Origin of the sequence: Streptococcus infantis (assembly GCF_000963255.1) — a bacterium.
Taxonomy (GTDB): domain Bacteria; phylum Bacillota; class Bacilli; order Lactobacillales; family Streptococcaceae; genus Streptococcus; species Streptococcus nidrosiense.
Genome location: NZ_JYOV01000003.1, coordinates 115,344 through 173,014, shown reverse-complemented (window position 1 = coordinate 173,014; position 57,671 = coordinate 115,344). Strand labels below are relative to the sequence as shown.

The window sequence follows — 57,671 nt, the reverse complement described above, 5'->3', positions numbered from 1 at the left end:
TTACCTACAAGGATGTCCCCTTCTTTAACCTCAGCACCGATACGGATAATCCCCATTTCGTCAAGGTCTTTAAGAGCATCTTCACCAACGTTTGGAATTTCACGAGTGATTTCTTCAGGTCCAAGCTTTGTATCGCGTGTTTCTGATTCATATTCTTCAAGGTGGACAGATGTATAAACATCGTCTTTAACCAAGCGTTCGCTCATGATAACGGCATCCTCGAAGTTGTAACCTTCCCATGTCATGTAGGCAACGATTGGGTTTTGTCCAAGCGCCATTTCCCCATTTTCCATAGAAGGTCCGTCAGCGATAAAATCACCTTTTTCTACAAGATCACCAACTCGAACAAGGGTACGTTGGTTGTAGGCAGTACCAGAGTTTGAACGACGGAATTTTTGAATATGGTAAACATCCAATGAACCATCTTCACGACGAACTTCTACCTTGTCCGCATCCGCATAGGTAACCTTACCACCATGTTGTGCAATCACTGCAGCTCCTGAGTCATGGGCTGCTTGGTATTCCATACCAGTACCAACGTAAGGTGCTTTTGGATTGATCAAAGGAACAGCCTGACGTTGCATGTTGGCACCCATGAGGGCACGGTTGGAGTCGTCGTTTTCCAAGAAGGGAATACATGCTGTCGCAACGGCAACTACCTGCTTAGGTGATACGTCCATATAATCTACAACGCTAGCTGGGTACTCTTGGTTGACCCCTTGATGACGTCCCATAACGGTTTTCTCAGCAAAGGTGCCATCTTCGTTAAGGCGTGAGTTGGCCTGCGCTACAGTAAATTCATCCTCTTCATCGGCAGTCAACCAAACGATTTCGTTAGTTACTTTGCCTGTTTCACGGTCAACCTTACGATATGGTGTTTGAACAAAACCATATTTGTTCAAGTGTCCGTATGAAGACAAGTTGTTGATCAAACCGATGTTAGGTCCTTCAGGTGTCTCGATTGGACACATACGACCATAGTGAGTGTAGTGCACGTCACGCACTTCATATCCAGCACGGTCACGTGTCAAACCACCAGGTCCTAAGGCTGACAAACGGCGTTTGTGAGACAACTCAGAAAGTGGGTTGTGTTGGTCCATGAACTGTGACAACTGTGATGAACCAAAGAATTCTTTAACCGCAGCTGTTACAGGACGGATGTTGATAATTTGTTGTGGTGTTAAGACTTCATTGTCCTGAACAGACATACGTTCACGGACATTACGTTCCATACGAGAAAGTCCTAGACGTACTTGGTTAGCAAGCAATTCACCAACAGCACGGATACGACGATTCCCAAGGTGGTCGATATCATCCACACGACCAATACCTTCTGCTAAGTTGAGGAAGTAGCTCATCTCAGCCAAGATATCTGCAGGCGTTACGATACGAACCTTGTCATCTGGATTTGCATTACCGATGATAGTTACAACACGGTCTGGATCAGTTGGTGCAACAACCTTGAATTTTTGAAGAACAACTGGCTCTGTTACTACAGCAGCATCATTTGGAATGTAGACAATCTTGTTCAAATCACCATCCAAATGGCTTTCAATGCTTTCAATCACGCTACGAGTCATGATTGTTCCAGCTTCTACCAAGATTTCACCTGTTTCAGGGTCTACCAATGGCTCAGCAATTGTTTGGTTAAGCAAACGTGTTTTAACATTGAGTTTTTTATTGATCTTGTAACGACCAACTGCAGCCAAGTCATAACGACGTGGGTCAAAGAAACGAGCTACAAGCAAGCTACGTGAGCTTTCAGCAGTCTTAGGCTCACCTGGACGAAGGCGTTCGTAAATTTCCTTCAAAGCTTCGTCTGTACGAGAGTCCATTGGGTTCTTGTGAATATCTTTTTCAACAGTGTTACGAACAAGATCGCTGTCACCAAAGATATCAAAGATTTCATCATCGCCTGAGAAACCAAGCGCACGAACCAAGGTCGTAAATGGAATCTTACGAGTACGGTCGATACGAGTATAGGCGATGTCTTTTGAATCACTTTCAAGTTCCAACCAAGCTCCACGGTTAGGGATAACAGTTGAACCGTAACCCACTTTACCATTTTTGTCTACCTTGTCATTAAAGTAAACACCTGGAGAACGCACCAACTGTGATACGATGATACGTTCACCACCGTTGATGATAAAGGTTCCCATCTCAGTCATGATTGGGAAATCACCAAAGAATACTTCCTGTGTCTTGATTTCGCCAGTTTCTTTGTTAATCAAGCGGAAGGTTACAAAGATAGGTGCTGAATAGCTGGCATCGTGGATACGAGCTTCTTCAAGCGTATATTTAGGTTCTTTGATTTCGTAGCCAACAAATTCCAACTCCATTGTGTCTGTGAAGTTTGAAATCGGCAATACATCTTCAAATACTTCCTTCAGACCATGGTCTAGGAAATCTTTGAATGAATCAGTTTGAATTTCAATCAAATTTGGTAAGTCAAGAACTTCTTTGATTCTTGAAAAACTACGACGGGTACGATGTTTCCCGTATTGAACGTCATGTCCTGCCAAGATGATTCTCCTTTTTAAATAAAGTTCCAAGCTTAGTGATCTAAGCTAGTAATTATCGTTAGATGGTTCTAAAAACCCTATCAACTTATCCCCCTCGACTAATTTTCAGAATCTTTAAATCTTTGTTACAAAGGTCAAAAAACCTGAAAAAAAGCACAAAAAGAGCAGCTAAATCCGACTTTTTCAGGAGATTTAACTGCTGTGAGCCTTGTCCGGACAATATTTCAGACAAAACCTACGACAAATGATTATTTATATTATACCCTATTTAGCTAGATTTTTCAAGGTTTTAAAATATTTTTCTCTTCCTCTAATCCGTTAATTATCTACATCTTTCTTTGAAAAATCAAGTCCATATTTAGGAAAACGCTTGCCTTAACTATTCCCTCATGCTATACTGTTATTGAAATTAATAGACAGGAGACATTTTATGAAAACAGCTAAAACCACTGTTACAATCGTTTCTGCACTTGCATCTGTCATCTTATTGACCAGCTGCGCCACAAAATCCACAGAAACACAAACATCCGCTAATAACTCATCTGACAATCAGATTACAATGACTTACGACCAACTACGGTCTAGAGAAAATACCATGTCAACTCTCTGGTATCAAAAAGCGGCCGAAACAAAAGCCTTGTATCTACAAGGTTATAATGTTGCTACAGATCGTCTAAAGGAATTACTGAAAACAGAATCAGACAAGCCTTATTCGATTGTTTTGGACTTGGACGAAACGGTCCTAGATAACAGTCCTTATCAAGTTCAAAATGTCAAAGATGGAACAGCATTCACACCTGAAAATTGGGATGTTTGGGTCCAAAAAGCTGCAGCAAAAGCCGTCCCAGGTGCTAAAGATTTTCTTCAGTTTGCCGATCAAAACGGTGTCCAAATCTACTATATTTCTGACCGTTCAGTCGACCAAGTAGATGCTACCATTAAAAATCTAGAAAGCGAAGGTATTCCTGTACAAGGACGTGATCACCTCATGTTCCTAGAAAGTGGTGTGAAATCCAAAGAAGGTCGTCGACAAGCGGTTCAAGAAAAGACAAATCTTGTGTTACTATTTGGTGATAACCTTGTAGACTTTGCAGAATTTTCTAAGACTTCTGAAGCTGATCGTGACAAACAACTTGAAGAATTGCAAAAAGAATTTGGTGAAAAATTCATCATCTTCCCAAATCCAATGTATGGATCATGGGAAACAGCAGTTTACGGTGGTAATAAACTAGATGCCAAGGGACAAGTAGAAGAACGCGAAAAGGCTTTACAAGGCTTTGACAAGTAATGAAAACTTGGTATTCAATAAGGCCATAAGTACAAAAAGAAGTGCAAAAGCTCTTTAACTGACAAAACTCAAAAAAGCGGACAAGAGAGGATTCTGATAACCAGAAAACTTTCCTGTTCGCTTTTATCATGTGAATCGTATCTTAATGAGCCAGCATTTCTTGGGCGATTTCTTGACCAGATAAGCCATCTGGATAGTAGGTTGCCCAGTTATCCATTTCTTCAAAGAGGGCTTCCTGGCTAGCACCTCCAAAAAAGATATGGAAATGTTCTGCCTTGACTGGAGCGATATTGTGGTCGCTAAACTGAACATACTTAAATTGTCCAGCATCCGCATCTGTCGCTTCAAAGAGATAACGAACTCCTCGATTCCCTTTCTTATAAGTCAAAATTTTCTTGCCGACATACTTGTATGTATATTTCTTACTTTGGTCACCTTGGATGAATTCCATAGTATTATCCGTTATATTAATCTTAGATACATCGGTTTGATAGCCTTTTTGATAGTAGGCTTTGTATTCATCCTTGGTCATTTTACCAGTCAATTTAGCCTTGTAGTCAAAGACTTGATCTAGAGTCCCATTTTCAAGGAAAGGATAAACAGACTGCCAGTTACCAGCATAATCACTCAAGGTGCGATCCTTAACATCTGCATCCTCAAAGTAACCATTTTGAACGGTTTTAGTTTCCTCGGCTTTTTCTGGTTCAATTTCTGCCCCAGCCTGATCAGTTGTTTGCTTGAGGGCCTTGAGATTTTTCTCCATGACAGAGATATAGTTCTCACCGGCCTTCATGTCCTCTTCAGTCAAGCTTTCCAGAGGATTCAGAACGTCTAACTTAACTCCTGTTTCTTTTGAAAGAGTATTAGCTAGAGCTTGTGAAGCATTTTCTTCAAAGTAGATATAAGAAATCTTGTTTTTCTTGATATATTCGGTCAATTCTGCCAAGCGGCTTGCTGAAGGCTCCGCATCTGGGGAAAGACCTGAGATAGAAACTTGATTGAGTCCGTAGTCTAAAGCTAAGTAACGAAAGGCCGCGTGTTGAGTCACAAAACTCTTTTGTTTAGCACTAGAAAGTCCTTCAGTATAGGCCTTATCCAGAGCTTGTAATTTCTCGATATAGGCAGCTGCATTTTGCTCAAAGGTTGCTTTTTTATCAGGATAGTCAGCTGATAAACTGTCACGAATGTGCTCTACAAGCTTAATGGCACGCGCAGGAGACAACCATACGTGAGGATCATACTCGTGATGATGGCCTTCTTCGCCATGGTCATGGTCTTCCTCTTCTTCACTACCTGGAAGAAGCAACATATCTCCAGTAGCCTTGATTGTTTTTACTTTTTTCGCATCTAGTGAATCTAAAAGCTTGGGAACCCATGTTTCCATGTTCTCATTTTCATAAACAAAGGCATCAGCATCTTGGATTTTAGCAACTGCCTTAGGCGATGGTTCATAATCATGTGGTTCTGTCCCTGCCCCAATCAAGAGCTCGACATTGGCTGTATCTCCTGCTACTTGCTTGGTAAATTCGTAGACAGGATAGAAAGTTGTAACGATATTTAATTTCCCGTCTGCTTGTTTTTGATTGGAACAAGCTACCAGGAAAACTGTCACAAGACTTGCCAAAAGTAGGCCTAGTTTTTTCATTTCTTTCTCCTATTTTATAAAACGTTTGAGTAAGCTGACTAACAAAAAGACAACTACAAAGATTATGGTAATACTTGCACTAGGCGGTGTCTCTGCATAGTAGGAAATATAAAGTCCTGCTACCATACCTAGAAAACCAATAACGCTGGCAAGAATCATCACCGAACTAAAGTTTTTCCCTAAACGCAAAGCGATACTAGCTGGTAGGACCATGATAGTCGATACCAAAAGTGCTCCCGCAGCTGGGATCATGAGAGCGATAGCTACACCCGTTACCATGTTAAAGAGGATAGACATGGTACGCACTGGAAGGCCATCTACAAAAGCTGTGTCCTCGTCAAAAGTTAAGATGTACATAGGTCTTAAAAAGAGGAAGGTTAAAACCAATACAATTGCTGCAATGACAAAGAGTCCAATTACCTGTTCTTGACTGATGGTCACAATAGAACCAAACAGATATTGGTCCAAACTCATCGAGCTAGAGCTCTTACCCTTACTCATAACAATGAGTGAAACCGCAAGACCTGTTGACATGAGGATAGCTGTTCCAATCTCCATAAAGCTCTTGTAAACCGTGCGGAGATATTCAAGAAAGACCGCCGCAATCAAGACAATAGCAATAGTCGAGATGGTCGGAGAAATCCCTAAAACCAAACCAAAGGCCACACCTGATAGCGATACGTGACTCAGTGTATCACTCATGAGACTTTGACGACGCAAGATAAGGAAGGTCCCAAGCACTGGTGAGAAGAGACTCATGGCAATAACAGCCAAAAAGGCCCGCTGCATAAAATCATAAGACAATAGATTAAACATGGTCCACCTCCTGATCATTTTCATGGACATTGAAACAACGCCATGGCGAATCTTGGTCACGGACAAGGTGGATATTGCGATCTGCGTAATCCTTGACTTCTTCAGGATCGTGAGTAATCATCAAAACAGCCTTGCCATGATGGTGGGCACTATGGTGCATGAGTTCATAAAATTCATTCTTGGTACCTGCATCCATCCCTGTTGTCGGCTCATCCAAGATAAAGATATCTGGATCTGAAGCAAACATACGTGCAATGACCGCTCTTTGCTTTTGCCCACCAGAGAGAGAGCCAATGCGTTTATCCCGATGTTCCCACATGCCAACTGAGTTTAAACTAGCCTTGATGTGTTCTTCGTCGTGAGCATTCAAACGACGGAACCAGCCCTTTCTTGGGTAGCGACCTGATTTGACAAATTCATAAACGGTACTTGGAAAGCCCGCATTAAAACTGGCGATCTGCTGGGGAAGATAGGCGATTCTTAGCTTTTTCCCATGAATATTTGTCTTTGAGATGGTTACTTTCCCAATTCGTGGTTGAAGAATTCCAAGACTAGCCTTGATTAGCGTTGTCTTGGCTGCTCCATTTTCCCCAGTAAGGGTGACAAATTCCCCACTATCAACACTGTAATTGATATGCTCAAGCACAGGTTCCTTGTCATAATAGAAGGACAAATCCTCTACTGTGATGTATCTCATTACTTGATTTCTCCTACTAAAGCAGTTAAAAACCGCTGGATAATTTTTTGTTCGTTTGGTGTAAACTGAGTGGCAACCTGCTCATAAGTTGAGAGGGTATGTTCATGATGATGGTGGTGTTCCTCAGCAATAGGTCGAGCCAAGTCTGTCAATTGATAGAAGACAACGCGAGCATCCTTAGGGTCCTTAGACGTTTCTAACATTCCCTCCTTAACCAGGGATTTGATAGCCTTTGTAACGGCAGCTTGACTGACATTGAGACGACGCGCCAACTCAGAGTTGGTGAGCGACTCCTCTGATAAAAGCATGAGAATATGCTCCTGGGTATTGGTCAAGGCTACATCACTGGTACAATGACCAATGAGAATTTCATGCTGATTTTCAGCTTTTAGGATAATCTCATTTAAAAATTGATCGATATCTTTTGCCAACTGTCTCATGATTTGCTCCTTTCTCAGAACAGAATTTCTATAAATACAAGGTTTCCACACCATTCCTTTACTAGTTAAGTATATCACATCCAAGCAAGGAGTCAAGAAAAAAGATGAAAACACCTGATATGTTTTCATCTTGTAGAATTATTTTTCTTGTTTACGACTAGTCCAGAGGGCAGTCACTCCAAGAATCATACCCAATAGCATCATGAAAATAGATTGTTCACTACCCGTATTTGGAAGTAATTTTTCTGATACAACTGTCTTGTTAGCAAACTGATCTGCAACCTTATAATCAACTTTTACAGTAGATGTTTGAGCAGGAGTTGTTCCCTGATTTTTCCCTGATGGAGTTGTTTTTGTTGCTGAATCTTGCTCCGATTTAACTGGAGTTGTCTCTTGAGTTTTTCCTGGCTTAGTTGCATCATTTCCTGATTTAGCCGGAGTTGTTCCCTGATTTTTTCCTGGTTGAGTAGGAGTTATTGCTGTATCTTTTTCTGGTTTAGCTGGATCTTGCTCTTTACCTTGATCTTCTGGCAGTTTAAATGTTTTTGAATCCACAGAAATCGTGCGTGAATTTGGATTTACCTTTTCATACTGAGTCAAATCAGCTGTTTTGAGATAGTCTTCAAAGGCAGCATCCATTGAAGGACCTTCTTCTCTAGCACCACCAAGCATGGTATAACCGTCACCACCTGCTGCAAGGAAGTCATTGGTTGCTAGGTAGTAGATTTTCGCCAAATCTAGTTTTTCATAAAGACCAGTTGCACGATTCTTCACTTGAATAGCCAAGACGCGTTTACCTGCGACTAGGTTTGTATCGTAGTAGACCTTGGCTCCTGAAATCTGTAAGAATCCACCACTTGGTTCTAGCAATGGTTGACCATTTTCATCCAAGACAGTTTTTCCTGCCTTATCAACCTGCAAGATAGAGCCGAGAGATTTTTCAAACAAATCCAGAACTTGCTGACCAGTTACTTGAATTTGTGAGATTGTGTTTCCAAATGGCAAGACTGCAATGACATTTCCTTTTGTAATTGGCTTATCTTTGGAAATCGTTTCACGCAAGCCACCACCATTTGTCACAGCGATATCTGTTGGATGACTAAATCCTGTTTGACCATACTGGTAGAGAGAATCCGCTACGACATTTCCAAGGTTTGTCTCGCGGACACGGACATTTTCACGATCACCGTTCAATTCAACTGGGCTATTTGAAACAACTTCTATAGCATTTTCAGCGTCATACTTTTGTTTGATATCCTTGACAAGTTTTTCAATTTTTGGATTAGCTTCCAATTTCTTAGCATCTGCAGCTGCAATGAGTGAAGGATTTCCCAATAATTGGCGAGATTTGTAAGTGATTTTACCAACGTTATGGAGATAGCTTCCTGTCTGGTTGTATGTTACATTGTCACCATAAGTAGTCGATTCTACTGTATGAGAGTGACCATCAATAACAGTGACACGCTTACCTTTCAAAAGAGGATTTTTTGAAAGTGCTTCTGCAAGTGTTGAACCGCGCCATTCTACTGGCGTTGTTGTATCAACTCCCAAGTGAGCAAGGACAACATAGTGTTTGTAGTCTTTGCCTTCTGCCAAGGCTTTAGCTTGAATTTCTTCGATAACCTTGTTAACCTCTGCAATAGGTTCTGTAAAGGTTACACCTTTGACATTTTTAGGGTGGGTCTTGGTAGCTGTTTCAGGCGTTGTCACACCGATAACGACAAATTCATCACCTGCAACATCCTTGTTCTTATCAACAATTGTTGCCGCTTCAAATAGACGAGCGCCATTGACATAAGTGTTTGAGCTGAGCAATGGGAAGTTCAAAATTTCTTTGTATTTTTTAACTTCATCAAGTCCAAAGTCGAACTCATGATTTCCTACAGCCATAGCATCATAACCCATCTCGTTTAAGATTTTGGCACGTGCTTCACCCTTTGTAGAGTTTGAAATCGGTAAACCTTGGAAGGCATCGCCTGCATCTACTACTAGAGTCGTTTGATCGCTCTTTTCTCGCTCCTTCTCAATAACCGTTGCGAGTTTGGCATCTCCGATTACTCCCTTTTCTTCTACAATACGACCATGCACGTCATTAGTATGCAAGATAACAGTATCTGCTTCTTCTTTTTGAGGTGCAGCCTCTTCAACTGGCGTTGCCGGACTTGTAACAACCTCAGGAGTCGCTGTCACTACTGGTGCTTCTGTAGTGCTCACAACTTCTGTAGCTTCTGAAGAACTAGTATTTTCTTCAGCATAGACTTGTCCAGCTAAAAAGGCTGGAGCTAATAGGGCTGTCGATAGCACAGGCAACAAAAAACGTTTATTCATATTGAAATCCCTTTCTCTTCTTTCTTTTACCATTATACGCTATTTAGCATCATTTTTAAACTTTTAACCTTTTTGAAGGTAACCTATCCGACATTTCATAAAAAAAGTCTGAACAAAAAGTTCAAACTCCTTTTCTATATTATTGAAAATCTTGGATATTTCCGTCATAGGTTGCCCAATCTTGACTAAAGAAACGGTCATTCATTTGGTAATCAGGCGCTGTTGTTGGATTGCTCAAAAAAGGATTTACAACCTTATCAAATGCTAACCAGCCTAACCAACCGATATGAATCGTATCCTTAACAAAGTAGGGATCTCCACCGTTTTTTGAAAAGTCAGCGATATTGGTGAAGCCTTGACTTTCCAACTGGTAACGAATTTTTTCAACTGTGTGTTGATACATCTCCTCACTTAACCCGGTATAATCCATCCATTTTTTATTGACAGGTTGAAAGACAAAGAGCACATTGACCTTAGATTTTGCAAATTGATCGAGCACTAACTGCAAATCATTGTACTCAGGTGATTTGAGAAAGTTAAAATTCTTTTGAGATCCTTCCCATTTTTTCAAATCTTTCTTTAATTTAGTATTGTAAAAATGATTATCTACTCCCAAATCATTATTGGTCGTATTTTCTTCTGCATCCTTACGTGCAATATTTTCCAATTCTTCATAAGAAAATTGATCTGGGAGACTACTCAAATATTTCTCAACGTTATCTTTGTACCTTAAGCGTCCACGAATGGAGAATTGTCCAAAAAGAGCTGATTGTTTCTCATTTAATTGCGACGAAATATTAATCATACTTTGGTCGAACTCTGATAATTTTTCTCCTTTAGCTAATTTCTCAACGATGCTCTTCATAGAAACACCAGGATTTTGCTTTAAGAGTCTATTGGCAGCATACTGAGAGGCTGCATCCCCAGATTGATTCTCTAAAAAGGCAGTCAACTGGTCATTGTTAAAATAAGTTTGGAAAATAGTTGGGTCATGATCTTCTTTTGTAAACCACTGTGGAGAAATGACAAATACCGCTTGCTTATTTTCAAGTTCGGATGTAATTTGTTGTATTCCAAAATACTGACTGAGGGTAGCTGCTCCTGCCTGTCCCATAAAGTAAGGACGATAAGAACGGTCATACTTTTCAGCCAGTACTGCTGGATGCATACTATCAAAACGCATCCACTCACTAGATCCAAAAAAAGGCACAAAACGCATATCAGGATCCGTAAGAGCTCTTACTTTTTGACTTCTTTCCTTAAAGCTTTCTGCGCTTATTGAAGCGGCAGAGTATTTTTCCTCCATGAGATTATGACTTGGGCTACTTGGATAGAAACAGATAAGAAGGCACACCAACAAGCCCGCTAGAAAGACAGGCCCGAAAATCAGCCACAAGCGTTTAAGCATTCTTTAACTCCGCAATTCCTGCTACGATTTTATTAGCTGTATTCCAGTCATCACGACCAAATTCTGTAACTGGGACACGAATATCAAAGCGGTTTTCGATTTCCACGATTAATTCAACTGTCCCCATACTATCCAAGACACCTGCATCAAAAAGATCTTCATCCATCATGTCAGAAACATCTTCCATAAACAATTCATCAATAATTTCAATAACTTCTGATTTGATATCCATTTTTTAATTCCTTTTATTTTTTAAACCATAAATCATTCAAAAATCCAGAGAAGATTAAGAATGAAATCATCACGACATGGAAGGTTATCACCATGCCAAGCAACTGAACCCAGCGATTCTCAGGCAAGGGAGCTTGCCCTGCTTTCTTACGTTCTTTATTGAGCGTTTTTTTCTTTCGAACCCAAGCATCATTAATGACTAAGCCCACTCCATGAAAGAGTCCGTAGGCGATGTAAAACCAAGTTATCCCATGCCAGAACCCCATAAGGAGCATGTTCAGGATATAGGCGACACTTGAGGTCACATTTCGATTCTTAAAAAGCTTCTTTCTCGTCATCACCATGACCATGCGCATAAAGACAAAGTCACGGAACCAGAATGATAAACTCATGTGCCAACGATTCCAAAATTCCTTCAAATCCCTTGATAAAAAGGGTTTGTTGAAGTTGATCGGACTACGAATCCCCATCAGATTTGAAATAGCTAGAGCAAACATAGAGTAACCTGCAAAGTCAAAGAAGAGCTCCAAACCAAATGTGTACATGATGGCCACTACATAATAGTTAAAGACGCCACCTGTTTGTAGAGCTAAATTCTTTAGCGGTGGTAATAAAATCTCGCCTAAAATATGAGCTAGGATAAATTTATACAGAAATCCCCACATGATATACCGAACGGACTCGGCTAGCATATCTAGCAACTCATCACGCTCTGGTATCGTCTTATAATTTTCATTAAAACGTTTGAAACGATCAATAGGACCACTTGAAAATGTCGGCATAAAGAGAAGAAAACGCAAATACTCCCACATCTTCAAATCCTTAATGACTCCATCTCTAAGTTCGATGATGATTCCCACCGAACGAAATGTCAAATAAGAAATTCCGATAAAACCCAGCAAGGATTGTGTTCCGTTAATGGCTGTTTGCGCCTTTACAAATATGATTGGAAGCAAAGACAACAGACTAACGAGATAGAAAATCCATTTGCCATCTCGAATTTTTCGATACTGCTTGTAAAAAAGAACCAACAAGATTTGCCAGATTAGATAGATCCCTAAGGCAGCCAATTGATTGGTCTTGCCACCCGTCAACATGGTAACGATAAAGAAGAGACTAACCAGTATTTCATACCAGGCAAAGCGTTTTTTGAAAAAAAGTCCGATAAAGATTGGCAAGGTAGCAGTAATCACGTACAAAAAGTACTGCGGATTCCCATACGGCTCAATATGAGGCAGCTGTTTCAGGAAATCCATCATCTATTATTCACCTCGTTAATTAATCCTTTGATATCAATCTTGCCATTTGGAGTCAGTGGCAATTCCTTTCTGTAAAGGAACTTAGACGGCATCATGTAAGACATCATAATATCTTCCAAGTCTTCCTTGATAGCTTTCGTGATATCAATTTCGCGCTCAAATTGTTCTTTGACGCCATCTTTTAAGATAACATAGGCCAAGAGATTTTGGACCTTGTGGTCTTTGTTGTAACGTGGAACTGCAACAGCAGATTCAACATACTTGGATTTGTTCAAGTTTTGAGAGACATCCTCTAGTTCAATACGATAGCCATTAAACTTGATCTGGAAGTCCATCCGTCCACCGTAAAGAAGAAGACCTTCATCCGTCATGCTTCCGACATCTCCCGTATGGTAGGCTGGCAGACCTTCAAATTCGAAGAAAGCTTCAGCTGTTTTTTCAGGATTGTTCATGTAGCCTTTTGAAACAGCTGGACCAGATACGATGATCTCCCCTTGTTCTCCATTTGGCAGTTTATTGCCCTCTTCATCGATGATAAAGGTTGGTGAATCAGGTTTCGTGTAACCAATCGGAAGACGTTTCAAGGTTACCAACATCTCATCTGTAACAGCAACTGCTGACAAAGCAACTGTTGCTTCCGTTGGACCGTAAGCATTGATGATACGCGCATTTGGAAAACGCTCGCGCAATTTCTGAGCAGTTTTAACTGTCAACTCTTCCCCATCAAAGTAAAAATGGGTAATGCCTGGCATCTTTTCAGCATTGAAATCTTCAGACAACATGGCCATATCTGCAAAAGATGGTGTTGAAGTCCAGATAGAAATTGGAAGTGAAAAGATAGTCGCAAAGAGCTGCTTAAAGTCTTGAGTAATGGCTGATGGGAGGGCAAAAAGCGTTCCTCCAAGAGCCAAGGTCGGTGCCCAGTACATGACAGACAAGTCAAAAGAATAGGGTGGTTGCGCCAACATTTGTGGACGATCTGGCGTCGCAAATTCCTTGTCCGTAATCATCCAGTTGGTAAAGCTGAGCAAATTATCATGCGAAATTTGCACCCCTTTTGGTTTTCCAGTTGTCCCTGATGTAAAGATGATGTAATAGTTATCATCCCCCTTGACCGGATGCTGCAAATCATAAGCTTTTTGAGCCGCATAAGCTTCACGCACCTGCTCCAAGGACATGATTGGAGCAGCTGGGGTTTCGATTGGAAACTCTGAAATAGCAATGATCAAGCTTGGCTCAGCCACTTCAAGAATGGCAGACACGCGCTCCAAGGCCGAATGGCTATCAATTGGGATATAGGCATGTCCTGACTTAGTCAGAGCTACAAAGGTAGCCAACATTTCATACTCCTGACCACCAAAAACGACTACTGGAGATTTTTCAGGTAATCCTAGCTGATCAATGGTTGCAGCCAAACTATCTGAATCAGCCTTTAAATCACCATAAGTGTGCTCTTGCCCTAAGACATTGTATACTGGAAAGGTAGGTTGAGTTTGGGCGAAATATTCAATCGCTTCAATCATATCTTTTATCGGCTTATTAGACACGATGATTTTTCTCCTTTAAACTAAAATTCATTGTAAATAAAGCTTCCCTGACTTTGTCCTAGGTAACTAAAAAAGTAAAGCAAACCAAGTAGAACAATAAAATACAGGACCGTTTGCCCTAAAAAAACATAAATTGGTTTCTTTTTATCCATAATTAACTTCTTTTTGTAAATTTTCAATAATTTTATGCAAATATACACTTACTATTTTTTCTTGTTCCCATTTTACCACTTTAGTCTCTTCATTTTCAACTGTTTACCATTTTTAAAAAGCACATTTTAGCCTATTTTTGTTATTTCTTCATAATTTCACTGATGTAAATAGATCACTTTAAAACGATAGTAGACACCCCACTCCCCCTTTGGGCATTTTTATGCTAAAATAGTAGCTATGGATAAAATTATTAAAACTATATCAGAAAGCGGGGCTTTTCGTGCTTATGTTCTTGATAGCACTGAAACCGTCCGCACTGCTCAAGAAAAACATCAAACCCAAGCTAGCTCAACTGTAGCACTTGGTCGCACCCTTATCGCCAGCCAGATTCTCGCAGCCAATGAAAAAGGAAATACCAAGCTAACGGTTAAAGTTCTTGGAACTAGCTCTCTAGGTGCCATCATCACCGTAGCTGATACCAAGGGGATCGTCAAAGGTTACGTTCAAAATCCTGGTGTTGACATCAAAAAGACTGCAACTGGTGAAGTTCTAGTCGGACCTTTTGTCGGCAATGGTCAATTTCTCGTTATCACAGACTACGGCACTGGAAATCCTTATAACTCTATGACTCCGCTTATCTCTGGAGAAATCGGAGAAGATCTTGCCTTCTATTTGACAGAAAGCCAGCAAACTCCGTCAGCAGTTGGGCTCAATGTCCTTTTGGACGAAGACGACAAGGTCAAAGTAGCAGGCGGTTTCCTTGTTCAAGTTTTGCCAGGAGCCAAGGAAGAAGAGATTGCTCGCTTTGAAAAACGCATCCAAGAAATGCCTGCCATTTCAACACTTCTCGAGAGTGAAGACCATATCGAAGCTCTTCTTAAAGCCATCTATGGTGACGATCCATACAAACGCTTGTCTGAAGAAGAGATTCGTTTCCAATGTGACTGCAGCAAAGAACGCTTTATGAAGGCTCTTTCTAGTCTCACAAGCTCAGACTTGCAGGAAATGAAGGACCAAGATCACGGGGCAGAAATCACTTGTCAATTCTGTCAAACAACTTACAACTTTAACGAAAATGATCTGGAGGAACTCATTCGTGACAAATCTTAATACACCTTTTATGATTGGCAATGTTGAGATTCCCAATCGTACCGTTTTAGCACCCATGGCTGGTGTAACCAACTCAGCCTTCCGCACCATTGCTAAAGAACTTGGGGCAGGCCTTGTTGTCATGGAAATGGTCTCTGACAAGGGAATCCAATACAACAACGAAAAAACTCTTCACATGCTTCATATCGATGAAGGCGAAAACCCAGTCTCTATCCAACTTTTTGGTAGCGATGAAGACAGCCTAGCACGCGCAGCAGAATTCATCCAAGAAAACACCAAGACCGATATCGTCGATATCAACATGGGCTGTCCAGTTAACAAAATCGTGAAAAACGAAGCTGGCGCTATGTGGCTCAAGGACCCTGATAAGATCTACTCTATTATTAACAAAGTTCAATCAGTCCTTGATATCCCTCTCACTGTCAAAATGCGTACAGGCTGGTCTGATCCATCTCTAGCTGTGGAAAATGCCCTCGCTGCGGAAGCTGCAGGTGTCTCTGCTCTTGCTATGCACGGTCGTACTCGTGAACAAATGTACACTGGGCATGCAGATTTGGAGACTCTCCACAAGGTTGCACAAGCTCTGACAAAAATTCCATTTATCGCTAACGGTGACATTCGCACTGTCCAAGAAGCTAAACAACGCATCGAAGAAGTCGGTGCTGATGCCGTTATGATTGGACGCGCAGCCATGGGAAATCCTTACCTCTTCAATCAAATCAATCACTACTTTGAAACTGGAGAAATCCTTCCTGATTTAACCTTTGAAGATAAGATGAACATCGCCTACGAGCATTTGAAACGCTTAATCAACCTCAAGGGAGAAAAGGTTGCGGTCCGTGAATTCCGTGGACTCGCTCCTCACTACCTCCGTGGAACATCAGGTGCAGCTAAACTTCGTGGAGCTATCTCACAAGCAAGCACACTGGCTGAGATTGAAGCACTATTGCAATTAGATAAGGCTTAAACTTCTATACTACCTTTCGAGTAAGGGTTGATTTCTCGCCCATCTCACACCACCATACGTATCGTTCGGCATACGGCGTTTTAACGTATAGCATTCAAGGTAACAATCCAACCCCCCCGTCTAACGGGTGGTTTGCACCAGGGCTATAAGCCCAAATTACCAGCCAGCGCCTAAAGACGCTGGCTTTCACCTTGTTCAAGCCTCATTGCTCTTGACTCGTCACTTGCCTCTTAAAGAGGCGTGAGTATTACTTACCACTATCCCTAAAGGGATCCTCATATTCTTTTACACTCAATTTATCTAGTGCTATATCATGCTTTACTCGTTCTCAAATTTTTATACTCGTGAAGAAATCATCCACTGGATAATTTCTTTAATCTTGAATATATTTCTTGATTGTGGCTTCATTAAGCCCTACTGCACTAACATAATAACCTTCCGCCCAGAAATGCCGATTCCCAAACTTGTACTTGAGGTTGGCGTGTTTGTCAATCATCATAAGTGCACTTTCACCTTTTAAATACCCCATGAAACTAGGAACACTTATCCTTGGTGGGATACTTACTAACATATGTACATGGTCTGGCATTAAGTGACCCTCGATAATTTCAACTCCTTTATAACTACACAAGCGATGAAATATTTCGCCTAAACTACTTCGATATTGATTATAAATGACTTTTCGTCTATACTTAGGGGTGAACACAAAGTGATAGAACACATCCACTTTGTGTGTGATAAACTGTGAGACTTTTGTACCATGGTTTTCTCCTTTCGCTTTACAATTGGCTTGAACACCCTTATTGTATCGCGTTTGGAGTTTTTTGGGTATAACCTTCGATGCGCACCCGCAATAGCGGGTGGTTTATTTGTCTCGCACCTCACGGAGTGAGACGAACTAATAATCACATAACACCAAAAATCTCTTAGAATCCATTTCTAAGAGATTTTTTCTTACTTCTCTTCCTCACAACCAGCCTTCTTCTTCGGCAGTTTTGGCTGCTTCGGTTCGGTTGCTGGCGCCTAGTTTGGAGAGGATATTGGTCATGTAATTACGGACGGTACCGTTTGAGAGGTAGAGCTTGTCAGCAATTTCTTGGTTGGAGAGGCCTTGGGCTACTCCATGTAAAACAGCGACTTCTTGCTCGGTCAAGGGATTGGGATGAGTCATCATGACTTCCATGAGCTCTGGAGAATATTCCTTGCGTCCCTCTAACACCGTATGTAGAGTTTGCATGAGCTCAGCGATGCTTCGCTCCTTCAAGACATAGGCGTCTACTCCTGCTTTGACTGCTCGTTCAAAATATCCTGGGCGTTTAAAGGTCGTGACGATAACCACCTTGGTTTCAGGCACTTCTTCTTTGATCCACTCAAGTGCTTCTAGTCCCGTCTTGACTGGCATTTCAACGTCAAGGATGGCAATATCTACTGCTTCTTTCCCCAATACCTCGATAGCCTCGCCTCCATTTTTTGCCTGCAAGACAGTCTCCACATCTGGTTGAAAGCTTAAGAGCTGACACATGGCGTCTCTAAGCATACTTTGATCTTCTGCGACTAATACTTTCATCTACTTTCTCTCCTTATAAGGCAGATGCACGCGCACCTCTGTTGGATGTTTCAAGCTGACCAGCTCTACTTGACCTGAGAAGGCTGCAGCACGATCTCGGACTGTATGAAGTTCATTTCCTTTTACAGTTGCAAAACCTTTCCCGTCATCTCTAACTGTCAATAGCAATTCCTGGTCTGTGCGTTCCAATTTTAGATAGGCTTTTTCAGCGCTGGCATGCTTGATGATATTGGTCGCCAGTTCTAACAAAACCATAGCAGCCGTCGACTCTACATCCTGGGTCAAACTAGCCTTGTCCAATTGATTGTCAACCTCAACCTCAATCCCAGCAATCTCCAGCATTTTCTTGACAGTTTCAAGCTCTGAAGCTAGGGTCCGTGATTTCAGATTTTCCACGATGGTACGCACTTCATTCATGGAATCTTTGCTGATCTGGTGAATTTCTTTTAATTCCTTCTCCACCTGTGGATAGGCCTGCATCTGAAATAACTGCAAGGCTAAATCTGTCTTGACACTCAGCATAGCAAAGGTATGTCCCAGACTATCATGCAAATCCTGACCGATACGACTGCGTTCATTTTCAGCAAGCAATAGATTTATCTGGGCATTTTGCTTGGCCTGAGCTTCTTTCAAATCCTCCACAATGCGAATCCGAACCAAACCCAATGTCATCAAATCGACAAAAGTAAGAATCCCAAGCTCAAAGGCTACAGCCTCAGTTTCGACTGACTGAAACATCATGAGTTGTCCAACAACAAGAACTTGAGCAAGGAGAAAAGTCCAGACATGAAGAGAACGTAGGCTACGCACTCTAAAATGATAAATCAAGAGATTGGCAAGGAAAAAGAAAAACCAGACATAGTTGCCATAAATAAAGACGGTATTCCCAGCTACATAGGCTAGCATGATAATCCAAAAGAGCCAGGATAAGCGCTGACTCTTGGTGGTTAAAACGCCTAAGTAAGCCACCACAAATAGAATATCAACTAGTAAATGCCAGCTAGGAATTTCCCCAACTACTGCAGAGAGGATAGGGAAAACCATAAAAATCAAACTGGCCAAAAACATATAGTGTATGCTTTTCAGTCTTTCAAGCATTAAGCATTCTCCTTATGACCTTGAAGGTAAATAGTCAAACCAAACAAAACTGCTGAAAAAACAAGTAGATAAACTGTGGCTGATAAATTGATGCCACCCTCGTTTAAGAAGGTTTTAAGCAACTCCATCAACTGATAGGTTGGTAGACACTTCCCGATTGCTTGCATCCAGTCTGGAAATAAAGAGATGGGCATCCAGAGTCCGCCTAAAACAGCCAAGCCTAGATAGAGAAGATTGCCCACGACAGACATCAACTGACTAGACGGTAAGAGTGTCAGGGTTAAGCCAAGCGCTACAAAGGCTATACTTCCCACAATCAGCAAGAGCGCAGCCCCAATCCAGCTTCCTAAAGGCATATCCACACCTCTGACCAAGTGCCCAACTGAGAAAACAACCAGAATTGAAACCAGATAATCAACCATCATACTTGTTATCTTTGATAGATAATATTCTACCATATTTACTGGAGTATGGCGTAATGTTTTCTGCCAGTTGTTGATCTTATCGGTATGTAAAACAGCTGGGAATGAAAACATGGCTGTCGACATCATGGAAAAGGCCGTCATAGAGATAAGGTAGTCGCGCATAAAATTTGCTGGCCCATCTGGTGTATCCTGGTACATGCCTGAAAAGAATAAATAGAAGGCCGTCGGCATTCCTACGGATAATAGATAATAGACTAATTGTCGTTTGGTCAATAGAAATTCTATCTTGTTTAGTGCGATCAATCGTTTCATCTTAGTCATCTCCCTTTTGTGTTTCTTCAAAGATTGTATCTAGCAAGCTACGGTTATTGACTTCAATTTCTTGTATCCTACAGCCTGCCTGGACTAACAGTTGCCAAAAAGCATCTGCTTCGCGTGTGACTACTTGCAGGGCATCTTGCTTTTGTGACCAATTTTCAACCAAGTTAGACTGCTCAACGACTTCCTTGTAGGCTAGAGGAAGGATAAAGTGTTTTTCAATCTCCTCACTGCGCATGGCTAGAGGTGTTGTATCACGAATCAACTCTCCCTTATTTAAGACCAAAATCCGGTCAGCAGTATGCTCTACCTCTTCGATATAATGGGACGAATAGAGAATGGTAACTCCCTGCGCTTTTAGATCCTGGACAATTTCCCAAAATCGTTGACGGGTTGAGGTATCCATGGCCGCAGTTGGCTCATCTAAAAAGACAAGCTTTGGTCGGCCAATCAAGGCCAAGACAAAAGAGAAGAGACGCTTCTGCCCACCTGACAATTTTTCTGCGAATTGTTCTTTTTGTTGCTTGTTAAACTGCAGTAGTTGATCGATTTCCTGGTTGCTCAAGGGATTTGGGTAAATGCTTTGAAAGAAAGCAATCAACTCTTTGACCTTTAATTTCTGAACGATGACATTTTCTTGAGGGAGGTAGGATCTTGTGTAGTCTAACTGAGAGCTCGTCACTGGCAAGCCTTGGATGGATACTTGACCGCTGGTGACCAGTTTATCTCCAAGCAAACAGTCCAAGAGTGTTGTCTTACCGGCTCCATTTGGACCAATCAAGGCGACGCATTCGCCTTCAGCCACCTCAAAGGAAATATCCTTCAATATAGCCTTGCTCTTAATGCTTTTATTTAGGCTTTCTACCTTAATCATGTTCATGATATTCTCCTTTCAACCACTCCTTCCCCATCGGAAAGGCGATAAAAATCATAAATCCTAGTCCCCAGGCACCGCGGATGACTTGGTGAAGGAAGGCTTGGTCAAACCACCCTGTAAACATTTCGACCAACCATACCACTAGTGACAGTCCAATAAAGAGATAGAGAATCGCTTTTTTCATTTTTCAAACTCCTTTTTCACATCTGAAACCAATTTCAAACCTTCTCGGATCAACCAAGACATCATACCAAATCCTGCAAATAGCTCCCAAGGAAAATGATAGAAGCCTTCGTCTAATCCTGAAAACATGAGATAAGTCATGACTCCTGCTGCTACTAAACTCATTGCGATAATTACTTTATGTTTCATTTTTTCTTCCTCCATTTGATACATCTATTATAATTCTTTGAAGGTTGTGTCACTAGAAGCTTCTGTCATGAGGAGATATGACAAATGTCACAAAAAGTCTACTCAGCTATGAAAATAGAATTCTTTCCAAATCAAAAAAGGTCGGGAAAATCCCGACCTCTTTCGTTTTCTATTTAATCTTTATTCCACACTGAAAAGATATGGGTAAACTGGTTGTTGACCTTGGTGGATTTCTACTTCTACATCTTCGAATTCTTCTGTGATTTCTTGGGCGATTTGGTTAGCCAATTCTTCACTTCCGTCTTCTCCGACATAGAAAGTTACGATTTCACTGTCTTCATCCAACATATGTTTCAAAGTTTCAGTCAAGGTTTGGTGCATATCAGGGTTTGATACGAGGATCTTACCATCAACCATACCAAGATTGTCATTTTCATGGATTTCCAAACCATCGATAGTCGTGTCACGAACGGCTGTTGTTACACTACCGCTGACCACATCACCAAGAGCTGCTGTCATGCGTTCTTTATTTTCTTCGATAGACTTGCTTGGATCGAAGGCAAGAAGACTAGTCAATCCTTGAGGAAGGGTACGAGCTTCTACCACTACTGCTGGTTGTTCCAATACTTCAGCTGCAGATTGAGCTGCCATGAAGATATTTTTGTTGTTTGGCAAGAAGATAATGTTACGAGCATTGACTTGCTCAACAGCCTTGATAAAGTCTTCTGTCGAAGGGTTCATGGTTTGTCCACCTTCGATGACATAGTCCACACCTTGAGCACGGAAGATGTCTGCCAAGCCTTGTCCAGCTACTACTGCGATAATAGCATATTCTTTTTCTTCAGCTGGTTTGCTGACTTGAGCTGCTTCTTTTTCCACTTGTGCTTCGTGTTGGTTACGCATGTTATCGACTTTAACCTTAACCAAGCTACCATATTTGAGACCTTCTTGCATAACAAGACCTGGATCTTCTGTATGGACGTGAACTTTAACGATTTCATCGTCATTGACAACAAGCAATGAGTCCCCAAGTTCGTTCAAGTAGTTACGGAATTCTTCGTAGTCAAACTCTTTAGCATAAGTTGGACCTTGTTTAAGGGCAACCATGATCTCCGTACAATAACCAAAAGTAATATCTTCTGTTGCCACATGTCCAGCTACAGACTTGTGGTGTTCTGCATTGATCATTTCACTCATGTTGGCTGGAGTAGCTACAAAGTCTTCAGAAGCGCTGTATTCACCAGTAAGAGCTGAAAGGAAACCTTCATAGATGAAGACCAAACCTTGACCACCTGAGTCTACAACTCCAACTTCCTTTAATACTGGAAGCATGTCTGGAGTCTTAGCAAGGGCTGTTTTAGCTCCTTCCAAGGCTGCACGCATCACCTCAATGGCATCGTCTGTCTGCTCGGCTTTTTTCTTAGCACCAATGGCAGCACCACGTGATACGGTCAAGATTGTTCCTTCAACTGGCTTCATAACGGCCTTGTAGGCCACTTCAACACCTGATTGGAAGGCAAGAGCTAGGTCTTTTCCTGTTAATTCATCTTTTTCCTTGATAGCTTGCGAAAATCCGCGGAAAAGCTGAGAAGTGATAACTCCTGAGTTCCCACGCGCACCCATCAAAAGACCTTTAGCCAAGATACTTGCGGCCTCACCAACTGTTGAAGCTGGTTTGTCTGCTACTTCTTTAGCACCATTTTCGATAGTCATTCCCATGTTTGTTCCTGTATCTCCATCTGGAACTGGGAAGACGTTCAATGAGTTGACATATTCGGCTTGCTTGTTCAAACGAGTAGATGCAGCCTGTACCATTTCTTGAAATAAGCTTGTAGTAATATTTGACACGATTATTCTCCTACAACTTTGATATTTTGAATATAGACATTCACAGTTTGAGCAGTAATGCCAAGTTGGTTTTCCAAACTAAAACGGACACGCTCTTGGATATTTTTTGAGACTTCACTGATTTTTGTTCCGTAGCTCAACACGGTATATACATCAACTGCAATGCTACCATCTTCGGCCGCTTTTACAACGACACCTTTAGAATAATTTTCCTTCCCAAGGAGGGCTTGGAAATTATCTTTGAGGGCTTTCTTACTTGCCATACCGACCACACCAAAAATCTCAGTTGCTGCACCGCCTACAACGGTAGCAATCACTTCATCTGTTAGTTCGATTTGACCATCTTTTGTATTAATTTTTACAGTCATTTTTTCTACCTCAACTAGTTGATACTCTATTTTATCATATTTCAAGCCAAGTGTAAAAGCAGAATACTGTATCGGCGGATATTTGCTCCTTTGACAAGGGATTTTGAGCTCAGAGCAAAAGAAAAAGACCTGATGGCCTTTTACTCTTTATTAAACGCGTTCTACTTTACCTGATTTCAAAGCACGAGCTGAAGCCCAAACTTTTTTAGGTTTACCATCGATAAGTACAGTAACTTTTTGAAGGTTTGGTTTTACGGCACGTTTTGTTTGGTTCATCGCGTGTGAACGATTGTTTCCTGATACAGTCTTACGACCTGTAAAGTAACATACTTTAGCCATTTGTGTTTTCCTCCTATTAGATCTAATATAGCGGATGTGCTAGCACCACATACTGTACTATGTTATCACACTTTCTCTTTTTTGGCAAGGGGATTGGAATATTTTTTTATTTAACGTAAACAACTTCTAATTTCCCAAAAACAACGTCTCCACGAATAATCAAAGTTTTGCTGGTTGGGGCTGTCGCCACTTCGACCTGCGGATTGCTAAACACTGATTCTACCCTAAGATCCACTTTCCAATGTTGAGGGATATAAATGGTTGCACTTCCAAAAACTACGTCCACACTTAAGATTGCTACATCACCCAGAATATTTGCATTATCATAGTAAATCTTAGCATCTCCAAAAACAGCTTCCACTTGGTCTTCTACCAAGTCCTGGTCTTGATTATAAAAAGTCCCACTACCAAAAACGATTTCCTTATCAGTAGAAACTTTTTTCTCTCTATTGATCCACAATGTCTTTCCACTCCATGTCTTGTTCGAGTGAGTCAGCATACTTACTCCGAGAACGATTAGAACTCCCGCCCAGAACAATGACTGATTGGGAATTGGTAAAATATCATAAAAATGATTGGCTATCATGAGGGCCACTAGGGCTGTAAAAGAGGCTGAAGTTAAGTGGCGACGCAACAAAGCCTCAACTGATTGATAGGCAAAAAATCCAATACCGATCAAGGGCCAAATGTGTCCTCCTAGAGAAGGAATCCCAAAATTCCCCTGCAATAATACTAAGGCTGCCAATACTAGCAACACAATACCAAATGCTTTCTTTTTCATGTTCTTACCTCATGTTTCTTAGATTTTCTTTTAGGAGGGATTGGTAGTGTCGTGACACGTGAACCTCCTTGTGGGTTTGATAAAAGGAAATAGTGCCTGTACCTGAGAAGGACTTGTCCACCGAGTAAACCTGCCGGATATTAGCAATGGTAGACTTGGATACCCGACTGAAATAGCGGGGGAGAATGGACTCCAACTCATAAAGCTTGAGTCGAACCTCGTAGGCTTCTTTCTGGGTATGAGCGTAAATCTTGCTACCTTCTGTCTCAAAAAAGAGAATCTCCGACAAGTCTAAGTAGTACTCACCCGTCCCCTTGTAAAAAATCAACCTAGGAGCCTTGGTTTCTTGCAAGAGTCGTTGCAAGTCAGCTATTTCATCTGTCAGGGCTGCAGCCTTGATGACAATCTCTGTCTCAGTTAATTCACTATCAATCTCGATTCGTAACTTCATCCTATCTCCTTTCTGCATCTACTATACCAAAGGCCAGAGGACTTTACAAGGGCAAAAAAGCAAGTGGTCACTTTTGACCCGTAAGTGGTTACGAGGCCAGACCCACTTGCTTTGCATTTCACAAAATAAAGAAAAGAATTCCCCAAAGGAGGCCACAGGCATAGCCTACCAGAACATCCTTGGGATAATGAACCCCTCCTAAGACCCGCACAAGACCGAGAAGAGCTGACAAGACCAATAAAATCAAGCCCACAGACAGATTTGCATGCACACAAGCCATGGAAATGATAGTCGCTGAAAAGACGTGGCGGCTGGGCATTGAATTGCCAGAACTGTCCTTGTCTAGTAGAGGGACAATTCCCCAAGTTTCATAAGGGCGTGGTTGATTGATCCACTTACGAACTAGCGTCAATAGGACAAAGCCAAAAGCTGGCACCATGATATAAGCAGCAAGTTCTTGTCCCAAGCCCTTGGTTATAAGACTTGTCCCCAGCAAAGTCAAGTAGGCTAAGGGCATCAGAACTGTCATCATGCGATTAAAAACTCGCATCAATTGTAATAGCTGTGGATGACGAAGGAGACTTGATTTCCTTTTATCGTACCACTCTTGATAGTTTTTCATGTCTATTTCTCATACTCTTCTAGGACCTGCTGGGCTGTTTTCTCCTTGGCAAGCCAGTCCACTAATTTGTCCAGACGGCGGATTTCCTGCATCAGAGGGTCCTCAATTTCCTCAATACGAATCCCACAAATCTTACCTGTAATCGCAATCCGTTCAGGTACATAAGACGGTGCCTGTCGAAAAAAATCTCCGTAGGTAAGGTCCCTATCCAGACAAGCAAGGATGTCACTCACCTCATAACCTGTCAGCCAACTGGTCACTTGGTGAACGGATTCTACCCTTCCACCCTTTCGCTCAACCTTTGCAATCAAGGCTGGATAGACCGCAGAAAATTTCATATTGTATAATTTCTGACTCATACATTCCTCTTTCTATTATACCAGTATAAAGAAGAAAAAGAAGGCCGTCAAGCCTTCTTTGGTTTTATTCTTCTACTTCATCTTCTGTAAATTGACTATTGTAGAGGTCAGCATAGAAACCACTCTGAGCCATGAGCTCATCGTGATTGCCTTGCTCAATGATATTTCCATCTTTCATGACCAGGATTAAGTCCGCATTACGGATAGTTGACAAGCGATGGGCGATGACAAAGGATGTGCGTCCTTCCATCAAACGGTCCATGGCTTTCTGAATCAACTCCTCTGTACGTGTATCGACTGAAGATGTCGCTTCGTCCAGAATCAAAAGTGGAGAATCTTTGAGAAGGGCACGAGCGATGGTCAAGAGTTGTTTCTGTCCGACTGACAAGGTCACTGTATCATCCAAAACAGTATCGTATCCATCAGGTAAGGTTGTGATAAAGTGGTGGATCCCTACTGCTTTGGCTGCTTCAATCACGCGCTCTTCACTAATCCCAGTTTGATTATAAATGAGATTATCACGAATGATTCCTTCAAAGAGCCAAGTATCCTGCAAGACCATTGAAAAGGCATCATGCACTTCTGAACGTTTCATCTTCTTGGTATCCACATCATCAATGCGAATGCTTCCTTTATCAATCTCATAGAACTTCATCAAGAGGTTGACGATAGTAGTCTTCCCAGCTCCAGTCGGCCCGACAATGGCAACCTTTTGACCCGCATGAGCTGTCGCAGAAAAGTCATGAATGATGGTTCGCTCAGGAGTGTAACCAAAGGAAACTCGGTCAAAGACAACTTCACCCTTCATACCGGTCAATTGTCTTTCCTTATGAGATTCGTCTTCCATCTCAGCTTCGCCTAGAAACTCAAAGACACGGGTCATAGCTGCACTAGCTTGTTGCAAACTTGTAATCCCTTGGGCAATCTGTGATAAGGGTTGCGAGAAGGTACGAACATAAACCATGAAGGCTACGATGATCCCAATACTGATATGTCCTTCAAGAGCTAGGACTGCACCGACGATGATTACCAAAACATAGCTAAAGTTTCCAACAAAGATCATTGCTGGCATCATGATTCCAGAAATAAATTGAGATTTCCAAATACTATCATGTAGGTCTTGATTCAATCCTGCGAATGTTTCTTTAGTGGTGTCCACAGCGTTATAGCTGGTCACCACATTGTGACCTGAGTACATTTCTTCCACATAACCATTGACAGCTGCTAGATTGTTTTGTTGAGCTTTAAAGTAGCCTTGTGACTTGGCCATAATGACTGAAACAGCCGCAAAACCTACAAGGGTTGAAACAACTGTTACCAATGCCAAAATCCAGTTCATGCCAAACATGGTAATCAAAACAGCGATTAGCAAGAAGCTAGCTGAGATAACGGTCCCTAGACTTTGGTTGAGGGATTGTGCTGCTGTATCAACGTCATTGGTCACACGAGAAAGGGTGTCCCCTTGAGAATGACGGTCAAAATAAGCAAGTGGCAGACGATTAATTTTTTCAGCAATGGCCGTCCGCAAGCGTTTTGAAAAATGTTGGATACTCGTTGAAAAGATATAGGCTTGCGTATAGTTGAGAATGGCACCAAGCACATATAAAACAGCTAAAAAGCTGGCGATACTTGACACAGCTACCAAATCGATTTCTGTAGCCAAACCATCTGAAATCAAGTTGGTGATTTCCTTAATCTTAGTTGGTCCATAAACAGTGACAATACTTGAACATACAGCAGCCACGACAGCTACTAGTAGAGGAAGTTGGAGACCTGCTAGAAAAGGTTTGTATTGTTTCCAAAGGGACGTCTTCTTATTTTCCATGTTCCAATTCCTCCTTCGATAGTTGTGAATAGGCAATTTCTTGGTAAACTTCGTTGGTTGCAAGAAGTTCCTTGTGGGTGCCTTGCCCCACGACTTTACCTTGATCCAATACTAAGATCAAGTCAGCATCCATGATTGTTGAAATACGTTGGGCAACGATTAACTTAGTCATAGATTGCGTTTTTTCAGCTAGTTCTTGGCGCAAGATACGGTCTGTCTTGTAGTCCAAGGCCGAGAATGAATCATCAAAAATGAGAATTTCTGGTTTACGAGCCAAGGCACGCGCAATGGCCAGACGTTGTCTTTGTCCTCCTGAGAAGTTGGTCCCACCTTGAGCCACTTCTGAGTTTAGACCTGCTTCCTTATCTTCGATGAAGCTTTTAGACTGGGCCAACTCAAGAGCTTGCCACATAGCAGTCTCGCTTAGCGGAGTTTCTGGACTCTTACCAAAGTCTAGATTCCCCTTGACATCTCCTGAGAAGAGAACAGCTTTTTGTGGGATATAGCCGACTTTATTCCGCAAGTCTTCCAAATCATAATTCTGCACATTGACACCGTCTACTAGGATTTCCCCATCAGATACATCATAAAAACGAGGCAAGAGGTTCACAAGCGTAGATTTACCAGAACCAGTTGAGCCGATAAAGGCAATGGTTTGTCCTGCTTCTGCCTTGAAACTGACATGCTCCACAACCGCTTCTGAGTTTTTAGAATAGCGGAAGGTTACATCACGGAATTCCACTTGACCTTGAATAGATGAATCTGCCGTCTGTGGTTGACTAGGATTTTCAATAGAAGAATGCAAGTCTAGCACTTGATTGATACGTCCTGCAGAAACCAAGGTACGAGGAAGGACGAAAAAGAGAGCACCCATGAGCAAGAAGCCCATCACGACCTGCATGGCATAAGACATGAAGACCACCATATCACTAAAGAGTGGTAGACGGTCTGTCAGGCTAGCATCGTTGATGATATAGGCTCCAATCCAGTAGATAGCCAGACTCAAGCCACTCGAAATCGCCATCATAATGGGATTCATAATCGCAATCAAGCGGTTGACAAAGAGATTGAGACGGGTGACTTCATCATTAGCTTCCTCAAATTTCTGATCTTGGTAGTCCTCAGCATTATAAGCACGCACCACTCGAATCCCTGTCAAACTTTCACGAGTAATACTATTGAGTTTATCTGTCAATTTTTGAATGACAGATTGTTTAGGAAAGGCTAGAGTCATGAGAACAGTTGTCATTAAAACATTGACAATGACGGCCACTACAACAGCCCAGAGCCAGTATTCTGACTTGCCAAGGATTTTCCCAATAGCCCAGATAGCCATGATAGGTCCACGAGTGACCACCTGGAGTCCCATGGTAAAGAGCATCTGAATCTGCGTAACATCATTGGTCGTCCGAGTCAAAAGGCTGGGGATTGAAAAACGTTTAATCTCTGTCTGAGAGTAATCCAAAACACGATTAAAAATATCACTTCGTAAGTGAGTTGTGTAAGATGCCGCAACTCGAGAAGCGAAGAATCCAACTGTTACGGATGATAGAAAGGCCAAAAGTGACAAGCCCATCATCTTAATAGCTGGTGACCAAAGGTCCCCTAACTCCGTGCCTGAAGTTCCAAGTAATTTTGTTATTTCTGAAATATAAGTCGGTACTTCTAACTCGAGATAGACCGAGAAACAGGTAAAGAGAACTGTCATTAGAATCATGCCCCACTCTTTTCCTGTGATACGCTTAGCGAGTTTCTTCATGATTACCTCCTATTTTTTCTACATTAGCCTGTAATTGCCCCATGACTTCCTCAAAAATAGCTAGTTTTTCCTCAGATACTCCATCGAGTAAACTGCGGTCAATTCGATCAAAGAAAGACTTGACCTGCTTCATTTGAGAGCGAGATTTTTCAGTCAAATGAACAAATTTTGCTCGTTTATCACTTGGGCTTGCCTCCAACTCTACCAAACCATTTTGCACCATACGCTTCACTAAATTGCTGGCAACTGACTTGGTGACATTGAGTTCTTGTTCAATATCCTTGATAAGTGTCAATTCTTGATCCTGCTCACGACGATCTAAAAAACGGAGAACCTGTCCTTGCGGCCCACCCATAAATTCGATACCACAACGCTTGGCTTCCTTTTGTACCATGAGGTGAACCTGATGCCCAAAACGTTTAAAGACCAACATCGGTTTATCCATGTTTTCTCCCTTCTAAATAAAAATAGTTCTCTGGAGAACAATTAAGTTTTTATGAGAACTATTTTATCATTTTCAAATAGGATGTCAAGAAAAAAGTTTTCTAGAGAACTATCTAAGCAGAAATTGACATTAGGTAGTATTTTATCTATAATAAACACTATCTCACACGAACACGAATCCAGTTTACTAGAAATGAGAAATTCACACATGAAACAAAAAGAACAGAAAATCTTAGGAATTCTTGCCATCATCTTTGGAGCCCTGGCGCTTCTTGGTTCTTGGATACCTATCGTCAACATCTTATCATTTTTCCTTGCCATTGCCACTTTGATTTTAGGAGTTTTTGGTATTGCCATCAATATCAGAAACCGTAAAACATTGGCTATCATCGGAACAACCTTAGGTCTTATTTCCATTGTCCTTGTTTTAATAACTCAAGTTCTATCTACTAATATCTTTACTGATTTCGCCAGAACCTTTAGTCACCCCTATAGAAACATCACTTCTTCAACTGATACTGAGGATTATGGTGAACTTCCTGATAGTAGTACAGACGAGGGGGATGACGAGGAGGATACTGAATTCTTCACTTGGAGTCAGGAACAGTTCGATGCCTTGGTAGAAGGTGATACTTCTGATAGCGGGAAAGGTGGCAGCAACTACAAAGATATTATCAGGAAACACGGAATCCCAGATTCAGAAACAGATTCAGTTATGGGAGACTATGAAATAAAAAGAATCACCTATCTCTCCATCAGTTCAGATCCTAAGACAGTTGTGCTCACGTTTGTTAAGCAGGAAAATGGCCAGTTTCTTCTAATCCGTAAATTTGCTGTCGGACTGGACCGAAAAGAACAATCTGATTCTGGAGTGAAAGTTTAACATAACTAAAAAGGTGCCGGGAATAGCAATCGGTAGACCAAGTCTCGATTTCTAAACCCCAGCACCAGGATATTTCCACAATCCATTGGATTATGGACAATTATAGATTACTAATAACGTTTTGAGCAAAAGAAATTTTTGTCTCTTTCCTGCCCCTTTTGTCATCACAGGATAAACAAACCCCTTGAAAACACTGAATTTTCAAAGGGGTTATTTTTATTCTTAGAATCCATCTACGTTTGTGTAGATTTTTTGTACGTCTTCGTCGTCTTCAAGGACTCCGTAGAGTTTTTCAAATGTTTCCAAATCTTCACCTGACAACTCAACTTCTGATTGAGGAATCATTTCCAATTCAGTTACTTGGAATTCTTCAATACCAGATTCACGCAAAGCAACGATAGCCTTGTGAAGATCAGTTGGAGCTGTGTAAACAGTGATTGTTCCTTCTTCTGCTTCTACATCGTCTACATCGACATCTGCTTCAAGCAAGAGTTCAAAGATAGCATCAGCATCTTCACCTGCAAAGACGATAACACCTTTGTTGTCAAAGAGGTAAGATACAGAACCTGAAGCTCCCATGTTCCCACCGTTTTTACCAAAGGCAGCACGCACGTTGGCAGCTGTACGGTTAACGTTTGAAGTCAAAGTATCAACGATCAACATAGAACCATTTGGTCCGAATCCTTCGTAACGTCCTTCTGTAAAGGTTTCGTCTGTGTTTCCTTTTGCTTTATCGATTGCTTTATCAATAACGTGTTTTGGCACTTGCGCTTGTTTGGCACGATCGATAACGAATTTCAAAGCAGTGTTTAGTTCTGGATCTGGCTCACCTTTTTTAGCTGCTACATAGATTTCTACACCAAATTTTGCATATACTTTAGAGTTAGCTCCATCTTTAGCCGTTTTCTTAGCTACGATATTGGCCCATTTACGTCCCATTAGGAATCTCCTTTTTTCACATTTTAATCTTTCTTATTATAACACAAGTCTATCCGATTTTCACTAGAGGAAATGGATTTTTCTTTTGTAAATTAAGCTAGGATTTCCCGCCAGTAGCCAAGAGTTTTTTGCCTTCTTTGATCCATGGATGTTTGGAAAGTGAGAAGTAAAGTTGGGCAGTCATAACTAGCCAGAGAAGGGGCTCACATAGAATCACACCTGTATAACCTGTCCAAGGAATAATCCAAGCGACGAAAATAATTTTGCCAAACAACTCGATAAAGCTTGATACAAGTGGCAAGAATTTTTGACCGAGACCCTGCAAGCTATTTCTATAGATCAATAAAAGACTCAAAAACGGATAGAATACCGAACTGATGCGTAGGTACAAAGCCCCATTTTCAATCAAGTAACCGTCTGTCGAACTTGCCAGGAAAGAAACTAGGCTAGGACTTGCAAAAAATAGGAATACACAAGCAAAGCTTGCCCAAGCCATACTGATATAACTCCCTAGTCGAAGACCGTGGACAATGCGATCTGGACGTTTTGCACCAAAGTTTTGAGAGATAAAAGTCGTCATCGATGCTGAGATAGCCGTCATTGGCAATAAGGCAAAGGCCATGATTCGGCGTGCTGCTGTCTGAGCACTGATAATGACTGCTCCAAAACTATTGACAGAGGATTGCAAAATAACACTTCCGACAGAGACGATTGAACCCATCAAGCCCATGGCTAGCCCCTGCTCTAAGAGATCGACATAGAGGGCCTTATTCCATTTAAAATCCTTCAACCTAGGAAGGAGCTCTGGAACACTCTTTCGGATATAGAAATAACAAAGGATAGCTGACAAACCCTGGGAGATAATGGTTGCAAGACCAGCAGATTGAACACCTAACTGCAATTGTGTAATAAAATACAAATCCAGAATGACATTAACGATGGCTGAGAAAATAAGAAAACCAAGCGCAGCAAGGCTATCACCAACAGAGCGTAGCAAACCTGCAAAAAGATTATAAGCAAAGCTCACTCCCACACAGCTAACAATCATGGAGATATATTCATAGGACTGAGGGAGAATTTCTGCAGGTGTTTCTAGGTACTGTAAGAGTGGATAAAGACCAAAAAAGCCCATCAACATGACAAGCACACTCAAGATAATCCCTAAAATCCAAGTTGCTGCGACAGCTTCCTTAATCTTTTCAAAATTACGAGCGCCGTAGAGACGTGCAATAACAACACCCATCCCATTTCCAACACCAAGGGCAAAGCCGATAATCAAATCAAAAATGGCTGTCGTTGCTCCAACTGCAGCCAAGGAATCTTGCCCTAAAAAACGCCCAACAATCAAGATATCAGCCGTATTGTAAAGTTGCTGAAAGATATTGGACAGTAGAATCGGTAATGCAAAACTAATTAGCGCGGGAAGGATGGGACCATGAATCAGGTCCACCGTTGATTTTTTATTCATAAGGCTTATTATATCAGCTTTCTATTAGGGGAACAAGAGAGTTTGGATAAGAAAGCGTTGCCTATATACAGACAATCTGGTATAATCATGACAGAAAAGGAGGTTAGGTATGACCTTAACCAGCCAGTTAATTACAGATGTATTCCCAGATCTTGAAAAAGTTGACCAATTAAACAAGGAAGCCTTTCCTGAAGAAGAAAGGGTACCTTTGGAAGAATTTTTACGTTACCAAGATAGGGATGACGCTCACTTTTTCGCTTTTTATAACGAGGAAGAATTTGTTGGCTTCGCTTTTGCTATTGCCAATCAAAAAGCATTCTACATCAGCTTTTTTGCCATTATGCCCCATCTCCGCAGTCATGGCTACGGGAGAGAAATTATTGAAAAACTCATTGATTTTTACCAGCGCACCATGATTCTTGAAGTGGAGCGTTTGGATGAGGAATGCGATAACCTTGAACAGCGAAAAGCTCGCATGGAATTCTATAAACAAAACGGCTTCAAAACAGCCAATGCTTTTTTGGAGTACGAAGGTCTTAGTTTTGAGATTCTCTATCGTGGTGACCATTTTGATGAAGAAGCCTACCGTGATATCTTTCAAAAATTACAAGAAGAAAATTATTTTGACTTCCACATCGAGTACCGTCGCTTTAGTGAACACTAGTCTGGATGGCAACCTTGAGTCTCCATTAAAGATTTGTAATTTTCTCTGTAACCAATATACAATCACCTGTCGTAGGTGATTTTTTGTTATTTCAAAATAAATTAAGAAGAAAATTTGACAAAACTTTCCCCAGCACATCATAAATAAGGCTGAAACAATTTTGTCCCAGCCTTATCATGATTTGTCTCATAAAGATGCACTAAGTTTACGCTTCTGTTCCAGCTTCTGGCATAATAACCCATAGAATGATATAAGCAAGCACTCCTGAACCACCTAACAAAGTGAAGAGGATCCAAAGTGCACGAACCAGAGTAGGGTCAATATCAAAATAGTCGGCAAGACCTGCACAAACACCAGCAATCTTTTTATCTTGAACATTACGAACTAAACGTTTTTCCATAATAATCTCCTAATACTAATTTTTCTTTTTATTTTATCATCAAACCAAATCTTTTTCAATAGTCTTTCTACTTTTTATCTGAAGATGCTAGTTTTAGCAATTCTTAAGCTCTCATTGTTTCATACTCTTCGAAAATCAAATTCAAACCACGTCAGCTTCACCTTGCCGTACTCAAGTACAGCCTGCGGCTAGCTTCCTAGTTTGCTCTTTGATTTTCATTGAGTATCAGTTCTTTAGTCCAAGATAACAGAAAAGTGGGGATTCCTCCGCCACTTTTACTTTTTAATCTTCAATTTCGATTTCAAGATCATCGCCAAGGTCAAGAGTCACTTCTTGATTAGCTACTTCTGATTCCGCAGGTGCAACTTTTTCATCAGCTACTGCATCATCTTCAATCAAGCCAAACTTGACACGAACTTGGTGGTCAATCTCGTCAAAGACTTCTGGGTGATCTGCCAAGTATTTCTTAGCATTTTCAGAACCTTGACCGATCTTTTCGTCTTTGTAAGAATACCATGCTCCTGCTTTCTTGATGATGTCAAGATCACTTGCAATCTTCAAAAGCTCACCAGTTCTTGAAATTCCTTCACCATACATGATTTCAACAAAGGCTTCTTTGAATGGTGGAGCTACCTTGTTTTTAACAACCTTAATCTTGGTTTCCTTACCTACGCTCGTATCTTTTTGGTCACCAGTTCCCTTGATTTGTGTGCTTCCACGAACATCCAAACGGACAGAAGCGTAGAATTTAAGGGCACGTCCACCAGGAGTTGTCTCTGGATTACCAAACATAACCCCTACTTTTTCACGCAATTGGTTGATAAAGATAGCAATTGTCTTAGTCTTATTAATAGAAGCTCCGAGTTTACGCATAGCCTGGCTCATCATACGAGCTTGAAGACCAACGTGGCTATCTCCGATATCTCCATCGATTTCCGCACGAGGTACAAGAGCTGCAACTGAGTCGATAACAACAAGATCAACTGCACCTGAATCAATCAATTTCCCCGCAATTTCAAGACCTTGCTCCCCTGAGTCTGGTTGTGACAAGAGCAATTCATCAATGTTAACCCCAAGAGCTGCTGCATAGGCTGGGTCAAGAGCGTGCTCCGCATCGATAAAGGCAGCAATTCCGCCTTCTTTTTGGGCTTGCGCTACCGCATGAAGGGCAACCGTTGTCTTACCAGATGATTCTGGACCGTAGATTTCGATGATACGTCCCTTTGGATAACCACCTGATCCGAGTGCGATATCAAGAGCCAACGAACCTGAGCTCATCACTTGGACCTTTTGCTCTGCACGTTCACCCAAGCGCATGATTGACCCCTTACCAAAGTCTTTTTCAATCAATTTAAGGGCATCGTTTAGGGCTTTTTCACGATCAGCACCAAATTTTTTGCCAATTTCGTCTAATTTTTTTGTTGGTTTTTTCGCCATTATATTCTCCTGTATTCTAATAGTCCTTAGACCTTCTTCTATTATAACAAATCTCCAGCACTTAATAAAGCTTTGCGAACTAGGTTAAAGGCATGTAAGACTGCAATTTCTCGCACATCTGCACGACTTCTACCTGCGATATTGGCCTGGATAACTTCTGTCCCCGAAGCTTGCGCCAAAGCGATAAAGACGGTACCTGCTGGATGTCCTTCTAGACTATCTGGTCCAGCCACTCCTGTCAAACTAATTCCAAAATCTGACTGGGTCTTGATTCGTGCCTGTTCAGCCATTTTTTCAGCAGTAAAGGCTGAGACAACTCCATGTTTTTCCAAGTCAGCTTGTGAAATATCAAGCATCTTAGCTTTTTCTTCAAGGCTATAGGTCACAAAACCACCTTTAAAGATAGCAGATACACCTGAGAAATCAGCCAAAGTAGCTTGAAAGAGACCTGCAGTCAAACTTTCTGCTGCAGTGATAGTTTTCTTTTTCTTTTTCAACTCTTCTACTACCAGGCTAGCCAAGCTGGTTTCTTCCCCATAGCCATAGCAAATTTCTCGAAGTGAAACATCTTCAAAGGTTTCTCTTTCAAGGATTTTTTGTTCTAAAGTATCTAGAGCACGATCCGCTTCTTCTTGACTCTTAGCCTTGGTCGATAATCGAAGGGTCACTTCCCCAGTTTTAGCATAAGGTGCCAAGGTTGGATCCGTCTGCTGGTCAATCAAATCTGATAGAATGGTCACTAACTGGCTCTCACCAATCCCAAAGAAACGTAGCACACGTGAATAGAGCTTAGATCCCGTTGTCAATCTTGGAAGCAACTCATTTAAAACCATAGGTTTCAATTCACTTGGAGGTCCTGGTAGAACGACGTAGGTTACCCCAGCCACCTCGATCATGCCACCGACTGCCAGTCCTGTTTCGTTTGGTAATGAAGTTGAACCTTGAACGATTTGAGCCTGGCGTTCATTATTTGGAGTTCTAGCATAGTCTGGTCGATGAGCAAAAAAGTCATCTAGCTTAGCCTGAGCCTGAGGATCAAAAGTCAAGTCACGTCCCAAAAATTGGGCCAAAGTTTGCTTGGTCAAATCATCTTCCGTTGGTCCCAAGCCACCTGTTAAAATGACTAGACTACTGCGATTCTGAGCAATTTCTAACAAGGATAAGAGACGAGCCTCGTTATCTCCTACGGCCGTCTGAAAATAGACATCTACTCCGATTTCAGCCAACTTTTCAGACAAGAATTGCGCATTGGTATTGACAATTTGGCCTGTCAAAATCTCTGTTCCAACAGCTATAATTTCTGCTTTCATTTTTTCCTCCTACTTACCTATTCGGATTTCTTTGAAAAAATCGCAGGATAATTCCTACGATTTGATGGATAATTTCCTATTATTCTAACTCTTCTACTGCAACACTAGTAGATTGAGGCAACTGCCCCTGACCATAAAGATTCTCATACAAGACTACGTTGGTCTCCAAATTCGTAACTTCTGGTTGCCCGAGCGAACGGCGTAAAAGATTTTGCATCTCTAACATATGCTCAGATGTCACGATTTGGTAAGATGTCCCTTGAAGCATTGCATCCTCTCCACGCAATTGTTGAGACTCAATATTCTTAAATGAATCTTGATAACCCATCAACTGAGGAATCGTTGTCGTTGTAATCTCGATATTTGTCTGCATATTGTCACTAAGCGCCTTCAGAATCTCTTGATAGTGGCTCACACTGTTCAAACTAAGAATCTTCTCGACAACTTTTTGAATCACTTCACGCTGGCGTTTTTGACGACCATAGTCTCCTTCTGGATCCTGATAACGCATACGTGAATAAACAAGGGCTTCTTCACCATTTAGCTTTTGTTCACCAACACCGATAGAAATCGTATTAAATGGTTCCTGATCTTGGATAGAGATTGGGAAACCTAGAGTGTTGTTCACTGTAATTCCACCTACTGCATCAACCATTCTTTGAAGTCCATGCATGTTGACCATCACATATCGGTCGATATGGATATTCATCATTTTTTGAATCGTTGAAATAGACAACTCTGCTCCACCATTGGCGTAGGCGGCATTGAGTTTAGCCTCCATTACACTACCATCTGGTTGCTGGATTTGTGTGAGAATATCGCGCTCCAAACTCATCATGACTGTCTTCTTGGTTTTAGGATTCACTGTCACCAAGATCATTGAATCACTATTACCAGCCCATGGATCTGTACGTTCAACATTCCCTGTGTCCACTCCCATAAGCAAAATCGTCAGAGGTTCAGTCGCTTCAATGACCTTGGTTTCTTCTCCGATTTTTTTATAGGTTTTAGCCAAAGTCTGCGTACTCTGTTGGTAGATCGTATAGGCATAAGCTCCCACACCAAGTACTGTCACAAGAACAAAGCCTAAAAACATTCCGATTATCTTTTTTGCCATACTCTTATTCGTCTATCAGTTGACCCATTAGGTAAACATCTAGAAACTCTCCTCCTTCTATACAAGCACCACGTTCCTGTAATCCTTCTATGTTAAAGCCCATTTTTTCATACAGATGCACCGCAGCAAGATTTCTTTTTTGAACTGTCAATTGTAAACGTCGAATACTACCACTTGATTTGGCCCATTCAATAGTTTCTTCCATCAAGATACTACCGAGACCATTTCCCCAGTAAGCTTTTTTTATTCCTAAAAAGACATCTCCAATATGACGGACTCGCGGACGTTGATCAGCTGTTATATTGATGATTCCTACTAACTCATCATTCAAAAAAGCGAGTAGGGTAATTTGATTATCCGACTGGGCCTGCTTATCCAAAAAATGTTGCATTTCAGACTCACTCATTGCAATCCCATTTTCATCCAGACTGGTATAACTAGACTCTTGACCAATTTGATCTAAGAGAGCAATGACCGCTGAAGCATCCTGGGCTTCCGCTTCACGGATTAAAAGATCATACTCCATCCGTCAATCCTTTCAAAAGTTCTGTCGCTCTTTGGCCATGAGCATGAAAAACGATTTCTCGGCCCTCATCTTTTTTAAGGATTTCTAACTCCAGATAATCTGATGGAAGATTTTCTCCCAATAGATGTCCCCACTCAATAACCGTTACACCTGAACCAAAAAGGAATTCATCCAAGTCGATAGAATCTGCATCCCCTTCGATGCGATAAACATCTAAGTGATACAAGGGTAGACGTCCTTCATATTCTCTAACAATGGTATAAGTAGGACTCTTAATCATTTGATGAATGCCTAATCCCTTAGCCAGACCCTTTGTTAGCGTTGTTTTCCCAGCACCTAATTCACCAGTCAAAATCAACACATCATTTTTTTCTAACAAATGCCCTAGGTCTTCCCCAAGTGCAATCAACTCATCTTCATTTTTTGTGTACATGTAATTATTATACCAAAAAGTTTTATTTTGTGATATTTCCATCAACAAAAAAAGAGGAGATTCCCCTCTTTTTTTAGTTTTTGTCATTAGTTAAGAGCCATACTGATGTAGTTCAAGATAAACAAGGCATCCAAAATCCAAATCATGACATGCACATCTTTCACTTGACCTTTGACAACCTTCGTCAAAGTATAAGTTAAGAAACCAACGGCAATCCCTTGTGTGATTGAGTAGCTGAATCCCATAAAGATAGATGTGAAGAAAGCTGGAACAGCTTCAGCCATATCATCCCAAGGGATATTTTTCAAGTTAGAAAGCATCATAATTCCGACGATGATCAAAATTGGTGCAGTTGCAGCTGTTGGAACGATTGCTAGAAGTGGGCTAAAGAAGCTTGATAGGGCAAAACAGATGGCAACAACCAATGCTGTCAAACCAGTACGGCCACCAGCACCGATACCTGCTGCAGACTCAACATAAGTTGTAACGTTTGAAGTACCTGCAATGGCACCTACTGAAGTTGCCACCAAGTCAGAGTAAAGAGCCTTATCCAATTTAGCTGACTCATGGTTTTCACCACTTGTTGCAATGATACCAACTTTTTCACCAGTACCAATAAGAGTACCGATAGTATCAAAAATATCTGTCAATGAGAAGGCAAGAATGGCCATCAAGGTTTCTGGCAAACGAGAAGTGTTTGAAATCAGAGATCCCAATCCTTCTGAACCAAGAGCAGCACCAAACAAAGTTCCTAGGTCGTTAACTGCTGATGAAAGATTATTGCTTGCAAAGTCAATGCTAGACAAATTAACAAGACCAACAGCAATGGCAAGAACTGTCGTTGTCAAAATAGAAAGGATGATACCACCTTTGATCCCTTTAACAACGAAGAAGATAGTAATGGCAAGACCTGCAAGAGCTACCAAGACAGCTGGAGTGTTGAAGTCTACCAATCCTGGAACAGCTGCTGAGTTTGCAGTAAGTGCTGCTTGAGCCTTATCTGCTCCTTCACCTGCTACTGTATAGGTACCTGGGTCAATCGAGAATTTCAAGAGACCAGCATTCTTAATCCCAACATAAGCAAGGAAAACCCCAATACCAGCTGAAATCGCTGAACGAAGAGTTGTAGGAATAGATTCGATGATCATTTTACGAACATTGGTCAATGTAATAATCAATGAAATAATCCCACAGATGAAGACCATCCCAAGGGCTTCTTGCCATTTATAACCCATCCCAAATACGACGGTAAATGTGAAGAAGGCATTTAGTCCCATACCTGGAGCTTGCGCATATGGCAAGTTAGCATAGAAGGCCATCATCAAAGTTCCCACAACAGAACCGATAATTGTCGCCAAGAATACACCCTGAACAGGCATTCCTGTTTGTGAAAGCATTTGAGGGTTTACAAAGAGAATATAACTCATTGCAAAGAAAGTTGTTAAACCAGCAAGAACCTCTGTACGGACATCTGTCCCGTGCTCTTTTAGTTTAAATAGTTTGTCCATTTTTAATCTCCTTTGTCATTTTACGAACAATACTACCATTATATCACCAATCATTCATCTTTTCAATATGTTTTTTCTAATTTTAAAAATTCTTATGAGATATTATTGTCTCTATTTTCGCTTATTATCAGCTTTTCTAGTCACTTTCTGATATAATAGAAAACATCTTATCTGAAACTAGATTCGGGAGGATTTTATGACTAAAAAAATGATTGCCGTCGATTTGGACGGAACCTTGCTCAACTCTGAAAGCAAACTTTCTGATTTTACTATTGAAACGATTAAAAAAATCTCTAAAAAAGGCCACCAAGTTGTTATCGCAACTGGTCGCCCTTACCGTATGGCCAAAGATTTTTATGATCAACTTGAACTTGAAACCCCTATGATCAACTTCAACGGTTCACTCACTCATCTGCCAGGTAAGACTTGGAAACATGAAAAGTGTCTGACTGTGGACAAAAAATACCTCTTGGATATCGTGAAACGAAAAGAGGATATTGAGGCAGACTTTATCGCAGGTGAATACCGTAAAAAGTTTTACATTACAGCCCCGGACAAAGAAATTGCCGACCCTAAATTATTTGGTGTTGAAAACTTTCGCCCAGAAAATCAATTCCAGTCTAACTTAGTGACCAAGGGTCCTAACTGTATTTTATTACAAACTAGGGCAGACGATAAATATGCACTGGCTGAAGAGATGAACAGCTTTTACAAGCACCAACTCAATATTAATACTTGGGGTGGTCCCTTAAATATCCTTGAATGCACTCCCAAAGGAGTTCACAAGGCCTTTGCCCTTGAATATCTTCTCAATGTCATGAATATAGACAAACAGAATTTAATTGCCTTTGGTGACGAACATAATGACCAAGAGATGCTTTCTTTTGCAGGTAAAGGCTATGCCATGAAAAATGCAAATCCTGCTCTGTTACCTTTCGCAGACGAGCAATTACCATTGACCAACGAAGAAGATGGCGTCGCTCACTTTTTACAAGAACGATTTCTTTAATTTCACTCATTCTATACTTTTATGGTAGATACTAGCTACCTTAAAAGTATGGAATTTTTTTGAGCTCAAAGTCAATGAAAAAAGGATTTGAATCCGTCTTTTACAGATCCAAATCCTTACAGAATATCTATTTTTTTAAGACAATACGATCAGAAACGCCGCGGCCCATGTCATCGATAATAATCTGGTTCTCTTCTGCCACATAAATCTTGACATCATCACCGATGATGACTTTCTGATTTTCTGGTTCGAAGGTCACCTTCTTAACCTCTTGATCTCCGTCCGCTTCAACTTCTGTCCACGTTCCGGTATTTCCAGTAACTACAAGAGTAATGCTATCACCCTCGTCTTGTCCCTTGTAGATCCCATCTATATTAGTAGTTGTGTCAGTCTTTGTACTAGTAGTAGAACTAGAAGCACTGGTTTCTGATACTTGACTAGTGCTCGCTTCAGAGCTAGTGCTTGCTTGGGATGAAGGTGTCGACTTAGTTGTTGACGAACAAGCAACTAAAAGACTAAGACTTGCTACAGTAGCAAGAGAAAGTGTAAATTTTCTTAGTGACATAATGTCTCCTTCCTTTCAGGAGCTAAAGGCAGAAAAACTGCAGAACTATTCTACTTATACTATATCAAATAAAGGAAACAAGGTCAATCAAGCAACTATGTTTTTATAAGGTAGGCACGAACTTCAGATATAAAATAGAGGGAACCTGTAACAAACAGTAAGTCTTTCTCCCCTGCAGACTTTTCAAAATCATCTATAAAGTCTCGATAGGAAGCAACTTTATGATAGTCGCTTAAATCTTGCTCCTCCAAAGATCCCTGATAGTCAAAACTCGTCACATAGAGAGCTGTATCAGGTAAATGATCTGTCAGATAACCAAGCATGCCACTGTAATCTTTACGCTTTAAAGCACCAAAAAGGATTTGAGGTTGATAACCTTGCTGAATCTTTTCCTGGATAAATTCAACCAACCGCTCCAGAGCTGGTAAATTATGGGCACCATCTAGATAAATATGCTCCGTAACAGCTTCTAGACGCCCAGCCCAGCTGGTTGTTTCCAGAGCACGCCGGATAGCTTCCTCATTGACTTTTTCACCTCTCTCTGTCATAAACAACAGAAATGCCTGCAAAGCCAAAGCAGCATTCTCCTCTTGATAAGTTCCTTCCAAACCTAGTTTTAGTCGGGTCAAATCCGCTTGAGAAGAAGAGAAATGTCCAGATTTGAAAGAAAAATCTCGGTCAGCTTGGTAGAGAGTGACATCTAAATCTTCTGCTATCTTTTGACAAACGAGCTGGGCTTCAGGAGCTAGATTGGCAACAACGGCTGTCTTTCCTGGCTTAAAAATTCCTGCTTTCTGTTCAGCGATTTCTTCCAGACTATTGCCCAAGGTCTCCTGGTGATCTAGGCCGATTGATGTAATAACTGCGATTTCTCCAGTCACCACATTGGTCGTGTCAAGCAAGCCACCAATTCCAACTTCTAATAGAACTAGATCCACTCCTTGTTCTTTAAAATAAAGCAAAGCAATCACGGTTAACAACTCAAAAAAAGATAGCTGATCGTGGGTTTCTAGAAGTCTTTGCTCCATTTCCTTAACTTGATTTGCTAAACGGATAAAGTCTGCGTCCGATATAGGTTGACCATTGATACAAATCCGATCATGGATGCTAACAATGTGAGGCGAAGTAAAGGTCCCCACCTTCTTACCATGAGAAATAAAGAGCTCTCTCATAAAGGCAATGGTTGAACCCTTTCCATTTGTCCCTGTCACATGGATAATAGGATAGGCTTGCTCAGGGTTCCCCAGTAAATCTACTGCCCTCTGCATCCGCCCCAAACCTGATCTGAAATTCAAACCGATTCGACTATGAAGCCATTTTTCTACTTCAAACACACTTAATCTCCTTAATCCTTAACAAAAAAGCGAAGATTCTCTTCGCTTTTTTACTTCATTAGCTAGTATTTAATTCTAGTATGGGAGAAAAATGTCCCCCGGACTCGCCAGCTCTCTCTTATTTCAAGGAGCTGGGCTGATACAGTCTCCCAGACTGCCTGCGTTTCCAATTTCTAGCGCGGGGCTAAAAACGTTCCACGACTTACCAACTCTTTCCAATTTCTAGGAGTTGGGGTAAAAACGTTCCCCGAACGTTCCTGCTTTTTCTTATTTCTAGAAGCAGGGGTAAAAACATCCCCCGGATGATCCAACTCTCTCCAGTTTCTAGGAGTTGGGCTAAAAACGTTCCCCGGACTCGCCAGCTCTCTCTTGTTTCAAGGAGCTGGGCTAAAAACATCCACTGGATGTTTTTACTCCTCCATAAAGCTGTTGAAGACTTCTTCAATCATGTTCCATTCATCTTCTGAATCTTCAGGGATTGGTTGCAATTCACCTTCTGTTCCATCTTCATTTTCGATGAATGAATAAGCTTGAATTTCAACTTCGCCGTTTTCATCTTCTTCTGCATTAACTGGTACAAGAAGGACATAGTTTTTACCAAATTCTTCTTTTCCGTCAATAGTCAAAAGGATTTCAAACAAAGTTTCGTTTCCTTGCTCATCTACAAGTGTAATAAGTTCACGTTCTTCGTGATCGTGGTTGTGATCGTGTGACATAGTTTCTCCTCTGTCTTAAAATTTTCTATCTAAATAATTTTGCAAAATCAATTGAGCGGCTAATTTATCAATAACTTTTTTACGCTTATTACGACTAATATCTGCTTGCTCAATCAACATACGCTCTGCAGCGACCGTAGTTAGGCGTTCATCTTGATACTCTACCGGTAGACCAAAGAGTTCTTCTAGTTTGGCTCCATAGGCTTGACTGGCTTCCACGCGCGGTCCGCTGGTATTGTTCATATTTTTAGGCAAACCAACAACAAAACGGTCTACCTTATAGGTAGTAACCAGTTCCTTGAGGCGTTCAAAACCGAACTCTCCCTGTTCTTCATTGATTTGGATGATTTCAAGCCCTTGTGCCGTAAAACCTAACGGATCGCTAATCGCTACTCCTACCGTTTTGGAACCAACGTCCAATCCCATAATTCTCATAGATTATAGATCGACTCCTTGCCCTTTAAGGTAGTAGCGAACCAGTTCTTCAACGATTTCATCTCGCTCATACTTACGGATTTGATTTCGTGCATTGTTATAACGAGGAACGTAAGCTGGGTCTCCACTGAGAACATAGCCCACGATCTGGTTAATAGGGTTATAGCCCTTTTCATTCAAAGAAGCATAGACATCTGTCAATGTTTCACTGATTTCTTTTTTATTGGAATCGTCCAATTTAAAACGTACGGTTTCTTCAGTAAATCCCATTCTAACACCCTCTTTCCTTAGAATAGTACTATTATAGCACATTCGCGGTCGTTCTACAAATCACACAGTCTGATTCTGCTGATTTTCTCTGACTTTTTACTGGACTGTTGCCCCATTTGCAACACGATTAGCAATATAGTCCTCTGGTTCGTTTTTCAATAGATTTTCCAGTCCAACATTCTTCAAGTATTCGTTTTCACTTGCTTTTTTGAGATCCAGTGTTTGGAAATCATAGCTAGTCTTGGTTCCCATTTCTTTCTCATTTAAAAGAGTCGTTTCAATGGTAAATCCTGAAATTTTTCGAGCCGCTTGAACAGACTCATCCTTGTCCTCAGCTTCTTTAAGAGCTTTTTTAGCTTCATCTAATCCTCGCTCAGAAATATAATTTTTTAAATCTTCTGATACAGGACGCTTTTGCTGAATGGTCAAGCTTAAAAATTGATTGCCTTTGTAGGTAATGATTTGAGTTTGCTGTGCTCCACTCTCATCAGCTGGCAAAACCAAGGTCTTGGTAACAACTGTATTCTTGGTTGCATTTTCTAATACGGGCAAGGTAGACTGTAGGGCTTCTTGAGAACTCTCAGTAGTTGAAGCTGCTGTTTCTTTTTTCTGACCACATCCAACGAGCAAAAATAGTGCTGCGAATGTTCCAATGACTAACTTTTTCATAAATCCTCACATGTTATCCAATTTAAATATTAGAGAAGGCCAGGAGTCACTCCCAGCCTTGATGTTTTATAGAGCCGCACGTAAACGCGCTTCTGCATTTTCCACATTACGGACAGAGCGTGGCAAAAAGGCACGGATATCGTCTTCTTTATAGCCGACTTGTAGGCGTTTCTCATCCACAAGAATTGGACTTTTCAAGATACGTGGTGTTTCCATGATTAAGTTGAGCACTTCATTGACACTCAAATCTTCGATATCAACACCAAGAGCCTTTGCATAACGATTTTTCGATGATACGATACTTGCAATTCCATTGTCTGTTTTTGTCAAAATATCAAGTAGTTCTTCTCTCGTGATTCCTTCCTTACCGAGGTTTTGTTCTTTATAACTTAACTGGTGGGCATTGAGCCAGGTCTTCGCTTTTTTACAGCTAGTACAACTTGAGACTGTATAAATTTTGATCATGTACCTACCCCTTTCACTACATGTTACTATCAGTTTAGACTATTATACCATAAAAAACATCGGACTTGCGACCTATTTTTAAAAAATTTTAACTTTTTTGGCAATTTTTGAACTTTTTTCTTGACAAATCACGAACTATAACCATTCTTTATACTTCTTAATGTAAAATTTCTTAATAACTGTGACGCTAAACATATACAAGAAAATAATACAGATTAAGAACAAGAAGTAAGGAAGTCCTAAGGGTGCTAGACGAAGAATATTTACCAGTGGTCCATAAGGTAGACTGGTTACGAAAAAGGCTGCAACCAAAGTCATCAAAATCACAAGCCAAGCTGGTCTGCTTTGTAGAAAAGGAACTTTTGCTGTACGAAGCATATGGATGACCATGGTTTGAGACCACATAGATTCGATGAACCATCCTGTTTGGAATAAGATAATAAACTGAAGGGCAGATTCAGATCCGTGAACATAGTGATGACCTGTTACCAAAGGAACAATGATAAAGTAGAGGAAGATAAAGGTCAAAATATCAAAGATAGATGAGATTGGTCCCATCCAAACCATAAATCGCGTAATGGATTTTGCTTCCCATGTATGGGGTTGTTTAAGGAAGTCTTGATCAACATTATCAAATGGCAATGCCACACAAGACAAATCATAGACCAGGTTTAGGACAATGAGATGAACAGGAGCCATTGGTAAAAATGGTAAGAAAATACTCGCAACAAGGAGTGAGAAGATATTCCCAAAGTTTGAACTAACGGTCATCTTGATGTACTTGGTCATGTTGGCGTAGACCTTACGACCCTCAACAATACCCGTTTCAAGGACCATGAGATCCTTGTCTAGCAAAATAACATCCGCTGTTTCCTTAGCGATATCGACTGCTGTATCTACAGAAATTCCAACATCAGCCACCTTCATGGATGGAGCGTCATTAATACCGTCACCCATATAACCAACACCGTGACCATTTTTCTTTAACTGTAGAATGATACGGGCTTTTTGATCAGGAGATAATTTGGCAAATACTGTTACTTTTTCAACCGCTTCTGCCAATTCTTGATCTGTCATTTGGTCAATGTCAGCCCCTAAGAGCATATGCTCAACGTCCAAACCAACCTTTTCACAAATGGCTTGGGTTACTTTTTCGTTATCCCCAGTTAAAATTTTTGTTTTGACACCATGCTCAAGCAGAGCTTGAATAGCGGGTGCTGCAGATGGTTTTGGCGGATCCAAGAAGGCAAGGTAACCTGTAAGGATCATGTCACTTTCATCAGTCACAGCATAAGCATAATCTTCACGTAGACCTGACTTGTAACCAACACCTAAGACACGCAAACCTTGACGGTTTAATTGACCAACTTCTGCTAATACTTCTTGGCGAATGTCTTCGGTTAGGGAAATGATTTCTCCGCGATATTCCACATGAGTCGAAATGTTCAACATTTCTTCTAAAGCGCCTTTGGTAACCATACTAACGACATTGCTGTCGTCTTTGACGATGACACTCATGCGTCTGCGTTCAAAGTCAAAAGGCAGTTCATCAATCTTTTGGAAGATGTTATCCAAATCTTGTAGAATAACGTGTTCTTTAGCTTCTTTTTCAGTTCTACTGATAATGGCACGGTCCATCAAGTTTTTCAAGCCTGTTTGGAAATGTGAATTTAGATAAGCTCTTCTTAAGACTGCCATATCCAAATCACCATGGATATCCAAAGGGTATTCTAAGACAATCTCATCTTGCGTTAGAGTTCCTGTTTTATCTGTACATAGGATATCGATTGCTCCTAAGTCCTGGATAGCATTGAGTTTTTTGATGACCACCTTTTCCTTGGCCATGATAATGGAACCTTTGGCCAAGCTGGCTGTGATAATCATTGGAAGCATTTCTGGTGTAAGTCCGACACCAACGCTCAAGGCAAAGACTCCAGCCTCTAGCCAGTCTCCATCAGTCAACCCATTTGCGAAAAACACGATCGGAACCATGACAAGCATCAAGCGGATCAAGAGCCAAGAAATGCTGTTCATTTCACGTTCAAAAGAAGTTGGCTCATCATAGGTGTTGAGAGTTTGCTCAATAGCTCCCATCATGGTGTCATCACCAACAGCGAGAACCATAGCTGTAGCACTTCCTGAGATAACGTTTGTCCCCATGAATGCCAAGGATTCTGCTTCTAAAAGACTCTCTACATTTTGATTAGTAGCTTTATTTAAAGCAAGCTTTTCGACTGCATCGCTTTCTCCAGTCAAACCTGACTGTTGAACGAAAAAGTCGCGGGATTCAAATAAGATAACATCTGCTGGAATCATGTCTCCCGCACTCAATTTCACGAGATCTCCCACAACCAACTCATCGATGGGCAACTCTTGTTCAAGACCATCACGAATAACAGTTGCAGTGTTGACAATCATTTTTGAAAGATTGGTTGTTGCCTTGTCGCTCCGCAACTCTTGGACAAAACGGATGCCTCCTGAAATCAAAACCAAGACAACGATAATGATAGAAGTCGTTGGATCCTCTTGTCCAGGTTTGGCAAGCCAGACATTTGTAACGAGAGAGATAAAGGCAATCACAAGCAAAATGATTGTGAAAGGATTGATAATGGACTCATAAATTTTCTTAAAGATGGAATCCTCTTGACCCTTGGTGATGGTGTTTTCACCATATAGGTCACGGTTTTCTTCAACCTGTTCAGAATCTAAGCCCTTTAGACTTGTATGGTAAAAAGCTAGACTATCTTTAAATGGAGTTTGAATAGCTGCTGCTAATCTTTCTTTTGTAGTTTTCATTGGTTTCTCCTATCTGTATGAATGGTAATTTCATACACAGGGACCAATCACTTTATAAGGACAGAACGACACAAATCAGCGATTGGTTGTGTATGTGCGGCTCTGGATGATCGTCAATTTGCATCGTTTGTCTCCCTTCTTTGTTCTAAAACAGCAGAAAGTCCTGCCATAAAATGGCAGGACTAAAAAACTTATTATCTGTTTTCGTTCAAGCTTTAACTCCATAGGGCGATGTAATGAGCTTAGTCTTGACCTTCGCGACCAGGACTGTTGACCAACGAGTAGTGTCTCCACTGCTTTGCGGTAGTCATCCGTATCCCTATGGTAGCCTCACCTACCGTTTTCGCCTTTCAGTATAAACCTTTAACTAGTAAAAGTCAACAATTTATCTCATTTTTCTTAGATTACGATTAATTCTTTTGGAGCAAGGGTTAATAACTCACAACCTGTATCTGTAATCAGGATATCATCTTCGATACGAACTCCGTATTTACCTTCAATATAAATACCAGGTTCATCAGTCAAGACCATACCAGTTTTGATAACTTCTTTGGAAGTTTGGCTAAAGTAAGGTTCTTCGTGAATATCAAGTCCGATACCATGCCCGATACCGTGTGTAAAGTACTCTCCATAGCCTGCTTCCACAATGATATCACGAGGGATTTTATCAAAATCACGGAAACCTAAGCCATCCTTAGCTTGGTCAATCAGAGCTTGGTTAGCCTTCAAAACAGTGTTGTAGATTTCTGCTTGTTCATCACTGACATGATCTAGGTAGATAGTACGAGTCATATCACTGACATAGTGGTCGTAAAGGCAACCGAAGTCCATAGTAATAGCTTCACCTAGTTCTACTGGCTTGTGCATTGGGTGGGCGTGAGGTTTAGAAGAGTTAATCCCACTAGCTAGAATCGTGTCAAAAGACAAACCAGCAGCGCCTAATTCACGCATACGGAAGTCCAGGAAGTTGGCAATTTCAATTTCTGTCTTACCTGGCTTGATAAAGTCAAGAGCATCGTGGAAAGCTTGGTCTGAGATGGAACAAGCCTTACGAATAGTCGCAATCTCTGTCTCGTCCTTAATCATGCGAAGGGCTTCAACAAACTGAGTTTGAGGGAGCAATTCCAAACCTTCAAAGGCTGTTTGCATGCGATGGTAATAAGAAACTGAAATCTCATCTTCAAACCCGATACGAGAAAGGCCCATGTCTTTTGCAATCTTTGCGATAGTAGCCAACTCGTCACGTTCTGCAAAAATCTCAAAACCAGTAACTTCTTGCTTGGCAGCGATGATATAGCGGGCATCTGTCACTAAGACCTGACGGTCACGGCTGATAAAGACCGTACCATTTGAACCCCAAAATCCTGTCAAATAGTAGACATTTTTAAGGTTATTGATAATGATTCCATCTAGTTCTTTTTCTTGCATTTTATCTAAAAATGCTTGTACACGTTTATTCATGATGTAACTTTCCTTTCAAATACTGTCCTGTATAGCTAGCTTCATTAGCAGCTACTTCCTCTGGTGTTCCTGTTGCGATAATAGTTCCGCCACCGACACCTCCTTCTGGGCCTAGGTCGATAATATGGTCTGCTGTTTTGATAACATCTAGATTGTGCTCAATCACGAGAACTGTATTTCCATCATCGACAAAGCGAGACAAAACGGTAAGCAGACGAGCGATATCCTCGGTATGAAGACCAGTTGTCGGTTCATCTAAAATGTAGAAGGACTTACCTGTCGAACGCTTGTGGAGTTCGCTAGCCAACTTCATACGCTGGGCCTCCCCTCCAGAAAGTGTCGTAGCTGGTTGTCCTAAGGTCACATAACCTAGACCTACATCCTTGATAGTCTGGAGTTTGCGTTGAATTTTCGGAATGTGTTTAAAAAATTCCACCGCATCGTTGACGGTCATATCCAAGACTTGCGAGATATTCTTTTCCTTGTAGTGAACTTCCAGGGTTTCGCTATTGTAACGAGTTCCATGGCAGACTTCACAGGCTACGTAAACATCTGGCAAGAAATGCATCTCAATCTTGATAATCCCATCACCCGAGCAGGCTTCACAGCGCCCACCCTTGACATTGAAACTGAAACGACCCTTTTTGTAGCCACGAATCTTGGCTTCATTTGTCTGAGAAAAGAGGTCTCGAATGTCATCAAAGACACCTGTATAGGTCGCAGGGTTGGACCTCGGAGTTCGTCCAATTGGACTCTGATCAATATCTATCAGACGGTCGATATGCTCGATTCCTGTAATGGTTTTAAACTTACCAGGCTTGTCTGAATTGCGATTGAGCTTTTGAGCAATGGCTTTTTTGAGAATACTGTTAATGAGTGTCGACTTCCCTGAACCAGACACCCCTGTCACCGCAATGAATTTCCCGAGTGGGAAGCGAGCGGTGATATTTTGCAAGTTGTTCTCACGCGCACCTGTCACTTCGATAAAGCGACCATTTCCAACGCGACGTTCTGATGGTACAGGAATCGAGCGTTTCCCTGATAGATACTGTCCTGTAATGGATTTGCTGTTGCGAGCTACCTGCTTAGGTGTTCCTGCCGCGACAATTTCTCCACCAAAGACACCCGCTCCAGGACCAACGTCAATCAGATAATCGGCTTCTCGCATGGTGTCTTCATCATGTTCTACCACGATGAGAGTGTTACCCAAATCGCGCATTTTTTTCAGACTGGCAATCAAACGGTCATTGTCCCTCTGGTGAAGACCGATAGACGGCTCATCAAGAATATAGAGAACTCCTGAGAGATTGGAACCAATCTGGGTTGCCAAGCGAATACGTTGGCTCTCCCCACCTGATAGGGTTCCTGCCGAGCGGGATAACGTTAAATAGTTAAGGCCCACGTTATTGAGGAAGGTCAAGCGGTCCTTGATTTCCTTCAGGATAGGACGAGCGATGATAGCTTCATTTTCAGATAAGGTTAGCTGGTCAATAACTTCCAAATGGTCTGCGATGGATAGGTCTGAAATTTCTCCGATATGGAGTCCTTTTTCTCCCCCTACTCGAACAGATAGGGCCTGGTCATTGAGACGATAACCATGACAGGTTCCGCAAGTTAGCTCATTCATATAAAGTCGCATCTGAGTGCGAGTGTAGTCGCTATTGGTTTCATGGTAACGGCGATTGATATTTCCAAGCACTCCTTCAAATGGAATGTCGATATCACGAACTCCGCCGAATTCGTTTTCATAGTGGAAATGGAATTCTTTCCCATCTGAACCATAGAAAATGAGATGTTTATCCGCCTCAGACAAGTCCTCAAAAGGCCTATCCATATCCACTCCAAAAGCTGTCATAGCTTGTTCCAGCATGTTTGGATAATAGTTAGAAGAGATAGGGTTCCAAGGCGCCAAAGCGCCCTCGCGAAGAGTCTTGCTAGCATCTGGCACTACCAAGTCCGTATCAACCTCTAGCTTGATTCCCAAACCATCACACTCACTACAGGAGCCAAAGGGTGCATTGAAGGAGAAGAGACGGGGTTCTAGCTCTGGAACTGTAAAACCACAGACTGGACAAGCGTAGTGTTCTGAGAAGAGCAACTCTGAATCATCCATAGTATCAATAACGACATAACCTTCAGCGATACGGAGAGCTGCTTCAATCGAATCAAAGAGACGACTACGGATACCATCCTTGATGATGATACGGTCTACCACCACGTCAATGTTGTGTTGTTTATTCTTTTCAAGTTCAGGAACTTCGGTCACATCATAGACAATCCCATCGACACGGACACGAACATAACCATCCTTTTGAATCTTTTCAATCAGCGTCTTGTGTTGCCCTTTTTTCTTACGAATAACAGGAGCCAAAATCTGCAAGCGTTGGCGTTCTGGCAATTCCAAAACCTTATCCACAATCTGCTCTACAGACGAAGCCTTGATAGCCCCATGTCCATTGATACAGTAGGGTGTCCCTACACGTGCATAGAGAAGACGTAGATAATCGTTGATTTCCGTCGTTGTTCCAACCGTCGAACGAGGATTTTTACTGGTCGTTTTCTGGTCAATGGAAATGGCAGGGCTGAGACCATCGATAGAATCCACATCTGGCTTTTCCATATTGCCCAAGAACTGACGAGCATAGGCTGACAGACTTTCAACATAGCGACGTTGCCCTTCTGCATAAAGGGTATCAAAGGCTAAACTAGACTTTCCTGATCCAGATAGTCCCGTCACCACAACTAGCTTGTCACGCGGAATTTCCACATCTATATTTTTTAAATTATGGGCGCGAGCCCCATGGATGACAATCTTATCTTGCATATTACTTCTTTCTAGTCCATTGTTGCTTTCCATTATACCAAAAAAAGTGAAATTCTATTACCAAAAAAGCCGATTTTGTAGTACAATTAAAAACTTATTTTTTTATGTTCCCTTAGGGTTCCCTAAGCCTTATATCACACGCTTTTTAATAAAAATTACTAACATTACTATTTACTACTTGCTCCCCCAAAGTACGCAAAAAGGGGAGCAAAAAAGCCCCACAAAAGGGCTAGGATTTGATGAGTTCAGCAGGCAAGAAACTAGCACGGTCAAACGTGCTTTTTTTGTTGCTGGTTGCCGATAGGTATATTATACCATGAAGCGCGTGGTTTATAAGATTATGACCTCACAAAAGCCCCCAGATTCGTTTCTAAGGGCTTGGCTATAAGGAAGGATAGGCGGGACCGCCGAATGTCGCCCGCATTTCTCGACCCACTAGCTAAGTGGCGCGTTGGAGGCGGATGCTTTTCAACCTCTATCCTTTATGTTTTTATTATATCACATTTTCTATTTATTGATGTTCAGGTTATCTCCAAAGAGTAGAGTCTCAATGTTCTTGTATTTAAAAGCTTTTTAGGTTATAATCTAAGTAACGAGAGTTACTACCTCCTACATTAAAGGCTTCGGCTGTGGGGGGTGTGTGCTCTCTTTTTTATTTTCTTTTAAAAATATCTATGATTTCATCACCTACTACCAAGAAAATATAATTATCTCACTTCTGCTAAGCGTTATATAACTTCTTGTCTAGCCCGATATATCAATGAAGTAGATTTACCTGCGCTCATCGAAGACATTTTTAGTTTTTCAACGACTGGCGGAATCTGTAAGGACTTGTTAGTACTCCCCTCACTTAATTCTCAACATTTCTCAACAAAACACCACCACGATAGCTTTTAGCAAAGTCTAGCAGTATCTCAGTTTTGAGACGTTCATACTCAGCTTTATCAATCTCTAGTGTCTCGTATAACTGAAATAGCTTTAATCTCTCTCCTACTCGTCTTGTAAAGAGATTGGCGAATATCTCACGTCGTACATCGTCCAGATTGTCCCTGAAAGCCTCAATCATGCCTACTATCTCCACCGCTTTGGATTCAAACGCTCCATCTTGACCGTCTAAGCTCAATTTAACCAGTGAGTGATAACTTTTTAAAAATCTGTAGGCCTGCTTTTTTGTCTCTTCTTTATCGATTGGCATTTTTTACCTTGGCCAAGTTCTCAATGGCTTTTTTCTTAATTCTGTAAATTTGTACTTTGCTAAAATTTAGATCATTGCAGATTTTAACCATAGGTAAATTATTAAAGTATATCATTACCAACACTAGCCATTCCTCTATTTCTTCTAACTGGTTTATCATATCCATTGCTTCCATACGTTCATTAACAATAGCTTGTATTTGCTCCACTATCTTATCTCTTAATTCCAAGGTATCAAGCAGTTTATTTTCAGCGTTATTGGTTTTACTCATTGTTACCCGTGTTTGAAACTGACTAGATCCAGATAATAAGCCATTGTCTAAACTCTGGTACTTAAGTTGCAAGCGCTGGATAAGGTCGTTCCCTTTCTTTACTCTTTTTAGTTGTTCCTCTATTTCTTTAATGGTCAAATTGATACTCCTTTGGTATAATAATAGTGTTTCATAATTTCCAAAGAGTCAGCCCTGTGCTGGCTTTTTTACGTTTTCTAGGAGTTCGATTATATCCCCCTTAACGCTCTTTGTCTCTAAAAGTATCTATATCTTAGGAAATCTTAGTGTTTTATCTCTAAAATAAGGTCTTGTGCCTTGCTATTTTAAAATGTAAAACCTGATCAAAACCTAATCAAAACCTTGTCAAAACCTAACCATTCTTTAGTTCTAAAATCAATTCTCATTTACCATACCTGCCAAGTGTTCTATAGCTTCTTTTCTAGCCTGATATATCGAAGTTTTAGACTTACCTAATTCTTCAGCGACTTCCAAAACTACAAGATCATTCAAGTAAAAAAGTCTTAGGACAGAACGCTCAAGCGGATTGTCCAGTTTATCGATTAGCCCAGATATGGCCATTCTTTCCTCGGTAAGGCGCTCAATTCTCTGGAGTGTATCCTCTTTTAGCTTCAGAACACTTATAAGATTGTCCTCTGTCTTGTTCTCTCTGCTTGTCTGCACCCTGCTATGGCTTAGTGTTGGCTTTTTGATAATACCACCTTCCAGGGCTTCCAATTCCAAATATAAGCCTTTGATCTCCTTGTTTATCCACTTAACGCCCTCTAGTTTTTCTTTTACCTGCTCTGGTGTCATGCCTTGGCCTCCTCTATGATATAATAATAGTGTTGAAATTATAGCTGAGGCGGAGCGCCTTGGCTTTTTGCGTTTTCTCTAGCTTCGCTCGAGGTTCATTTATTCCCTGGGAAGTATTTCCCGTGAGAAAAAATGTATAATGACGGTGTGAAGTTCGCTAGCGCCTAGTGGGAGGGGGATACCCCCCTATGTTATAAAATTGGATAATTGAGTAGTAGCTTTATCGGTCAAAAAATCAAGCTAAACACTTAGTAAAACCACATGCTACCATCTTCAAAAACATTTCAAAAAGGGAATTTTCTGCACAAAAGAGGGCGGCGTTCTTTTCCTCTAGCAAAATATACCCCCGTCTAAAAATAAAGGGGGTATCTCTGCCTCCTGTCTCGCCTTCATGCCTGCTTAGTATCTTGTAATTGACTGTTGTAACTATAACGCTAAACAATATTTATATCATTTTTTTCTAACCATGATCTTTATTTAAATTTGTTTGAAAATGCTCCAAATCACTACTTCAGATTACTCAATCCATTCAGCCAAAATTTATCTCCCTTTCTGGTATAGTAAACAAACTTTTGATAATGCTTATAATACTTGTCACGTTTCATATACTTTGGTCTTTCAGGAAAACCATCGAACATATATCCGCCACGTTTGGGACTCCAACCTGGTTCCACCTTTCTAGCTTCCCTCAGTGCTCTCTCCCAATAGTATTGGCAATCTGTCTTACTTCGGTTCAGTGTTGATTTGTGTATTTTCTGGCATGATCCACAACCATATAGCAAAAGTCTCTTATAGAGTTTTCTGCATCGTTTACCACAAATAGGACAGAGAAAGAAGTAGCGATTCCCTCCCTTAGTTCCTGGTATTCTTGCTAAATCAAAACGATCACGTTCAAAGGTGATATACAGATTATCTAGGTCTATTTCTAGTTTTCTACCGTCCAACTCAGCAATACCGTGACTAATATTCTTGTTTTTCATTGGCTTTATAAATGTCTCTATGGTTATTGATTTTATAACTTCCATTCGTTCAAAAATCCCCCTATATAGAAAAACCCAAATTGATTGGGTTAGGTAGCAATGAAACCACAAAAAGAGGCTGGTGCCTCTCTTGATAGTTCTAGCTTTCTGCCTCTGCCACATAATCAGCAAGGCCTTTATATTCGCCTTCTACGTCCAAGTTTTGGAGCAGGTTAATACTTTCATTACCCAGCATTTCTAAAGTACCAAAAGCGGTCATAGAGTCCATAGGGATAGGCTTATCAGAAAGCAAGCGATCAGCATAGTCTAATAGCTCCAGCTCGTAGTCTGTGACCTTATTCAGCAAACTCTCAAAGTCCTCTGACTCTTTGAGTTGGAGCACGCGCTCCCGTTTGTAACGTTCTTCAAACGCTTCATCGTCCACTGGTTGGTTGTAGTAGTCTTTAAAACTGTCACAAATACGCTTGAAAGTCTTGTTTAGCTTGTTATCCTCCACATACTCAGCTACTAGCGTGCCTTTATCCTTGTAGGTCAATGAGATTACAGGCTGGCAATATGTTCCAGTCATATATCCCAGTAGCGCGTGACCTGCTACTTGAGCGGTGTCTTGGTCTTTAAATTCGTAAGTGAAAGTGAATGTTTTTGCTTTGTCTGAAAATGTTTTTAATGTCATGTTGTTTTTCCTCTTTCTGTTTTAAGGGGGTCACTAGTAGTTACACCATTGCAAGGGGGTCGGTACTATCTACCCCATTTTGTTTAAAGATTTTAGTGTTTGTCAGGTACTGCTTTTAGTTCGTTAAGCTCCTTTCTAAAACGGCAACGGATCATCATATTCTTGGAATACAACTCTGTCGTTTCCTGTGTTTGTTCTTCCTGTGGGCTTCTGTCGTTTTTTCTCATGCTCTTCTACTTGTTCAAGTGAAGTGAATCTCTCTTTTTTCCAATTCTCCAAAATCGCTTTTAAGTATTTAAAACTTGGTTGATGAATTTCTGAGGTAATTTCAATAGCACGATTCAGCATTTCAAAGTTCATACCGTCAAGACCTACATAATCGAGTAACTGTTGATGTTGTTTGTCAGTTATACGGATACCGCTATTTTTTAGATTTTCAGATAAACTTGGACTGATAGATGTATTATTATTATCTATCTCTATATCTTTATCTATATCTATATCTTTATCTATATCTTTATCTATATCTATATCTATCTCTTTATCTATCTCTATCTCTGTCTTACACGTAGTTAACAATGTAATGTCATTGGATAACGTTGTAAGATTTCTTTCATTTTCTTGCTTTTCTTTACGGTATTTTCTC

At 41.0% G+C, this 57,671-nt stretch carries 58 protein-coding genes, 1 pseudogene and 1 riboswitch (2 of these 60 cut by a window edge); of the genes and pseudogenes, 6 read left to right on the top strand and 53 right to left on the bottom strand.

The window, feature by feature from the left end:
• A protein-coding gene (locus TZ96_RS01590; RefSeq protein ID WP_045762616.1) for a DNA-directed RNA polymerase subunit beta crosses the window boundary here: on the bottom strand, positions 1-2,522 show its 5' portion. Its footprint begins 1,081 nt before the window's first position; only the first 2,522 of its 3,603 coding nucleotides appear in the window; it begins with the start codon at positions 2,520-2,522; its stop codon lies off the left edge, out of view.
• A 430-nt stretch (positions 2,523-2,952) separates the two neighbouring features.
• Here TZ96_RS01590 and TZ96_RS01585 point away from each other — a divergent pair, with 430 nt between their 5' ends.
• Positions 2,953-3,810 carry a 5'-nucleotidase, lipoprotein e(P4) family gene (locus tag TZ96_RS01585; protein ID WP_045762615.1) on the top strand — a complete coding sequence of 286 codons (858 nt, stop codon included), beginning with the start codon at positions 2,953-2,955 and terminating at the stop codon, positions 3,808-3,810.
• A gap of 142 nt (positions 3,811-3,952) precedes the next feature.
• On the opposite strand, the gene TZ96_RS01580 is transcribed toward TZ96_RS01585, so the two are convergent.
• The 10 genes from TZ96_RS01580 to TZ96_RS01535 form a co-directional block, all read right to left on the bottom strand.
• Positions 3,953-5,455 carry a zinc ABC transporter substrate-binding protein AdcA gene (locus TZ96_RS01580; protein ID WP_045762614.1) on the bottom strand — a complete coding sequence of 501 codons (1,503 nt, stop codon included), beginning with the start codon at positions 5,453-5,455 and terminating at the stop codon, positions 3,953-3,955.
• 9 nt (positions 5,456-5,464) lie between these two features.
• Positions 5,465-6,271: a metal ABC transporter permease gene (locus TZ96_RS01575; RefSeq protein ID WP_045762613.1), complete on the bottom strand. Its 807-nt coding sequence runs from the start codon at positions 6,269-6,271 to the stop codon at positions 5,465-5,467.
• A complete protein-coding gene (locus TZ96_RS01570; RefSeq protein ID WP_045762612.1) occupies positions 6,264-6,968 on the bottom strand; it encodes a metal ABC transporter ATP-binding protein in 705 nt (234 codons plus the stop codon). Before TZ96_RS01570 ends, TZ96_RS01575 begins: the two co-directional genes overlap by 8 nt.
• Positions 6,968-7,408 carry a zinc-dependent transcriptional regulator AdcR gene (adcR, locus tag TZ96_RS01565; RefSeq protein WP_001249315.1) on the bottom strand — a complete coding sequence of 147 codons (441 nt, stop codon included), beginning with the start codon at positions 7,406-7,408 and terminating at the stop codon, positions 6,968-6,970. Before adcR ends, TZ96_RS01570 begins: the two co-directional genes overlap by 1 nt.
• A gap of 138 nt (positions 7,409-7,546) precedes the next feature.
• Positions 7,547-9,736, bottom strand: a complete 2,190-nt coding sequence (gene nt5e, locus TZ96_RS01560) for a cell surface ecto-5'-nucleotidase Nt5e (protein ID WP_045762611.1) — start codon at positions 9,734-9,736, stop codon at positions 7,547-7,549.
• Between the two features lie 139 nt (positions 9,737-9,875).
• Complete coding sequence (gene dltD / locus TZ96_RS01555; RefSeq protein WP_045762610.1) at positions 9,876-11,144, bottom strand: D-alanyl-lipoteichoic acid biosynthesis protein DltD; 1,269 nt, start codon at positions 11,142-11,144, stop codon at positions 9,876-9,878.
• Positions 11,137-11,376, bottom strand: a complete 240-nt coding sequence (dltC, locus tag TZ96_RS01550; RefSeq protein ID WP_036757952.1) for a D-alanine--poly(phosphoribitol) ligase subunit DltC — start codon at positions 11,374-11,376, stop codon at positions 11,137-11,139. Before dltC ends, dltD begins: the two co-directional genes overlap by 8 nt.
• Before the next feature lie 13 nt (positions 11,377-11,389).
• Positions 11,390-12,634 (bottom strand): D-alanyl-lipoteichoic acid biosynthesis protein DltB, encoded by a 1,245-nt coding sequence (gene dltB, locus TZ96_RS01545; protein WP_045762609.1) that lies wholly within the window; start codon positions 12,632-12,634, stop codon positions 11,390-11,392.
• On the bottom strand, positions 12,631-14,181 hold the full coding sequence (gene dltA, locus TZ96_RS01540; RefSeq protein WP_045762608.1) for a D-alanine--poly(phosphoribitol) ligase subunit DltA: 1,551 nt from the start codon (positions 14,179-14,181) through the stop codon (positions 12,631-12,633). The genes dltB and dltA overlap by 4 nt, the downstream gene beginning before the upstream one ends.
• 20 nt (positions 14,182-14,201) lie before the next feature.
• On the bottom strand, positions 14,202-14,333 hold the full coding sequence (locus TZ96_RS01535) for a teichoic acid D-Ala incorporation-associated protein DltX (protein ID WP_000358457.1): 132 nt from the start codon (positions 14,331-14,333) through the stop codon (positions 14,202-14,204).
• Positions 14,334-14,571: 238 nt separating this feature from the next.
• Here TZ96_RS01535 and hslO point away from each other — a divergent pair, with 238 nt between their 5' ends.
• Positions 14,572-15,444 carry an Hsp33 family molecular chaperone HslO gene (gene hslO, locus TZ96_RS01530; protein ID WP_045762607.1) on the top strand — a complete coding sequence of 291 codons (873 nt, stop codon included), beginning with the start codon at positions 14,572-14,574 and terminating at the stop codon, positions 15,442-15,444.
• Positions 15,431-16,411 carry a tRNA dihydrouridine synthase DusB gene (gene dusB / locus TZ96_RS01525; protein WP_000183319.1) on the top strand — a complete coding sequence of 327 codons (981 nt, stop codon included), beginning with the start codon at positions 15,431-15,433 and terminating at the stop codon, positions 16,409-16,411. The genes hslO and dusB overlap by 14 nt, the downstream gene beginning before the upstream one ends.
• 247 nt (positions 16,412-16,658) lie before the next feature.
• On the opposite strand, the pseudogene tnpA reads toward dusB, so the two are convergent.
• The 17 genes and pseudogenes from tnpA to TZ96_RS01440 all read right to left on the bottom strand — a co-directional run bounded on the left by tnpA (position 16,659) and on the right by TZ96_RS01440 (position 29,865).
• Positions 16,659-17,173: pseudogene (tnpA, locus tag TZ96_RS01520) on the bottom strand (IS200/IS605 family transposase).
• 205 nt (positions 17,174-17,378) lie between these two features.
• On the bottom strand, positions 17,379-17,978 hold the full coding sequence (locus tag TZ96_RS01515; protein WP_045762606.1) for a response regulator transcription factor: 600 nt from the start codon (positions 17,976-17,978) through the stop codon (positions 17,379-17,381).
• Positions 17,979-19,076: a sensor histidine kinase gene (locus tag TZ96_RS01510; protein WP_045762605.1), complete on the bottom strand. Its 1,098-nt coding sequence runs from the start codon at positions 19,074-19,076 to the stop codon at positions 17,979-17,981.
• A complete protein-coding gene (locus tag TZ96_RS01505; RefSeq protein WP_045762604.1) occupies positions 19,076-19,813 on the bottom strand; it encodes an ABC transporter permease in 738 nt (245 codons plus the stop codon). The genes TZ96_RS01510 and TZ96_RS01505 overlap by 1 nt, the downstream gene beginning before the upstream one ends.
• Before the next feature lies 1 nt (position 19,814).
• The gene (locus TZ96_RS01500; protein ID WP_045762603.1) at positions 19,815-20,699 is read right to left on the bottom strand and encodes an ABC transporter ATP-binding protein; all 885 of its coding nucleotides are present in this window, start codon (positions 20,697-20,699) and stop codon (positions 19,815-19,817) included.
• Positions 20,686-20,880, bottom strand: a complete 195-nt coding sequence (locus TZ96_RS01495; protein ID WP_004250555.1) for a hypothetical protein — start codon at positions 20,878-20,880, stop codon at positions 20,686-20,688. Before TZ96_RS01495 ends, TZ96_RS01500 begins: the two co-directional genes overlap by 14 nt.
• Complete coding sequence (locus tag TZ96_RS01490; protein WP_025171227.1) at positions 20,877-21,083, bottom strand: hypothetical protein; 207 nt, start codon at positions 21,081-21,083, stop codon at positions 20,877-20,879. The genes TZ96_RS01495 and TZ96_RS01490 overlap by 4 nt, the downstream gene beginning before the upstream one ends.
• A gap of 165 nt (positions 21,084-21,248) precedes the next feature.
• Positions 21,249-22,916 (bottom strand): DAK2 domain-containing protein, encoded by a 1,668-nt coding sequence (locus tag TZ96_RS01485; protein ID WP_045762602.1) that lies wholly within the window; start codon positions 22,914-22,916, stop codon positions 21,249-21,251.
• 2 nt (positions 22,917-22,918) lie between these two features.
• Positions 22,919-23,284: an Asp23/Gls24 family envelope stress response protein gene (locus tag TZ96_RS01480; protein WP_000216431.1), complete on the bottom strand. Its 366-nt coding sequence runs from the start codon at positions 23,282-23,284 to the stop codon at positions 22,919-22,921.
• A gap of 150 nt (positions 23,285-23,434) precedes the next feature.
• Complete coding sequence (gene rpmB / locus TZ96_RS01475) at positions 23,435-23,623, bottom strand: 50S ribosomal protein L28 (protein ID WP_001140948.1); 189 nt, start codon at positions 23,621-23,623, stop codon at positions 23,435-23,437.
• A 106-nt stretch (positions 23,624-23,729) separates the two neighbouring features.
• A complete protein-coding gene (locus TZ96_RS01470; RefSeq protein ID WP_045762601.1) occupies positions 23,730-24,404 on the bottom strand; it encodes a LiaF transmembrane domain-containing protein in 675 nt (224 codons plus the stop codon).
• A gap of 4 nt (positions 24,405-24,408) precedes the next feature.
• A complete protein-coding gene (locus TZ96_RS01465; protein WP_000776599.1) occupies positions 24,409-24,855 on the bottom strand; it encodes a LytTR family DNA-binding domain-containing protein in 447 nt (148 codons plus the stop codon).
• Positions 24,856-24,973: 118 nt separating this feature from the next.
• Positions 24,974-25,477, bottom strand: coding sequence for a phosphatase PAP2 family protein (locus tag TZ96_RS01460; protein ID WP_045762600.1), 504 nt, complete (start codon positions 25,475-25,477; stop codon positions 24,974-24,976).
• Between the two features lie 2 nt (positions 25,478-25,479).
• On the bottom strand, positions 25,480-25,836 hold the full coding sequence (locus TZ96_RS01455; RefSeq protein ID WP_045762599.1) for a DUF2200 domain-containing protein: 357 nt from the start codon (positions 25,834-25,836) through the stop codon (positions 25,480-25,482).
• A 64-nt stretch (positions 25,837-25,900) separates the two neighbouring features.
• A complete protein-coding gene (locus tag TZ96_RS01450; protein WP_045762598.1) occupies positions 25,901-27,661 on the bottom strand; it encodes an ABC transporter ATP-binding protein in 1,761 nt (586 codons plus the stop codon).
• A complete protein-coding gene (locus tag TZ96_RS01445) occupies positions 27,651-29,420 on the bottom strand; it encodes an ABC transporter ATP-binding protein (protein WP_045762597.1) in 1,770 nt (589 codons plus the stop codon). Before TZ96_RS01445 ends, TZ96_RS01450 begins: the two co-directional genes overlap by 11 nt.
• The gene (locus TZ96_RS01440; protein ID WP_045762596.1) at positions 29,404-29,865 is read right to left on the bottom strand and encodes a MarR family winged helix-turn-helix transcriptional regulator; all 462 of its coding nucleotides are present in this window, start codon (positions 29,863-29,865) and stop codon (positions 29,404-29,406) included. Before TZ96_RS01440 ends, TZ96_RS01445 begins: the two co-directional genes overlap by 17 nt.
• A gap of 207 nt (positions 29,866-30,072) precedes the next feature.
• On the opposite strand from TZ96_RS01440, the gene TZ96_RS01435 reads away from it, so the two are divergent.
• Positions 30,073-30,747: a CD20-like domain-containing protein gene (locus TZ96_RS01435; protein WP_045762595.1), complete on the top strand. Its 675-nt coding sequence runs from the start codon at positions 30,073-30,075 to the stop codon at positions 30,745-30,747.
• 222 nt (positions 30,748-30,969) lie between these two features.
• Here TZ96_RS01435 and TZ96_RS01430 read toward each other — a convergent pair whose 3' ends face one another.
• Both TZ96_RS01430 and TZ96_RS01425 read right to left on the bottom strand, forming a co-directional pair.
• On the bottom strand, positions 30,970-31,686 hold the full coding sequence (locus TZ96_RS01430; RefSeq protein ID WP_045762594.1) for a YebC/PmpR family DNA-binding transcriptional regulator: 717 nt from the start codon (positions 31,684-31,686) through the stop codon (positions 30,970-30,972).
• Between the two features lie 97 nt (positions 31,687-31,783).
• A complete protein-coding gene (locus tag TZ96_RS01425; protein WP_045762593.1) occupies positions 31,784-33,154 on the bottom strand; it encodes an MATE family efflux transporter in 1,371 nt (456 codons plus the stop codon).
• Between the two features lie 109 nt (positions 33,155-33,263).
• On the opposite strand from TZ96_RS01425, the gene TZ96_RS01420 reads away from it, so the two are divergent.
• Complete coding sequence (locus TZ96_RS01420) at positions 33,264-33,818, top strand: GNAT family N-acetyltransferase (protein ID WP_045762592.1); 555 nt, start codon at positions 33,264-33,266, stop codon at positions 33,816-33,818.
• Between the two features lie 205 nt (positions 33,819-34,023).
• Here TZ96_RS01420 and TZ96_RS01415 read toward each other — a convergent pair whose 3' ends face one another.
• The 7 genes from TZ96_RS01415 to TZ96_RS01385 form a co-directional block, all read right to left on the bottom strand.
• Complete coding sequence (locus TZ96_RS01415) at positions 34,024-34,218, bottom strand: PspC domain-containing protein (protein ID WP_000415530.1); 195 nt, start codon at positions 34,216-34,218, stop codon at positions 34,024-34,026.
• A gap of 282 nt (positions 34,219-34,500) precedes the next feature.
• Complete coding sequence (gene recA, locus TZ96_RS01410) at positions 34,501-35,655, bottom strand: recombinase RecA (protein ID WP_045762591.1); 1,155 nt, start codon at positions 35,653-35,655, stop codon at positions 34,501-34,503.
• A gap of 41 nt (positions 35,656-35,696) precedes the next feature.
• Positions 35,697-36,965, bottom strand: coding sequence for a competence/damage-inducible protein A (locus TZ96_RS01405; RefSeq protein WP_045762590.1), 1,269 nt, complete (start codon positions 36,963-36,965; stop codon positions 35,697-35,699).
• 79 nt (positions 36,966-37,044) lie between these two features.
• Positions 37,045-38,082: a biofilm formation/cell division transcriptional regulator BrpA gene (gene brpA / locus TZ96_RS01400; RefSeq protein WP_045762589.1), complete on the bottom strand. Its 1,038-nt coding sequence runs from the start codon at positions 38,080-38,082 to the stop codon at positions 37,045-37,047.
• 4 nt (positions 38,083-38,086) lie between these two features.
• Positions 38,087-38,608, bottom strand: coding sequence for a GNAT family N-acetyltransferase (locus TZ96_RS01395; RefSeq protein WP_045762588.1), 522 nt, complete (start codon positions 38,606-38,608; stop codon positions 38,087-38,089).
• A complete protein-coding gene (gene tsaE, locus TZ96_RS01390) occupies positions 38,598-39,041 on the bottom strand; it encodes a tRNA (adenosine(37)-N6)-threonylcarbamoyltransferase complex ATPase subunit type 1 TsaE (RefSeq protein ID WP_045762634.1) in 444 nt (147 codons plus the stop codon). Before tsaE ends, TZ96_RS01395 begins: the two co-directional genes overlap by 11 nt.
• An 86-nt stretch (positions 39,042-39,127) precedes the next feature.
• Positions 39,128-40,549: an NCS2 family permease gene (locus TZ96_RS01385; RefSeq protein WP_045762587.1), complete on the bottom strand. Its 1,422-nt coding sequence runs from the start codon at positions 40,547-40,549 to the stop codon at positions 39,128-39,130.
• 196 nt (positions 40,550-40,745) lie between these two features.
• Between TZ96_RS01385 and TZ96_RS01380 the strand changes: the two genes are divergently transcribed.
• Positions 40,746-41,558 carry a Cof-type HAD-IIB family hydrolase gene (locus TZ96_RS01380; RefSeq protein ID WP_045762586.1) on the top strand — a complete coding sequence of 271 codons (813 nt, stop codon included), beginning with the start codon at positions 40,746-40,748 and terminating at the stop codon, positions 41,556-41,558.
• 127 nt (positions 41,559-41,685) lie between these two features.
• Here the strand turns inward: TZ96_RS01380 and TZ96_RS01375 are convergent, their stop codons facing one another.
• From TZ96_RS01375 to TZ96_RS01295, 16 genes are all read right to left on the bottom strand, one after another.
• Positions 41,686-42,123 (bottom strand): SP_0198 family lipoprotein, encoded by a 438-nt coding sequence (locus TZ96_RS01375; RefSeq protein ID WP_045762585.1) that lies wholly within the window; start codon positions 42,121-42,123, stop codon positions 41,686-41,688.
• Between the two features lie 95 nt (positions 42,124-42,218).
• On the bottom strand, positions 42,219-43,457 hold the full coding sequence (locus TZ96_RS01370; RefSeq protein WP_045762584.1) for a bifunctional folylpolyglutamate synthase/dihydrofolate synthase: 1,239 nt from the start codon (positions 43,455-43,457) through the stop codon (positions 42,219-42,221).
• A gap of 410 nt (positions 43,458-43,867) precedes the next feature.
• Entirely contained in the window at positions 43,868-44,173 is a 306-nt protein-coding gene (locus TZ96_RS01360) for a DUF1292 domain-containing protein (RefSeq protein WP_000017624.1), read from the bottom strand.
• 15 nt (positions 44,174-44,188) lie between these two features.
• Positions 44,189-44,608, bottom strand: a complete 420-nt coding sequence (gene ruvX, locus TZ96_RS01355) for a Holliday junction resolvase RuvX (protein ID WP_045762582.1) — start codon at positions 44,606-44,608, stop codon at positions 44,189-44,191.
• 3 nt (positions 44,609-44,611) lie between these two features.
• Positions 44,612-44,878: an IreB family regulatory phosphoprotein gene (locus TZ96_RS01350; RefSeq protein ID WP_000507060.1), complete on the bottom strand. Its 267-nt coding sequence runs from the start codon at positions 44,876-44,878 to the stop codon at positions 44,612-44,614.
• 96 nt (positions 44,879-44,974) lie between these two features.
• Positions 44,975-45,547, bottom strand: coding sequence for an SP0191 family lipoprotein (locus tag TZ96_RS01345; protein WP_045762581.1), 573 nt, complete (start codon positions 45,545-45,547; stop codon positions 44,975-44,977).
• A 66-nt stretch (positions 45,548-45,613) separates the two neighbouring features.
• Positions 45,614-46,012, bottom strand: a complete 399-nt coding sequence (gene spx, locus TZ96_RS01340) for a transcriptional regulator Spx (RefSeq protein ID WP_000591165.1) — start codon at positions 46,010-46,012, stop codon at positions 45,614-45,616.
• Positions 46,013-46,147: 135 nt separating this feature from the next.
• Positions 46,148-48,808, bottom strand: coding sequence for a magnesium-translocating P-type ATPase (mgtA, locus tag TZ96_RS01335; protein ID WP_045762580.1), 2,661 nt, complete (start codon positions 48,806-48,808; stop codon positions 46,148-46,150).
• Between the two features lie 192 nt (positions 48,809-49,000).
• Positions 49,001-49,154, bottom strand: a riboswitch (M-box (ykoK) riboswitch).
• Between the two features lie 53 nt (positions 49,155-49,207).
• Positions 49,208-50,269: a M24 family metallopeptidase gene (locus TZ96_RS01330; protein ID WP_045762579.1), complete on the bottom strand. Its 1,062-nt coding sequence runs from the start codon at positions 50,267-50,269 to the stop codon at positions 49,208-49,210.
• The gene (gene uvrA, locus TZ96_RS01325; protein ID WP_045762578.1) at positions 50,262-53,093 is read right to left on the bottom strand and encodes an excinuclease ABC subunit UvrA; all 2,832 of its coding nucleotides are present in this window, start codon (positions 53,091-53,093) and stop codon (positions 50,262-50,264) included. Before uvrA ends, TZ96_RS01330 begins: the two co-directional genes overlap by 8 nt.
• Before the next feature lie 850 nt (positions 53,094-53,943).
• Complete coding sequence (locus TZ96_RS01320; protein WP_045762577.1) at positions 53,944-54,288, bottom strand: hypothetical protein; 345 nt, start codon at positions 54,286-54,288, stop codon at positions 53,944-53,946.
• Positions 54,275-54,697 (bottom strand): DUF1492 domain-containing protein, encoded by a 423-nt coding sequence (locus TZ96_RS01315; protein ID WP_241768463.1) that lies wholly within the window; start codon positions 54,695-54,697, stop codon positions 54,275-54,277. Before TZ96_RS01315 ends, TZ96_RS01320 begins: the two co-directional genes overlap by 14 nt.
• A 255-nt stretch (positions 54,698-54,952) precedes the next feature.
• Positions 54,953-55,372 (bottom strand): DUF1492 domain-containing protein, encoded by a 420-nt coding sequence (locus TZ96_RS01310; RefSeq protein ID WP_045762576.1) that lies wholly within the window; start codon positions 55,370-55,372, stop codon positions 54,953-54,955.
• 506 nt (positions 55,373-55,878) lie between these two features.
• Positions 55,879-56,388, bottom strand: a complete 510-nt coding sequence (locus tag TZ96_RS01305; protein WP_045762632.1) for a hypothetical protein — start codon at positions 56,386-56,388, stop codon at positions 55,879-55,881.
• 103 nt (positions 56,389-56,491) lie between these two features.
• A complete protein-coding gene (locus tag TZ96_RS01300; RefSeq protein WP_045762575.1) occupies positions 56,492-57,025 on the bottom strand; it encodes a hypothetical protein in 534 nt (177 codons plus the stop codon).
• 135 nt (positions 57,026-57,160) lie between these two features.
• Positions 57,161-57,671, bottom strand: partial view of a phage replisome organizer N-terminal domain-containing protein gene (locus tag TZ96_RS01295; RefSeq protein ID WP_045762574.1) — the 3' portion only. 347 nt of this gene lie beyond the right edge of the window; 511 of the gene's 858 nt are visible here — the last part of the coding sequence; its start codon lies off the right edge, out of view; its stop codon occupies positions 57,161-57,163.

What these genes read in the sequence shown, in the direction of transcription:
- TZ96_RS01330 (WP_045762579.1), bottom strand. Translation starts at nt 50,269, where the DNA reads ATGAATAAACGTGTACAAGCATTTTTAGATAAAATGCAAGAAAAAGAA.
- TZ96_RS01300 (WP_045762575.1), bottom strand. Translation starts at nt 57,025, where the DNA reads ATGACATTAAAAACATTTTCAGACAAAGCAAAAACATTCACTTTCACT.
- brpA (WP_045762589.1), bottom strand. Translation starts at nt 38,082, where the DNA reads ATGGCAAAAAAGATAATCGGAATGTTTTTAGGCTTTGTTCTTGTGACA.
- TZ96_RS01495 (WP_004250555.1), bottom strand. Translation starts at nt 20,880, where the DNA reads ATGAAAAAAGCGATTCTCTATCTCTTTATTGGACTGTCACTAGTGGTA.
- TZ96_RS01310 (WP_045762576.1), bottom strand. Translation starts at nt 55,372, where the DNA reads ATGACACCAGAGCAGGTAAAAGAAAAACTAGAGGGCGTTAAGTGGATA.
- TZ96_RS01380 (WP_045762586.1), top strand. Translation starts at nt 40,746, where the DNA reads ATGACTAAAAAAATGATTGCCGTCGATTTGGACGGAACCTTGCTCAAC.
- TZ96_RS01510 (WP_045762605.1), bottom strand. Translation starts at nt 19,076, where the DNA reads ATGCTTGAAAGACTGAAAAGCATACACTATATGTTTTTGGCCAGTTTG.
- TZ96_RS01430 (WP_045762594.1), bottom strand. Translation starts at nt 31,686, where the DNA reads ATGGGACGTAAATGGGCCAATATCGTAGCTAAGAAAACGGCTAAAGAT.
- mgtA (WP_045762580.1), bottom strand. Translation starts at nt 48,808, where the DNA reads ATGAAAACTACAAAAGAAAGATTAGCAGCAGCTATTCAAACTCCATTT.
- TZ96_RS01360 (WP_000017624.1), bottom strand. Translation starts at nt 44,173, where the DNA reads ATGTCACACGATCACAACCACGATCACGAAGAACGTGAACTTATTACA.
- nt5e (WP_045762611.1), bottom strand. Translation starts at nt 9,736, where the DNA reads ATGAATAAACGTTTTTTGTTGCCTGTGCTATCGACAGCCCTATTAGCT.
- TZ96_RS01515 (WP_045762606.1), bottom strand. Translation starts at nt 17,978, where the DNA reads ATGAAAGTATTAGTCGCAGAAGATCAAAGTATGCTTAGAGACGCCATG.
- TZ96_RS01480 (WP_000216431.1), bottom strand. Translation starts at nt 23,284, where the DNA reads ATGACTGTAAAAATTAATACAAAAGATGGTCAAATCGAACTAACAGAT.
- TZ96_RS01440 (WP_045762596.1), bottom strand. Translation starts at nt 29,865, where the DNA reads ATGGATAAACCGATGTTGGTCTTTAAACGTTTTGGGCATCAGGTTCAC.
- spx (WP_000591165.1), bottom strand. Translation starts at nt 46,012, where the DNA reads ATGATCAAAATTTATACAGTCTCAAGTTGTACTAGCTGTAAAAAAGCG.
- tsaE (WP_045762634.1), bottom strand. Translation starts at nt 39,041, where the DNA reads ATGTACACAAAAAATGAAGATGAGTTGATTGCACTTGGGGAAGACCTA.
- TZ96_RS01490 (WP_025171227.1), bottom strand. Translation starts at nt 21,083, where the DNA reads ATGGAGGAAGAAAAAATGAAACATAAAGTAATTATCGCAATGAGTTTA.
- TZ96_RS01570 (WP_045762612.1), bottom strand. Translation starts at nt 6,968, where the DNA reads ATGAGATACATCACAGTAGAGGATTTGTCCTTCTATTATGACAAGGAA.
- TZ96_RS01535 (WP_000358457.1), bottom strand. Translation starts at nt 14,333, where the DNA reads ATGGATAAAAAGAAACCAATTTATGTTTTTTTAGGGCAAACGGTCCTG.
- rpmB (WP_001140948.1), bottom strand. Translation starts at nt 23,623, where the DNA reads ATGGCTAAAGTATGTTACTTTACAGGTCGTAAGACTGTATCAGGAAAC.
- TZ96_RS01435 (WP_045762595.1), top strand. Translation starts at nt 30,073, where the DNA reads ATGAAACAAAAAGAACAGAAAATCTTAGGAATTCTTGCCATCATCTTT.
- adcR (WP_001249315.1), bottom strand. Translation starts at nt 7,408, where the DNA reads ATGAGACAGTTGGCAAAAGATATCGATCAATTTTTAAATGAGATTATC.
- TZ96_RS01470 (WP_045762601.1), bottom strand. Translation starts at nt 24,404, where the DNA reads ATGAAAAAGAAAGCATTTGGTATTGTGTTGCTAGTATTGGCAGCCTTA.
- dltC (WP_036757952.1), bottom strand. Translation starts at nt 11,376, where the DNA reads ATGGATATCAAATCAGAAGTTATTGAAATTATTGATGAATTGTTTATG.
- TZ96_RS01350 (WP_000507060.1), bottom strand. Translation starts at nt 44,878, where the DNA reads ATGGGATTTACTGAAGAAACCGTACGTTTTAAATTGGACGATTCCAAT.
- recA (WP_045762591.1), bottom strand. Translation starts at nt 35,655, where the DNA reads ATGGCGAAAAAACCAACAAAAAAATTAGACGAAATTGGCAAAAAATTT.
- TZ96_RS01450 (WP_045762598.1), bottom strand. Translation starts at nt 27,661, where the DNA reads ATGGAAAATAAGAAGACGTCCCTTTGGAAACAATACAAACCTTTTCTA.
- TZ96_RS01580 (WP_045762614.1), bottom strand. Translation starts at nt 5,455, where the DNA reads ATGAAAAAACTAGGCCTACTTTTGGCAAGTCTTGTGACAGTTTTCCTG.
- TZ96_RS01460 (WP_045762600.1), bottom strand. Translation starts at nt 25,477, where the DNA reads ATGAAAAACTATCAAGAGTGGTACGATAAAAGGAAATCAAGTCTCCTT.
- dltD (WP_045762610.1), bottom strand. Translation starts at nt 11,144, where the DNA reads ATGCTTAAACGCTTGTGGCTGATTTTCGGGCCTGTCTTTCTAGCGGGC.
- TZ96_RS01385 (WP_045762587.1), bottom strand. Translation starts at nt 40,549, where the DNA reads ATGGACAAACTATTTAAACTAAAAGAGCACGGGACAGATGTCCGTACA.
- TZ96_RS01500 (WP_045762603.1), bottom strand. Translation starts at nt 20,699, where the DNA reads ATGAACATGATTAAGGTAGAAAGCCTAAATAAAAGCATTAAGAGCAAG.
- TZ96_RS01445 (WP_045762597.1), bottom strand. Translation starts at nt 29,420, where the DNA reads ATGAAGAAACTCGCTAAGCGTATCACAGGAAAAGAGTGGGGCATGATT.
- TZ96_RS01375 (WP_045762585.1), bottom strand. Translation starts at nt 42,123, where the DNA reads ATGTCACTAAGAAAATTTACACTTTCTCTTGCTACTGTAGCAAGTCTT.
- dltB (WP_045762609.1), bottom strand. Translation starts at nt 12,634, where the DNA reads ATGATGGATTTCCTGAAACAGCTGCCTCATATTGAGCCGTATGGGAAT.
- TZ96_RS01405 (WP_045762590.1), bottom strand. Translation starts at nt 36,965, where the DNA reads ATGAAAGCAGAAATTATAGCTGTTGGAACAGAGATTTTGACAGGCCAA.
- TZ96_RS01575 (WP_045762613.1), bottom strand. Translation starts at nt 6,271, where the DNA reads ATGTTTAATCTATTGTCTTATGATTTTATGCAGCGGGCCTTTTTGGCT.
- TZ96_RS01585 (WP_045762615.1), top strand. Translation starts at nt 2,953, where the DNA reads ATGAAAACAGCTAAAACCACTGTTACAATCGTTTCTGCACTTGCATCT.
- TZ96_RS01465 (WP_000776599.1), bottom strand. Translation starts at nt 24,855, where the DNA reads ATGAAGTTACGAATCGAGATTGATAGTGAATTAACTGAGACAGAGATT.
- TZ96_RS01505 (WP_045762604.1), bottom strand. Translation starts at nt 19,813, where the DNA reads ATGAAACGATTGATCGCACTAAACAAGATAGAATTTCTATTGACCAAA.
- TZ96_RS01345 (WP_045762581.1), bottom strand. Translation starts at nt 45,547, where the DNA reads ATGAAAAAGTTAGTCATTGGAACATTCGCAGCACTATTTTTGCTCGTT.
- TZ96_RS01425 (WP_045762593.1), bottom strand. Translation starts at nt 33,154, where the DNA reads ATGAATAAAAAATCAACGGTGGACCTGATTCATGGTCCCATCCTTCCC.
- hslO (WP_045762607.1), top strand. Translation starts at nt 14,572, where the DNA reads ATGGATAAAATTATTAAAACTATATCAGAAAGCGGGGCTTTTCGTGCT.
- TZ96_RS01320 (WP_045762577.1), bottom strand. Translation starts at nt 54,288, where the DNA reads ATGCCAATCGATAAAGAAGAGACAAAAAAGCAGGCCTACAGATTTTTA.
- uvrA (WP_045762578.1), bottom strand. Translation starts at nt 53,093, where the DNA reads ATGCAAGATAAGATTGTCATCCATGGGGCTCGCGCCCATAATTTAAAA.
- TZ96_RS01420 (WP_045762592.1), top strand. Translation starts at nt 33,264, where the DNA reads ATGACCTTAACCAGCCAGTTAATTACAGATGTATTCCCAGATCTTGAA.
- TZ96_RS01415 (WP_000415530.1), bottom strand. Translation starts at nt 34,218, where the DNA reads ATGGAAAAACGTTTAGTTCGTAATGTTCAAGATAAAAAGATTGCTGGT.
- TZ96_RS01395 (WP_045762588.1), bottom strand. Translation starts at nt 38,608, where the DNA reads ATGGAGTATGATCTTTTAATCCGTGAAGCGGAAGCCCAGGATGCTTCA.
- TZ96_RS01455 (WP_045762599.1), bottom strand. Translation starts at nt 25,836, where the DNA reads ATGAGTCAGAAATTATACAATATGAAATTTTCTGCGGTCTATCCAGCC.
- ruvX (WP_045762582.1), bottom strand. Translation starts at nt 44,608, where the DNA reads ATGAGAATTATGGGATTGGACGTTGGTTCCAAAACGGTAGGAGTAGCG.